General features: G+C 71.8%; 52 protein-coding genes and 4 pseudogenes (1 of these 56 running past the window's edge). 29 read left to right on the top strand and 27 right to left on the bottom strand.

The window, feature by feature from the left end; genetic code table 11:
- The 10 genes from JL475_RS21805 to JL475_RS21760 form a co-directional block, all read left to right on the top strand.
- A protein-coding gene (locus JL475_RS21805) for a nitrite/sulfite reductase (RefSeq protein ID WP_202279499.1) crosses the window boundary here: on the top strand, positions 1–1,157 show its 3' portion. 541 nt of this gene lie to the left of the window's left edge; only the last 1,157 of its 1,698 coding nucleotides appear in the window; the start codon falls outside the window, past its left edge; its stop codon occupies positions 1,155–1,157.
- Positions 1,154–1,333, top strand: a complete 180-nt coding sequence (locus tag JL475_RS21800; RefSeq protein WP_202279498.1) for a hypothetical protein — start codon at positions 1,154–1,156, stop codon at positions 1,331–1,333. Before JL475_RS21805 ends, JL475_RS21800 begins: the two co-directional genes overlap by 4 nt.
- Positions 1,330–2,040 carry a phosphoadenylyl-sulfate reductase gene (locus tag JL475_RS21795; RefSeq protein WP_202279497.1) on the top strand — a complete coding sequence of 237 codons (711 nt, stop codon included), beginning with the start codon at positions 1,330–1,332 and terminating at the stop codon, positions 2,038–2,040. The genes JL475_RS21800 and JL475_RS21795 overlap by 4 nt, the downstream gene beginning before the upstream one ends.
- 62 nt (positions 2,041–2,102) lie before the next feature.
- A complete protein-coding gene (gene cysC, locus JL475_RS21790; protein ID WP_202279496.1) occupies positions 2,103–2,639 on the top strand; it encodes an adenylyl-sulfate kinase in 537 nt (178 codons plus the stop codon).
- Positions 2,636–3,589: a sulfate adenylyltransferase subunit CysD gene (gene cysD / locus JL475_RS21785; RefSeq protein ID WP_202279495.1), complete on the top strand. Its 954-nt coding sequence runs from the start codon at positions 2,636–2,638 to the stop codon at positions 3,587–3,589. Before cysC ends, cysD begins: the two co-directional genes overlap by 4 nt.
- 2 nt (positions 3,590–3,591) lie before the next feature.
- Positions 3,592–4,926, top strand: coding sequence for a sulfate adenylyltransferase subunit 1 (locus JL475_RS21780; protein ID WP_202279494.1), 1,335 nt, complete (start codon positions 3,592–3,594; stop codon positions 4,924–4,926).
- A gap of 184 nt (positions 4,927–5,110) precedes the next feature.
- Positions 5,111–6,214, top strand: a complete 1,104-nt coding sequence (locus tag JL475_RS21775; protein WP_202279493.1) for an aliphatic sulfonate ABC transporter substrate-binding protein — start codon at positions 5,111–5,113, stop codon at positions 6,212–6,214.
- 45 nt (positions 6,215–6,259) lie between these two features.
- The gene (locus JL475_RS21770; RefSeq protein ID WP_202279492.1) at positions 6,260–7,075 is read left to right on the top strand and encodes an ABC transporter ATP-binding protein; all 816 of its coding nucleotides are present in this window, start codon (positions 6,260–6,262) and stop codon (positions 7,073–7,075) included.
- Entirely contained in the window at positions 7,062–7,949 is an 888-nt protein-coding gene (locus tag JL475_RS21765; RefSeq protein WP_202279491.1) for an ABC transporter permease, read from the top strand. The genes JL475_RS21770 and JL475_RS21765 overlap by 14 nt, the downstream gene beginning before the upstream one ends.
- 7 nt (positions 7,950–7,956) lie before the next feature.
- Positions 7,957–8,706, top strand: a complete 750-nt coding sequence (locus JL475_RS21760) for a sirohydrochlorin chelatase (RefSeq protein WP_202279490.1) — start codon at positions 7,957–7,959, stop codon at positions 8,704–8,706.
- A 45-nt stretch (positions 8,707–8,751) separates the two neighbouring features.
- On the opposite strand, the gene JL475_RS21755 is transcribed toward JL475_RS21760, so the two are convergent.
- Together JL475_RS21755 and JL475_RS21750 are read right to left on the bottom strand one after the other, a co-directional pair.
- The gene (locus JL475_RS21755) at positions 8,752–9,126 is read right to left on the bottom strand and encodes a DUF4440 domain-containing protein (RefSeq protein ID WP_202279489.1); all 375 of its coding nucleotides are present in this window, start codon (positions 9,124–9,126) and stop codon (positions 8,752–8,754) included.
- Entirely contained in the window at positions 9,119–9,667 is a 549-nt protein-coding gene (locus JL475_RS21750; RefSeq protein ID WP_202279488.1) for a DUF1697 domain-containing protein, read from the bottom strand. Before JL475_RS21750 ends, JL475_RS21755 begins: the two co-directional genes overlap by 8 nt.
- An 87-nt stretch (positions 9,668–9,754) precedes the next feature.
- Between JL475_RS21750 and JL475_RS21745 the strand changes: the two are divergent.
- A pseudogene (locus JL475_RS21745) lies at positions 9,755–10,498 on the top strand (MMPL family transporter); the annotation flags it as partial.
- Positions 10,499–10,580: 82 nt separating this feature from the next.
- Here the strand turns inward: JL475_RS21745 and mgt are convergent.
- Entirely contained in the window at positions 10,581–11,780 is a 1,200-nt protein-coding gene (mgt, locus tag JL475_RS21740) for a macrolide-inactivating glycosyltransferase (protein WP_202279487.1), read from the bottom strand.
- Positions 11,781–11,998: 218 nt separating this feature from the next.
- Here mgt and JL475_RS21735 point away from each other — a divergent pair, with 218 nt between their 5' ends.
- Positions 11,999–12,865, top strand: coding sequence for an aminoglycoside phosphotransferase family protein (locus JL475_RS21735; protein WP_202279486.1), 867 nt, complete (start codon positions 11,999–12,001; stop codon positions 12,863–12,865).
- Between the two features lie 52 nt (positions 12,866–12,917).
- Here JL475_RS21735 and JL475_RS21730 read toward each other — a convergent pair.
- Positions 12,918–13,106 (bottom strand): annotated as a pseudogene (locus JL475_RS21730) (3'-5' exonuclease); the annotation flags it as partial.
- Between the two features lie 619 nt (positions 13,107–13,725).
- On the opposite strand from JL475_RS21730, the gene JL475_RS21725 reads away from it, so the two are divergent.
- Together JL475_RS21725 and JL475_RS21720 are read left to right on the top strand one after the other, a co-directional pair.
- Positions 13,726–15,162 (top strand): NAD(P)/FAD-dependent oxidoreductase, encoded by a 1,437-nt coding sequence (locus tag JL475_RS21725; RefSeq protein ID WP_307825126.1) that lies wholly within the window; start codon positions 13,726–13,728, stop codon positions 15,160–15,162.
- A gap of 276 nt (positions 15,163–15,438) precedes the next feature.
- Positions 15,439–15,696 (top strand): S1 RNA-binding domain-containing protein, encoded by a 258-nt coding sequence (locus tag JL475_RS21720; RefSeq protein WP_202279484.1) that lies wholly within the window; start codon positions 15,439–15,441, stop codon positions 15,694–15,696.
- Between the two features lie 13 nt (positions 15,697–15,709).
- Here JL475_RS21720 and JL475_RS21715 read toward each other — a convergent pair whose 3' ends face one another.
- The 4 genes and pseudogenes from JL475_RS21715 to treZ form a co-directional block, all read right to left on the bottom strand.
- A complete protein-coding gene (locus tag JL475_RS21715; protein WP_202279483.1) occupies positions 15,710–16,420 on the bottom strand; it encodes a 3'-5' exonuclease in 711 nt (236 codons plus the stop codon).
- An 86-nt stretch (positions 16,421–16,506) separates the two neighbouring features.
- A pseudogene (locus JL475_RS21710) lies at positions 16,507–16,812 on the bottom strand (exonuclease domain-containing protein); the annotation flags it as partial.
- Positions 16,813–16,942: 130 nt separating this feature from the next.
- A complete protein-coding gene (locus JL475_RS21705) occupies positions 16,943–18,181 on the bottom strand; it encodes an SAV2148 family HEPN domain-containing protein (RefSeq protein ID WP_202279482.1) in 1,239 nt (412 codons plus the stop codon).
- A gap of 444 nt (positions 18,182–18,625) precedes the next feature.
- A complete protein-coding gene (treZ, locus tag JL475_RS21700; RefSeq protein ID WP_202279481.1) occupies positions 18,626–20,371 on the bottom strand; it encodes a malto-oligosyltrehalose trehalohydrolase in 1,746 nt (581 codons plus the stop codon).
- Between the two features lie 191 nt (positions 20,372–20,562).
- Between treZ and JL475_RS21695 the strand changes: the two genes are divergently transcribed.
- Both JL475_RS21695 and JL475_RS21690 read left to right on the top strand, forming a co-directional pair.
- Positions 20,563–21,114 (top strand): DUF1707 and FHA domain-containing protein, encoded by a 552-nt coding sequence (locus JL475_RS21695; protein WP_202279480.1) that lies wholly within the window; start codon positions 20,563–20,565, stop codon positions 21,112–21,114.
- A gap of 100 nt (positions 21,115–21,214) precedes the next feature.
- Positions 21,215–21,658, top strand: a complete 444-nt coding sequence (locus JL475_RS21690; protein ID WP_202279479.1) for an SSI family serine proteinase inhibitor — start codon at positions 21,215–21,217, stop codon at positions 21,656–21,658.
- A gap of 90 nt (positions 21,659–21,748) precedes the next feature.
- Here the strand turns inward: JL475_RS21690 and JL475_RS21685 are convergent, their stop codons facing one another.
- The 7 genes from JL475_RS21685 to JL475_RS21655 form a co-directional block, all read right to left on the bottom strand.
- The gene (locus JL475_RS21685) at positions 21,749–23,002 is read right to left on the bottom strand and encodes a M14 family zinc carboxypeptidase (RefSeq protein WP_202279478.1); all 1,254 of its coding nucleotides are present in this window, start codon (positions 23,000–23,002) and stop codon (positions 21,749–21,751) included.
- 86 nt (positions 23,003–23,088) lie between these two features.
- The gene (treY, locus tag JL475_RS21680) at positions 23,089–25,485 is read right to left on the bottom strand and encodes a malto-oligosyltrehalose synthase (RefSeq protein WP_202279477.1); all 2,397 of its coding nucleotides are present in this window, start codon (positions 25,483–25,485) and stop codon (positions 23,089–23,091) included.
- Positions 25,486–25,577: 92 nt separating this feature from the next.
- Positions 25,578–27,704 carry a glycogen debranching protein GlgX gene (gene glgX, locus JL475_RS21675; protein WP_202279476.1) on the bottom strand — a complete coding sequence of 709 codons (2,127 nt, stop codon included), beginning with the start codon at positions 27,702–27,704 and terminating at the stop codon, positions 25,578–25,580.
- A gap of 159 nt (positions 27,705–27,863) precedes the next feature.
- Positions 27,864–28,820, bottom strand: coding sequence for an aminoglycoside phosphotransferase family protein (locus JL475_RS21670; protein ID WP_202279475.1), 957 nt, complete (start codon positions 28,818–28,820; stop codon positions 27,864–27,866).
- A 431-nt stretch (positions 28,821–29,251) separates the two neighbouring features.
- The gene (gene cyc2 / locus JL475_RS21665) at positions 29,252–31,480 is read right to left on the bottom strand and encodes a germacradienol/geosmin synthase Cyc2 (protein ID WP_202279474.1); all 2,229 of its coding nucleotides are present in this window, start codon (positions 31,478–31,480) and stop codon (positions 29,252–29,254) included.
- A 103-nt stretch (positions 31,481–31,583) separates the two neighbouring features.
- Positions 31,584–32,771: a damage-control phosphatase ARMT1 family protein gene (locus JL475_RS21660; RefSeq protein ID WP_202279473.1), complete on the bottom strand. Its 1,188-nt coding sequence runs from the start codon at positions 32,769–32,771 to the stop codon at positions 31,584–31,586.
- Positions 32,772–32,838: 67 nt separating this feature from the next.
- Positions 32,839–33,486, bottom strand: coding sequence for a ScbR family autoregulator-binding transcription factor (locus JL475_RS21655; protein WP_202279472.1), 648 nt, complete (start codon positions 33,484–33,486; stop codon positions 32,839–32,841).
- Positions 33,487–34,050: 564 nt separating this feature from the next.
- Here JL475_RS21655 and JL475_RS21650 point away from each other — a divergent pair.
- The 5 genes from JL475_RS21650 (at position 34,051) to JL475_RS21630 (ending at position 39,168) form a co-directional block, all read left to right on the top strand.
- Positions 34,051–35,064, top strand: coding sequence for a substrate-binding domain-containing protein (locus JL475_RS21650; RefSeq protein WP_202279471.1), 1,014 nt, complete (start codon positions 34,051–34,053; stop codon positions 35,062–35,064).
- A gap of 186 nt (positions 35,065–35,250) precedes the next feature.
- Positions 35,251–37,770, top strand: coding sequence for a nitrate- and nitrite sensing domain-containing protein (locus tag JL475_RS21645; RefSeq protein WP_202279470.1), 2,520 nt, complete (start codon positions 35,251–35,253; stop codon positions 37,768–37,770).
- Positions 37,771–37,792: 22 nt separating this feature from the next.
- The gene (locus JL475_RS21640) at positions 37,793–38,224 is read left to right on the top strand and encodes a roadblock/LC7 domain-containing protein (RefSeq protein WP_202279469.1); all 432 of its coding nucleotides are present in this window, start codon (positions 37,793–37,795) and stop codon (positions 38,222–38,224) included.
- 1 nt (position 38,225) lies between these two features.
- Positions 38,226–38,585, top strand: coding sequence for a DUF742 domain-containing protein (locus JL475_RS21635; protein WP_202279468.1), 360 nt, complete (start codon positions 38,226–38,228; stop codon positions 38,583–38,585).
- Positions 38,572–39,168, top strand: coding sequence for an ATP/GTP-binding protein (locus JL475_RS21630; RefSeq protein ID WP_202279467.1), 597 nt, complete (start codon positions 38,572–38,574; stop codon positions 39,166–39,168). The genes JL475_RS21635 and JL475_RS21630 overlap by 14 nt, the downstream gene beginning before the upstream one ends.
- 43 nt (positions 39,169–39,211) lie before the next feature.
- Here the strand turns inward: JL475_RS21630 and JL475_RS21625 are convergent, their stop codons facing one another.
- The 8 genes from JL475_RS21625 to JL475_RS21590 all read right to left on the bottom strand — a co-directional run bounded on the left by JL475_RS21625 (position 39,212) and on the right by JL475_RS21590 (position 46,456).
- Positions 39,212–40,168 carry an ABC transporter substrate-binding protein gene (locus tag JL475_RS21625; protein WP_202279466.1) on the bottom strand — a complete coding sequence of 319 codons (957 nt, stop codon included), beginning with the start codon at positions 40,166–40,168 and terminating at the stop codon, positions 39,212–39,214.
- An 86-nt stretch (positions 40,169–40,254) separates the two neighbouring features.
- Positions 40,255–40,920, bottom strand: coding sequence for an ABC transporter permease (locus JL475_RS21620; RefSeq protein WP_202279465.1), 666 nt, complete (start codon positions 40,918–40,920; stop codon positions 40,255–40,257).
- Positions 40,917–41,615 (bottom strand): ABC transporter permease, encoded by a 699-nt coding sequence (locus JL475_RS21615; protein WP_202279464.1) that lies wholly within the window; start codon positions 41,613–41,615, stop codon positions 40,917–40,919. The genes JL475_RS21620 and JL475_RS21615 overlap by 4 nt, the downstream gene beginning before the upstream one ends.
- Positions 41,612–42,736, bottom strand: a complete 1,125-nt coding sequence (locus JL475_RS21610; RefSeq protein ID WP_202279463.1) for an ABC transporter ATP-binding protein — start codon at positions 42,734–42,736, stop codon at positions 41,612–41,614. The genes JL475_RS21615 and JL475_RS21610 overlap by 4 nt, the downstream gene beginning before the upstream one ends.
- 238 nt (positions 42,737–42,974) lie before the next feature.
- Complete coding sequence (gene msrB / locus JL475_RS21605; protein ID WP_202279462.1) at positions 42,975–43,382, bottom strand: peptide-methionine (R)-S-oxide reductase MsrB; 408 nt, start codon at positions 43,380–43,382, stop codon at positions 42,975–42,977.
- A gap of 47 nt (positions 43,383–43,429) precedes the next feature.
- On the bottom strand, positions 43,430–44,854 hold the full coding sequence (gene murC, locus JL475_RS21600; RefSeq protein ID WP_202279461.1) for a UDP-N-acetylmuramate--L-alanine ligase: 1,425 nt from the start codon (positions 44,852–44,854) through the stop codon (positions 43,430–43,432).
- Between the two features lie 63 nt (positions 44,855–44,917).
- Entirely contained in the window at positions 44,918–45,391 is a 474-nt protein-coding gene (locus tag JL475_RS21595) for an indole-3-glycerol phosphate synthase (protein ID WP_202279460.1), read from the bottom strand.
- 240 nt (positions 45,392–45,631) lie between these two features.
- Positions 45,632–46,456 (bottom strand): pyrimidine reductase family protein, encoded by an 825-nt coding sequence (locus JL475_RS21590; RefSeq protein WP_202279459.1) that lies wholly within the window; start codon positions 46,454–46,456, stop codon positions 45,632–45,634.
- A gap of 37 nt (positions 46,457–46,493) precedes the next feature.
- On the opposite strand from JL475_RS21590, the gene zapE reads away from it, so the two are divergent.
- From zapE to JL475_RS21575, 3 genes are all read left to right on the top strand, one after another.
- Positions 46,494–47,597, top strand: coding sequence for a cell division protein ZapE (gene zapE, locus JL475_RS21585; protein ID WP_202279458.1), 1,104 nt, complete (start codon positions 46,494–46,496; stop codon positions 47,595–47,597).
- A gap of 120 nt (positions 47,598–47,717) precedes the next feature.
- Positions 47,718–48,587, top strand: a complete 870-nt coding sequence (locus JL475_RS21580) for a slipin family protein (RefSeq protein ID WP_202279457.1) — start codon at positions 47,718–47,720, stop codon at positions 48,585–48,587.
- Between the two features lie 92 nt (positions 48,588–48,679).
- Positions 48,680–50,116 (top strand): PhoX family protein, encoded by a 1,437-nt coding sequence (locus JL475_RS21575; RefSeq protein ID WP_237407870.1) that lies wholly within the window; start codon positions 48,680–48,682, stop codon positions 50,114–50,116.
- 98 nt (positions 50,117–50,214) lie between these two features.
- Here JL475_RS21575 and JL475_RS21570 read toward each other — a convergent pair whose 3' ends face one another.
- Positions 50,215–50,700, bottom strand: coding sequence for an SRPBCC domain-containing protein (locus JL475_RS21570; RefSeq protein WP_202279456.1), 486 nt, complete (start codon positions 50,698–50,700; stop codon positions 50,215–50,217).
- Positions 50,697–51,068 carry a metalloregulator ArsR/SmtB family transcription factor gene (locus JL475_RS21565; RefSeq protein ID WP_202279455.1) on the bottom strand — a complete coding sequence of 124 codons (372 nt, stop codon included), beginning with the start codon at positions 51,066–51,068 and terminating at the stop codon, positions 50,697–50,699. Before JL475_RS21565 ends, JL475_RS21570 begins: the two co-directional genes overlap by 4 nt.
- Before the next feature lie 144 nt (positions 51,069–51,212).
- Between JL475_RS21565 and JL475_RS21560 the strand changes: the two genes are divergently transcribed.
- From JL475_RS21560 to JL475_RS21550, 3 genes and pseudogenes are all read left to right on the top strand, one after another.
- A complete protein-coding gene (locus JL475_RS21560; RefSeq protein ID WP_202279454.1) occupies positions 51,213–52,088 on the top strand; it encodes a polysaccharide deacetylase family protein in 876 nt (291 codons plus the stop codon).
- Positions 52,089–52,097: 9 nt separating this feature from the next.
- Positions 52,098–52,314: pseudogene (locus JL475_RS40170) on the top strand (hypothetical protein).
- Positions 52,315–52,351: 37 nt separating this feature from the next.
- Entirely contained in the window at positions 52,352–53,068 is a 717-nt protein-coding gene (locus tag JL475_RS21550; RefSeq protein ID WP_202279453.1) for an aminoacyl-tRNA hydrolase, read from the top strand.
- A 14-nt stretch (positions 53,069–53,082) separates the two neighbouring features.
- On the opposite strand, the gene JL475_RS21545 is transcribed toward JL475_RS21550, so the two are convergent.
- Together JL475_RS21545 and JL475_RS21540 are read right to left on the bottom strand one after the other, a co-directional pair.
- Positions 53,083–53,466: a GntR family transcriptional regulator gene (locus JL475_RS21545; protein WP_202279452.1), complete on the bottom strand. Its 384-nt coding sequence runs from the start codon at positions 53,464–53,466 to the stop codon at positions 53,083–53,085.
- Complete coding sequence (locus tag JL475_RS21540) at positions 53,463–54,167, bottom strand: hypothetical protein (protein ID WP_202279451.1); 705 nt, start codon at positions 54,165–54,167, stop codon at positions 53,463–53,465. The genes JL475_RS21545 and JL475_RS21540 overlap by 4 nt, the downstream gene beginning before the upstream one ends.
- 300 nt (positions 54,168–54,467) lie before the next feature.
- Between JL475_RS21540 and JL475_RS21535 the strand changes: the two genes are divergently transcribed.
- Together JL475_RS21535 and JL475_RS21530 are read left to right on the top strand one after the other, a co-directional pair.
- On the top strand, positions 54,468–55,790 hold the full coding sequence (locus JL475_RS21535) for a DUF692 domain-containing protein (protein WP_202279450.1): 1,323 nt from the start codon (positions 54,468–54,470) through the stop codon (positions 55,788–55,790).
- 131 nt (positions 55,791–55,921) lie between these two features.
- A complete protein-coding gene (locus tag JL475_RS21530; RefSeq protein ID WP_202279449.1) occupies positions 55,922–56,743 on the top strand; it encodes a TIGR04222 domain-containing membrane protein in 822 nt (273 codons plus the stop codon).
- Positions 56,744–56,978 lie beyond the last annotated feature (235 nt).

Below are 56,978 nucleotides of genomic sequence, written 5' to 3'. Positions count from 1 at the left end.
GCTCCCCCGTCGCCGGGGTCGCCGAGGACGAGATCATCGACGGCTCGGCGGCGCTGGACGAGATCGCCCGCCGCTACCTCGGCGACCCGCGCTTCTCCAACCTGCCGCGCAAGTTCAAGACGGCCGTCTCCGGCTCCCCTCTGCTGGACGTCGCCCACGAGATCAACGACGTGTCCTTCGTCGGCGTGGTCCACCCCGAGCACGGTCCCGGCTTCGACCTGTGGGTCGGCGGCGGCCTGTCGACCAACCCCAAGTTCGGGGTGCGGCTGGGGGCCTGGGTGCCCGAGGCGGACGTGCCCGACGTGTGGGAGGGCGTCATCTCCATCTTCCGCGACCACGGCTACCGGCGGCTGCGCAACCGGGCGCGGCTGAAGTTCCTGGTCGCCGACTGGGGGCCGGAGAAGTTCCGCCAGGTCCTGGAGGACGACTACCTGGGCCGCAGGCTGACCGACGGTCCGGCGCCCGAGATGCCCGCGCAGCAGTGGCGCGACCACATCGGGGTGCACCGCCAGAAGGACGGCCGGTTCTACGTCGGCTTCGCGCCGCGGGTGGGCCGGATGGACGGCTCGCTGCTCACCAAGGTCGCCGCGCTGGCCGAGGAGCACGGCTCGGGGCGGGTCTCCACCACGGCCGAGCAGAAGATGATCGTCCTGGACGTGCCGCAGGACCGGGTGGACTCCCTCGTCGACGCCCTGGAGGCGCTGGACCTGCGGGTCGAGCCGTCCCCCTTCCGGCGCGGCACGATGGCCTGCACCGGCATCGAGTTCTGCAAGCTCGCCATCGTGGAGACCAAGGAACGCGGCAGCGAGCTCATCGACGAACTGGAGCGCCGGCTGCCCGACTTCGGCGAGCCGCTCACCATCAACATCAACGGCTGCCCGAACGCCTGCGCCCGTATCCAGACCGCGGACATCGGTCTCAAGGGGCAGCTGGTCACCGATGCCGAGGGCCGGCAGGTCAGCGGCTACCAGGTGCACCTGGGCGGCGCGCTCGGCCTGGAGCCGGCCTTCGGCCGCAAGGTACGCGGTCTGAAGGTCACCTCGGACGAGCTGCCGGACTACATCGAGCGGGTGCTGAAGCGCTTCCAGGCGGAGCGCGAGGAAGGCGAGCGGTTCGCCACCTGGGCCGCGCGTGCCGATGCGGAGGCCCTGTCGTGAGTGAGCGGGCCGCGCCCTTCTACTGCCCCTACTGCGGTGACGAGGACCTGCGCCCCGGCGAGGAGGGACCGGGGGCCTGGGAGTGCGGGGCGTGCAATCGGGGCTTCCGGCTGAAGTTCCTCGGGCTGCTCGCCCGCGGAATCGAGCGACCCGACACGGGAGGGGACCGGATATGACGGCGGTTCAGGAAGAGCGCTCCACCGACGACTTGAGGGCGCTGGCCGAGCAGGCGGGCCGCGACCTGGAGGACGCCTCCGCACTGGAGATCCTGACGTGGGCCGCCGAGACCTTCGGCCCGCGGTTCTGTGTGACCTCCTCGATGGAGGACGCGGTGGTCGCCCATCTCGCCTCCCGCGCCCTGCCCGGCGTCGACGTGGTGTTCCTCGACACCGGCTACCACTTCGAGGAGACCATCGGCACCCGGGACGCGGTGGAGGCCGTGATGGACGTCAACGTCATCACGCTCACCCCGCGGCAGACGGTCGCGGAGCAGGACGCCGAGTACGGGCCGAAGCTGCACGACCGCGACCCCGACCTGTGCTGCGCGCTGCGCAAGGTGCGGCCGCTGGAGGAGGGCCTGCGGGACTACCTGTCCTGGGCGACCGGGCTGCGCCGCGACGAGTCCCCGTCCCGGGCGGACACCCCGGTCGTCGGCTGGGACGAGAAGCGGCAGAAGGTCAAGATCTCCCCCATCGCCCGCTGGACCCAGGACGACGTGGACGCCTACGTCGCCGAGCACGGCGTGCTCACCAACCCGCTGCTGACGGACGGTTACGCCTCGGTGGGCTGCGCCCCCTGCACCCGCCGCGTGCTGGAGGGCGAGGACGCCCGCGCCGGACGCTGGGCGGGCCGCGCCAAGACCGAGTGCGGACTGCACGGCTGACCATGACAGCGCCCTCGGCACCCGCAGCACTCTCAGCTTCCCCCACGAACCAGGAGACCGACGTGACGACCGGAGCCACCGTCTGGCTCACTGGTCTGCCGAGCGCAGGCAAGACCACCATCGCCCACGAACTGGCCGGCCGGCTGCGCGCGGAGGGCCGACGTGTCGAACTGCTCGACGGCGACGAGATCCGCGAGTTCCTCTCCGCGGGCCTCGGCTTCAGCCGTGAGGACCGGCACACCAACGTGCAGCGCATCGGCTTCGTCGCCGAACTGCTCGCCCGCAACGGCGTCACCGCGCTGGTCCCGGTGATCGCGCCGTACGCCGACAGCCGGGACGCGGTCCGGGGGCGGCACGAGACGAACGGCACGTCGTACCTCGAGGTGCATGTGGCGACTCCGCTCGAGGTGTGCTCCGCACGCGACGTGAAGGGTCTGTACGCCCAGCAGGCCGCGGGCGAACTCACCGGCCTGACCGGGGTGGACGACCCGTACGAGGCTCCCGTCTCACCCGATCTGCGCATCGAGTCGCAGCACCAGACCGTCCAGGAATCCGCCGCGGCGGTGCACGCCCTGCTGAGCGAAAGGGGACTGGCATGACAACCGTGGCCACGGTCGAGACGGGCGGCGAGGGCACCGGCGGTGCGGCCGAGCCGTACACCCTCTCCCACCTCGACGCCCTCGAGTCGGAGGCGGTGCACATCTTCCGCGAGGTCGCGGGCGAGTTCGAGAACCCGGTGATCCTCTTCTCCGGCGGCAAGGACTCCATCCTGATGCTGCACCTGGCGCTGAAGGCCTTCGCTCCGGCGCCCGTCCCCTTCTCGCTGCTGCACGTCGACACCGGGCACAACTTCCCCGAGGTCCTCGACTACCGCGACCGCACGGTCGCGCGGCACGGGCTGCGGCTGCACGTCGCCTCCGTGCAGGACTACATCGACCGCGGAGTGCTGCGCGAACGCCCCGACGGCACCCGCAACCCGCTCCAGACGCTGCCGCTCACCGAGAAGATCGCCGCCGAGAGGTTCGACGCCGTGTTCGGCGGTGGCCGCCGCGACGAGGAGAAGGCCCGTGCCAAGGAACGGGTGTTCTCCCTGCGCGACGAGTTCTCCCAGTGGGATCCCCGCCGCCAGCGGCCCGAACTGTGGAACCTCTACAACGGCCGGCACGCCCCCGGGGAGCACGTCCGGGTGTTCCCGCTGTCCAACTGGACCGAGCTGGACGTGTGGCAGTACATCGCCCGCGAGGGCATCGAACTCCCGCAGATCTACTACGCCCACCGGCGCGAGGTGTTCCGGCGGGGCGGCATGTGGCTGACCGCCGGCGACTGGGGCGGCCCGAAGGACGGCGAGCGCGTCGAGAAGCGGCTCGTCCGCTACCGGACGGTGGGCGACATGTCCTGCACCGGCGCGGTCGACTCCGGGGCCGACTCCATCGAGAAGGTGATCACCGAGATCGCCGCCTCCCGGCTGACCGAGCGCGGGGCCACCCGCGCCGACGACAAGCTCTCCGAGGCAGCGATGGAAGACCGCAAGCGCGAGGGGTACTTCTAGACATGAGCACGATCACGAGCGAGGCGCTCGCGGAGACGACCCTGCTGCGGTTCGCCACCGCCGGTTCCGTCGACGACGGCAAGTCCACCCTGGTGGGCCGGCTGCTGCACGACTCCAAGTCGGTCCTCACCGACCAGCTCGAGGCCGTGGAGCGGGCGTCGGTGAGCCGCGGCCAGGAGGCCCCCGACCTCGCCCTGCTCACCGACGGGCTGCGGGCCGAGCGGGAACAGGGCATCACCATCGACGTGGCGTACCGTTACTTCGCCACGCCGCGGCGCCGGTTCATCCTCGCCGACACCCCGGGCCATGTGCAGTACACCCGCAACATGGTCACCGGTGCCTCCACCGCGGAGCTGACCGTCATCCTGGTCGACGCCCGCAACGGCGTCGTCGAGCAGACCCGGCGGCACGCCGCCATCGCCGCCCTGCTGCGCGTGCCCCATGTCGTCCTCGCCGTCAACAAGATGGACCTGACCGGCTACGAGGAGGCGGTGTTCGCGCGGATCGCCGAGGAGTTCACGGCGTACGCGACCGAGCTGGGCGTGCCGGAGGTCACCGCGATCCCGATCTCGGCGCTCGTCGGCGACAACGTCGTGGAGCCGTCGGCGCACATGGACTGGTACGGCGGCCCGACGGTGCTGGAGCACCTGGAGACGGTGCCGGTCAGCCACGACCTGGCGCACTGCCACGCCCGGCTGCCCGTGCAGTACGTGATCCGGCCGCAGAGCGCCGCGCACCCGGACTACCGGGGGTACGCCGGTCAGATCGCCGCGGGGACGTTCCGCACCGGCGACGAGGTGACCGTGCTGCCGTCCGGCCGGACGACGACGATCACCGGGATCGACCTGCTGGGCAAGCCCGTCGAGGCGGCCTGGACACCGCAGTCGGTGACGCTGCTGCTGGCGGACGACATCGACATCTCCCGCGGTGACCTGCTGGTCCCGAGCAAGGACGCGCCGGCCACCACGCAGGACGTCGAGGCCACCGTGTGCCATGTCGCCGACCAGCCGCTGACCGTCGGCCACCGGGTGCTGCTCAAGCACGGGACCCGCACGGTCAAGGCGATCGTGAAGGACATCCCGGCCCGGCTGACGCTGGACGACCTGTCCCTGCACCCGCACCCCGGGCAGCTCGTCGCCAACGACATCGGCCGGGTGAAGATCCGTACCGCCGAGCCGCTGCCGGCCGACTCGTACGCGAACTCTCGGCGCACCGGTTCGTTCATCCTCATCGATCCGAACGACGGCACCACGCTCACCGCGGGCATGGCCGGCGAGTCCTTCGCCGCCCCCGAGCCCGTCAAGGGCGCGGACGAGGACGACGGATGGGACTTCTGACGATGCACGGCTCCCTGCGGACGGAGTGCGGCGGAGGGCGGGGCGGGGTGGCCCGATGTGCGCGATGACGTGCGCGCACCGCCCCCGCGCCCTCAGCACCCGTCGCCGTAGGCGAAAACCCGCTGACCGCCCGGCCGCGACCTGAGGGTCCGTGACCGCCGGGCCTCCGAGAGGAACACCTCCCGTGCCTGCCACCTCCGCCCCGCGCCGCGCGTTCGCCGTGACGGCCACGCTGGTACTGCTCGCCCTCGCCGGGTGCGGCTACGGCTCCCAGGCCAAGGACGAGGGCGCGGCCGACATCGCCGCCGGGGCGCGGAAGACCGACGGCCTCGACTCGGTCCGGATCGGCTACTTCGGCAACCTCACCCACGGGACCGCGCTGGTGGGCAACCGGAAGGGCTTCTTCCAGAAGGAGCTCGGTGCCACCGAGGCGCGGTACGCGGTCTTCAACGCGGGGCCGTCCGAGATCGAGGCGCTCAACTCCGGTTCGATCGACATCGGCTGGATCGGCCCCTCCCCGGCGATCAACGGCTACGTCAAGTCGCGCGGCAAGAACCTGCGGATCATCGGCGGTTCGGCGTCCGGCGGGGTGAAGCTGGTGGTGAACCCGGACCGGGTGAAGTCGCTCGAGGACGTCGAGGGCAAGCGGATCGCGACACCGCAGCTCGGCAACACACAGGACGTGGCGTTCCTCAACTGGGCTTCCGAACAGGGCTGGACGGTCGATCCGCAGAGCGGCAAAGGCGATGTGACGGTCGTCCGCAGCGACAACAAGGTGACCCCGGACGCCTTCGCGGCCGGGTCGGTCGACGGGGCGTGGGTGCCGGAGCCCACCGCGTCGAGACTGGTCGCCGAGGGCGGGAAGGTGCTGCTGGACGAGGCCTCGCTGTGGCCCGACGAGGAGTTCGTCATCACGAGCATCGTCGTGCGCCAGGAGTTCCTGGAGAAGCACCCGAAGGCCGTCGAGGCGGTGCTCAGGGCGTCGGTCAGGACCAACCGGTGGATCAACGCCCACCCGGACGAGGCCAGGGCCGCCGCCAACGAGCAGCTGGCGGCCGACTCCGGCAAGGCCCTGCCCGCCGACGTGCTGGACCCGGCGTGGAAGTCGATCCGGTTCACCGACGACCCGCTGGCCGCCACCCTCGAGGCCCAGGCGGAACACGCCGTCGCGGCGGGCCTGTTGGAGAAGCCCGACCTGAACGGCGTCTACGACCTCACGCTCCTCGACAAGGTCCTCGCGGCCGAGGGCGCACCCGCCTTCGACGACGCCGGTCTCGGCGCCGGCTGACCCCTGACCCCTGACCCCGAAGAAACGTCCCAGGAGGTGACGACCATGGCCACGACCCTCGCCAAGGCCGCCGACGGCGCCGAGACGACAGCCACCCACGCCGCCCGGATCGAGCACGTCTCGAAGTCGTATCCGGGCCCGGCCGGGCAGCAGCTCGTCCTGGACGACATCAGCCTCGATGTCGCACCGGGCGAGTTCGTCACCCTGCTGGGCGCCTCGGGCTGCGGCAAGTCCACGCTGCTCAACCTGGTCGCGGGCCTCGACCGGCCCACCGCCGGCACGATCAGCACGGACGGCCGCCCGGCGCTGATGTTCCAGGAGCACGCGCTGTTCCCCTGGCTGACCGCGGGCAAGAACATCGAACTCGCCCTGAGGCTGAGGGGCGTGCCGAAGTCCGAGCGCCGCGGCCGGGCCGAGGAGCTGCTGGAACTGGTCCGGCTGAAGGGCGCCCACGGCAAGCGGGTGCACGAGCTGTCCGGCGGTATGCGCCAGCGGGTGGCGCTGGCGCGGGCGCTCGCCCAGGAGAGCAGGCTGCTGCTGATGGACGAGCCGTTCGCGGCGCTGGACGCCATCACGCGGGACGTGCTGCACGACGAGCTGACCCGGGTGTGGCACACCGCGAACACCAGCGGCTCCGCCGCGGGCCGGCTGTCCGTCCTGTTCGTCACGCACAACGTGCGCGAGGCCGTCCGGCTCGCCGGGCGGGTGGTGCTGCTGTCGTCCCGGCCGGGCCGGATCGCCCGCCAGTGGACGGTGGACATCGAGCACCCGCGCCGTATCGAGGACACCGCGGTGGCGGAACTGTCCGTCGAGATCACCGAAGAACTCCGTGGGGAGATCCGCCGTCATGGCAAGCACTGAGACGACCGCCAAGGACGGCGACCTCGCCGGTCTGGAGGCGGGGCTCGACGCACTGGAGACGGTGCAGCGGGGCCGCAAGCCGTGGCGTCGGACGTTCGTCGAGAAGATCCTGCCGCCGCTCCTCGCCGTCGCCCTGGTGCTGGCGGTGTGGCAGGCGCTGGTCTCGTTCAGGATCGTCGACGATCCCACCAAGCTGCCCTCGCCGGGCGCCGTGTGGGACGTCCTGCGGCAGGCGTGGCTGGAGGGCGAACTGCTCGGCTACATCTGGACCAGCGTCTCGCGCGGACTGCTCGGCTTCTTCTTCGCGCTGCTGATCGGCACCCCGCTGGGTCTGCTGGTGGCGCGGGTGAGGTTCGTGCGCGCGGCGCTCGGCCCGATCCTGTCCGGGCTGCAGTCCCTGCCGTCGGTGGCGTGGGTGCCGCCGGCCGTGATCTGGCTGGGCCTGAACAACCAGATGATGTACGCGGTGATCCTGCTCGGCGCGGTCCCCTCCATCGCCAACGGCCTGGTCTCCGGCGTCGACCAGGTGTCCCCGCTGTTCGTGCGGGCCGGCCGCACGCTCGGCGCGACGGGGCTGAAGGGCACCTGGCACATCGTGCTGCCGGCCGCGCTGCCCGGCTATGTGGCGGGCCTGAAGCAGGGCTGGGCGTTCTCCTGGCGCTCGCTGATGGCCGCGGAGATCATCGCGTCGTTCCCGGACCTCGGCATCGGCCTCGGGCAGCTGCTGGAGAACGGCCGCAACGCCAGCGACATGGCCATGGTGTTCGAGGCGATCCTGCTGATCCTGACCGTGGGTGTCGCCATCGACCTGCTGATCTTCAGCCCGTTGGAGCGGTGGGTCCTGCGCAGCCGCGGCCTGCTGGCGAAGGACTGAGCCGACCGTGCGCCGACCGGTACTTCTCGTCATCGCCCACGGCAGCCGCGATCCGCGGCACGCCGCGACCGTGCACGCCCTGGTACGGCGGGTGCGGTCGCTGCGGCCGGGACTGCGGGTGGAGACCGGCTTCCTCGACTTCAACCTCCCCTCCGTGCCGGGGGTGCTGGAGTCCCTCGCGGCGGAGGGGGTGCGCGACGTGGTGGCCCTCCCGCTGCTGCTGACCCGCGCCTTCCACGCCAAGACGGACATCCCGGCGGTCCTCGCGGAGGCGCCCGCCCGGCTGCGCGTCCGTCAGGCGGACGTCCTGGGCCCGTCCCCCCTGCTCCTCGCCGCGCTGGAACGCCGGCTGTACGAGGCGGGTCTCACCCCCGCCGACAAGTCCTCGACCGGGGTCGTCCTGGCCTCGGCGGGGTCCACCGACCCGGAGGCGATCGCAGTGATCGCAGCAATCGCGCGGGAGTGGCGGCACACCGGTTGGTGCGCCGTGCGGCCTGCGTTCGCCTCCGCCGGTTCTCCCGCGGGCTTCCCCCGCACCGAGGACGCGGTGCGGGAGCTGCACGCCCTCGGCTGCGAGCGCGTCGCCGTCGCCCCTTACGTGCTCGCCCCCGGCTTCCTCCCGGACCGCATCGCGCGGGGCGCGGCGGCGGCGGACGTACGGGCGGACGTGCTGGGCCCGGCCCCCGAGGTGGCGCGGGTCCTGCTGGAGCGGTACGACGCGGCACGGACGCCGGCGCTGGCGGCGCTGGGAGCCTGACGGCGCGGACTCAAGGGTGTGCGGCCCCGGGTGCGCACCGGCCGGTCACTCCTCGTCCGGGTCGAACAGCGTCCCCTGGTGGAAGTAGAGGAGCCAGTCCTGGCCGGTGCGACGCCACAGCGAACTGCGGCGCGCGCGGCGGCCGTTGTGGTCCGTTTCGAAGGTGAGATGGACGACGTCGGGGGCGAGCCGCGTGGCCTTGATGTCGGAGACGGTGCCGGCCAGGTCCCCCGACACGTGTTCGTCGGCGAGCAGGGCGATGATCGAGTCACGGTCCCAGACCCGTCCGGAGGCACCGAACTCGACGAACTCCGGATGCAGCAGCGCCCCGACCCGCTCGGGCGAGCGGCGCACCTCGGGGTCCAGGAGTTTCAGTTCGCCCTCGATGGCGGCGTCCACGGCCTTGTTCTCCTCATGCACGGGTGAGCTCCACGAGCTTGACGACGGTGTTCCAGTTGCGGGTGGTGGCGATGACGCCCCTGGTGATCCGGGGCCTGGCCAGTTGCTCGGCGAGTCCGGAGCGGCCGAGGCCGTCCGGTGCGTACAGGTAGAGGGCGCGGTCGCCGAGGCGGAACTCCTCGGGCAGGTGGGCCGCCCCGTCGATCTGCGCGAAGCGGTCGGCGTCCACGGCGGCGGAGAAGTAGGTGACGTGGAGTTGCCTGGGGGCCAGTTCGGCGGCCGGGAACGGGCAGGCGTCGGCGACGCCCCGTAAATAGGCGTGGTCGCGCACGATCACGTCGACGGCGAAGCCGAAGTGCCGCTCGATCGCCTCCGCGAGTCCGGCGGCCAGCGACTCCTCGTCGCCGTGCGGGGAGGTGAACACGGCCTGGCCGCTCTGGAGGTGGGTGCGCACCGCTTCGTGGCCGAGGCCCTCCATCAGGGTGCGCAGTTCGGCCATCGGGACTCTTCTGCCGCCGCCCACGTTGATCCCGCGCAGCAGCGCCGCGTATGTCGTCGCCATGCCCACACGATAGGGCGGCCGTCGTGCCCCGTGGGGCCGGGCACGACGGCCGTGTCCACGCGGGACGGAGCGAGGGGGCGGTGCGGACTGCGCGACGAGGTACGGCCCGCCACGCTGGGCTCGGTGGACGGCGTCGAGGCGCCGGTCACCGGGCAGGTCGCCGGGTCCGAGGACTTCAACGACCAACTGGTCGGATCGGTCGTCCCGGTCTTCGTCTTCGTGGTGGTCTTCGCCTTCCTGCTGATGCTGCTGTCGTTCCGCTCGCTGACGATCGCGATCACCTCGATCGTGCTGAACCTGCTGTCGGTGGCCGCCGCGTACGGCATCCTCGTGGCCGTGTTCCAGCACGGCTGGGGCGCTTCCCTGGTGGGCGCGGAGGGTGTCGGCGCGATCATCACCTGGCTGCCGCTGTTCCTCTTCGTGATCCTGTTCGGCCTGTCGATGGACTACCACGTGTTCGTGGTCTCCCGGATCCGCGAGGCCCGGCTGCGGGGCCGTACGACGCGGGATGCGATCCAGCACGGTGTGGTCACCACGGCGGGTGTCATCACCAGCGCCGCGGTCATCATGGTCGCCGTGTTCGCGATCTTCGGGACGCTGTCCATGCAGTCCATGAAGCAGATGGGCGTGGGGCTGGCGGCGGCGGTGCTCATCGACGCGACGATCATCCGGGGCGTGCTGCTCCCGGCGGTGATGGCGCTGCTCGGCGAACGCAACTGGTACCTGCCGAAGTGGCTGCACCGGATGCCCGACCTGACCCACGACGAGTCGCCGGAGCCGGTGGCCCCGGCGGCGGCGAAGGAGGACGAGGGCGAGCGGGTGGGGGTCTGACCCCGGCATTCCGGCATCTCGGCATTCCGCGGGAGCGAGGAGCGGGGGCCCGGCACAGTCGCCGGGCCCCCGCTCCTCGCGGCTACCTCCGTTCGGGCAGCTCCGCCTCGATGAGGTCGGCCGCCCTGTGGGTGCCGCCTTCCTGGGCCATCTCCGCCTGGATCTGCTTCAGTCGGCGGGCGACCTCCGGGTCGCCGACGAGGTCGCGGGCCGCCGCGCGCAGAGCCTCCGCGGTCGCCTCCCCGGCCGGAACGTGCCGGGCGACGCCGAGTGCCTGGAGCATGTCCGCGTTGCCGAACTGGTCCACGGCCTGGGGTACGGCGATCATCGGTGTGGCCGTGGCCAGTCCTTCCTGGCTGCCGCCGGCACCCGCGTGGGTGATGAACAGGTCGGCCTGTCTCAGGACCGCGAGCTGCGGCACCCAGGACCGCACCTCGACGTCGGCCGGCACGTCGCCCAGTTCGGCGGGGTCGACGTGCTTGCCGATCTGGAGCACCAGATGCCGGCCGGGCAGGTCGCCGAAGGCCTTGAGGCACTCCCGGTAGAAGTCCGGCTGCTTGGTGAACGAGGATCCGAGCGACACCAGGACGACCTGCTCCGCGCCGGAGGGCCGCTGCCACCGCCCCTCGGCGCTCCGGTCGCCCTGGCAGGCGCCGACGAAGGTGTGCACGCTCTCGTCGACCCGGTCGGCGTTGGGCTGCAGCGCCTTCGGGATCAGGACGAGGGAGCGGGCTGGGCGGCCCACGAACGGGTCGGGGTGCTCGGTGATCCCGTTCTCCTCCAGCCAGGCGCGGAAGCGGGCGTAGTAGGCCTGGCCGCGCTCGGTCCTCAGCGGCCCCTCCCACATCGGCTCGCCGACCTCCTTCTCGTATCCCTCCCAGGCGACGAGGTTCGGTGAGAGGGAGACCACGGGCACGCCCCAGCGGTGGCCGAGCACGCGCGCCGGGTAGGAGGTGATGTCGTGCAGCACCAGGTCGGGGGTGTCCCCCTCGTAGGCCTCGATCAGCTGCGGAAGTGCCTGGATCGCGTCGTCGAGGAACGGCTCCACGTTGTCCAGCAGGGTGCTCCCCCATGCCTCCGGGTCGTCGTCGGGCGAGGGCAGCGTGGAGTTCCAGAGCTTCACCTCGGCTCCGGTCTCGGCGACCTTGTCCGCGAAGACCGGCGGGATCGCGTACGTCACCCGGTGGCCACGCGCCACGAGTTCGCGGACCACTTCGAGGCTCGGGTTCACGTGGCCGTGGGCGGCGATGGAGAACATGGCGATGTGAGCGGGACTGGTCATGCCCCGACCCTAGGCGAGACGATACGTCTCGTGCAACCACATTGAGAGTGCCGACGCCGTACCTGCGGGAGCCGTCGCCTTCCCCCTGGCCGGCCTGCCGCGCCGGGTACCGGGACACGCCGCACTCGGCCGACCTGTGCGAATGCGAGACTTACCGACGGTGCGGACACGGTCGGACGACCGGATGCGGGCACGGAGACAGGCACGGAGGCGGACGGATGGACGAGGCACGGGCGCGGGACGTCCTGGCGGCGGGCGTACTGCCGGGGCGCGCGGCCGCCCGGGACGCGCGGCTGCTCGCCCTGGGCGAGAACGCGGTGTTCGCCGCCGGTGACCTGGTCGTCAAGGTCGGCCGTGACGGCGGCCTGCTGGAGCGGGCCCGCCGGGAGCTGGCCGTCGCTCTGTGGCTCGCCGAGGCCGGCGTACCCGCGGTGCGGGCGGCGGAGCCCCGGGCGCTGCTGGCCGAGGGGTACCCGGTGACGGTGTGGCACCGGCTGCCCGCGCCGGTACGGCCCGCCGAGCCCCGGGACCTGGCCGCACTGCTGCGGGTGGTGCACGCCCTGCCCACTCCCTCCTTCGGGCTGCCGCCCCGCGAGCTGCTGGGCGGTGTGGAACGCTGGCTGCGGCTCGCGGGCGAGGCGATCGACCCCGAGGACGCCGCATATCTGCGCGAGCGGCGCGACGGTTTCGCGGCGGCCGCCGCGGCACTGACGCCCCATCTGCCGCCGGGACCCGTCCACGGGGACGCGCTGCCCCGGAACGTGCACGTCGGGCCGGACGGGCCGGTCCTGGTCGACCTGGAGACCTTCTCGGCCGATCTGCGCGAGCACGATCTGGTGGTCATGGCCCTGTCCCACGACCGCTACGGGCTGTCGGACGAGGCGTACGCGTCCTTCACCGAGACGTACGGCTGGGACGTGCGTGCCTGGGAGGGCTGCGCGGTGCTGCGCGGCGCACGGGAGACGGCCAGTTGCGCCTGGGTCTCCCAGCACGCGCCGAGCAACCCGAAGGCCCTGGCCGAGTTCGAGCGCCGCGTGGCGTCCCTCCGGAACGGCGACCCGACCGTCCGCTGGTACCCGTTCTGACCCCGAACGCCCCGACCACGCACGCCCCGCCGAGGCTTCCCGTGGTACCGGGTCAGACCCGCTCGCCGGCCGGCTCGCACAGCGGCCAGGTCCCCTCGACGGTCGCGGTGGCGTCGCCCTTGCGGCGCAGGAAGCTCTGGAAGTCCGCCGCCCCTTCGGCGTGCCACTCGATCCGGCGGAGGTGCAGCTCCACCGGGCCGAGGGCCGCGACCTTCGGGTGACGGCCGGCTATCGCGCCGGCTCCACTCCGCCCCGCCGCGGCCGAGACTCCACGACCACTTCGCCGTCGTGCACCGCCGCCACACCACCCTCAGCCGGGCCACCCGCACCCTCATCGACCTCGCACCGCCCGCCTCCGGCAGGCGACGGCCCGAGGCAGGCAGGCCGAGCCCCGAGGCACCCCTGCCACACCTTCACTCGGACAAGACGGAGAACCAGATTACGGATCCGCTTCCTTCCGCATCTCGGAGGAATGAGATTGCGCAGACCGGGAAGGCGCTACGGTCGGGCACATTTCCGCCAGGTCGCCATCCACCCTTTCCGCCGCGTTGCCGATGTGAAGTTCAAAGGGTGAAGACATGCAGGGCGACGACCTTCGCGGCCAGCCCGGCAGATGACCCCCGTCGCACCCGACGAGGTGGCAAAGCTGCAGTTCGTCCACCAAGAGCGGGGCTTGATGTCGACCTGTAGCCGCACGGCCGGACCGACTGTCGCGGCCCGCACCTCCGACGGGTTGACATCGTTGATTGCGACAGCAAATTAGCGCAATTGAGCCAATCCTGCTACGGTCGAAAGAAAGCTGCCTCTCTGGACCGGTCGATACGTGCGGATTTTGGCGACCGGATGGCTCCCTCCTGCCCGTGAGGGTGGGCGCAGGGCCGCACGGCGAAAATAAAAGGACATACGTGACGAACAGAAAAAGAGTAGCGATTATCGGTGCCGGCCCCTCGGGCATGGCTCAGCTGCGGGCCTTTGAGACCGCAGCGCGCGCGGGGGCGGACATCCCCGAGATTGTCTGTTTTGAGAAACAGGCTGACTGGGGTGGCCAGTGGAACTTCACCTGGCGCACCGGACTCGACGAGTACGGCGAGCCCGTGCACTCGAGCATGTACCGCAATCTGTGGTCGAATGCGCCGAAGGAAGCGCTGGAGTTCGCTGATTACACCTTCGACGAGCACTTCGGTCGCGCCGTCTCCTCATACCCGCCGCGCCCGGTTCTGTGGGACTACATCGCCGCCCGGCTGAAGAAGACGAACGTGCGCGATTTCATCCGTTTCCAGACCGTCGTGCGCTGGACGGAATACGACGCCGAGCGTGAGGTCTTCACGCTCACGGTCGAGAATCTCACCACCGGAGAAACGACGACCGAGGAGTTCGACCATGTGGTCGTCGCCAGCGGCCACTTCGCTTTCCCCAACGTGCCGCACTTCCCTGGCATCGAGACCTTCCCCGGGTACATCGCCCACGCGCACGACTTCCGCGGCGCGGAAGCCTTCAAGGGGCAGGACGTCCTCGTCGTCGGCTCCAGCTACTCGGCCGAGGACATCGGCAGCCAGGCGTTCAAGATGGGCGCACGCTCGGTGACGGCGAGCTATCGTTCCGCGCCGATGGGCTACGACTGGCCCGAGGGCTTCGAGGAACGCCCCGTCATCAAGCGCATCGAGGGCAACACGGTCCACTTCACCGACGACACCTCGAAGCACATCGACGCCGTCATCCTGTGCACCGGCTACCTGCACAAGTACCCGTTCCTGCCCGACGAGCTCGCGCTGATCTCCCCGAACAACGTGTACCCGGACGGCCTTTACCGCGGTGTCGTGTGGCAGGACAACCCGCGTCTGGCCTACCTCGGCGCGCAGGACCAGTGGTTCACCTTCAACATGTTCGACGCGCAGGCCTGGTACGTACGCGACCTCATCCTGGGCCGCGCCGAGCTGCCGTCGGAGACCGAACGCTCCGCCTCCATCGCCGAGTGGCGGGAACGTTTCGAGAAGCTTTCCTCGGACGCCGAAGAGGTCCGCTTCCAGGCCGACTACGTGCGTGATCTGCTGCGGCAGACGGACTACCCCGAGTTCGACCTCGACCGGGTCGTCGAGATCTTCCTCGCGTGGAAGCGCGACAAGAAGGCCGACATCATGGGCTACCGCGACCGTGCCTACCGCTCGGTCATGACGGGAACCCTGGCCGCCGAGCACCACACACCGTGGCTCGAAGAACTCGACGACTCGATCGAGCGCTACCTCGCCGAAGACACCGCCAAGACCCCGCAGAACGCTGAGCGCAGCCTGGCGGCGTGACTCCCCGAGGTCGGGGGCGGACCCCACTACGGGTCAGGGGCCCAGCAGCTCTCGCTGCGGGCCCCTGACCCGTATCCATGGGGTGGGCACAACTGGGGGATGTCGGTTGCCGGTTGCCGGGGCCAGGGGGAGTGCGCCGTGGACCATGGGAGCGTGCCGTGGGCCGTGCCGGATGGCTTGTGTGTAGCGTCTCTCCGAGGCAGCCGACCAAAGAGATCGCGTCACACGCATCGTTCGCCGCTGATCCGTTGAGCCCGACGCGGCACGGAATCCCGCTTGCAGAAGGTCGGCCAAGTCGTGGCCGGTGTCGTGACCAAGCTTGTGCCGTTCGGCGCCTTCGTCCGCGTAGAGGACCGAGAGGACGGCCTCGAAGGACTCGTCCACAACACCGACCTGTCCGAGAAGCCCATCACCGGGCCCGAGGACGTCACTCGGGTCGGCGCCCCTCTCATCGTGAAGATTCTCGACGTCGACCCCACCCGGCGGCGCATCACTCTCTCCCCTCTGCAGGCTCTCGCACACGGAGAGGCTTGACCCACCCGGGTCATCAGCTGCGCGGGATGACCGGCCAAGCAGACTCGACGACTGCCCTCGGGTTCGTGGTCCGCCTCAGGTACGCCTGCAAGGAGGCCGACTGCTCAGCCGCTGCTCGCACCTGAAGGTTGTGCAGGTCAGCCGAGGACGTCATCCCGATGGAATGGTGCTTCTTCCCCATACGTCGCACCACACGGGCCGCAGCCACCGCGTCCGCCCTCGCGTCATGCGCGGCGTCGAGCGACACGCCGTAGTGCGCGCACAACGCGTGGAGGGCACGCTTGCCCTTCCGGTACTTGTCGATGTGCTTGTCGATCACCAGGGGATCGACAACTGGCGAGGGAACGGCGCCCAGCCGCTCGCTGAGCGACTCCAGCCCGTACCGCCGGCACTCACGGTCCAGCAGTGACAGGTCGTAGCGCGCGTTCATCACGACCAGAGGTGTCCCCGCGTGCAGGACCTCGGCGACAGCCTGTGTGATTTCCTCAATGGCGCGCGGGGCCGGAACCCCCTGCTCGCGGGCGTGCTCCGTCGAAATGCCGTGGATCGCCGCAGCCTCTTCGGGTATCACCACCCCGGGATCGAGCAGCCAGGTCCGTTCCGTCGAGATGGTCCCGTCCGGCTCCAGGCGTACGACCGCCGCGGTGACGATGCGGTCGGTCTCGATGTCCGTGCCCGTGGTCTCCAGGTCGAAGGCCGCCAAAGGCCCAGTGATCCAAGTCATCACGCGGCCCCCACTCCGGCGCAGACCGGAACCTGGCACGCTGCTGCCGGATGAGACGACTGAGACGCGACTGAGGTGCGTGGATAAAACGCGGCATTGCAGGCGACGACCGGGACGCCCGCGTCCCGGTGGGCGGTGAGGACGTCGGCGATCGCGTCGGCCACCTGGCCGGCGGGGCTTCCCTCGGCCGCCGCCCGCTCCCCGCTGATGCCGTGCACGGCCACCGCCTCCGCCGGAATGGGCACCCCGGGGTCGGCCGGCCACTCCCGGCACCCCAGCGGCTCTCCGTCCCTGACCTCGGTCACGGCCCCCGTGACGATCCGCGCCTCGCGCGGGTCGGTGCCGGTCGTCTCCAGGTCGAAGCCGATCAGCAGCTCTCGGTGCCAGCCCATGGGCCGTCCCCCTTCTGTGTGGTGCGTTCCCCCAGTGGTTCCCACCTTCGCACGCACCACTGACAACCCGAAGGTTGCCTTCCGTTCACCGATCGGGAGGGTTCATGACAGGCGACCGCAAGGCAGGCATTCACGACACCGGGCGTGAATCCGTCCACATCTGCTCGAACTCCTCGCGGTACGTGGGGAACAGCCCGCCCTCCTCGGCCTCACCCGGTTTGACCACCTTGCTGCCGTTGCGCAGCACCAGCACCGGTGCCTCCATCCCCCGGGCCCGGCGCAGATGGTTCTGCACCACGCCGACGCCGTCGGCGCCGTCCCCGTCCACGAGGTAGGCCGTGCAGCGGGGCGTCTCGTCGTAGACCTGGATCTCGAAGGCTCCCGGGTCGCGCAGCCGGGACCGCACCCGGCGCATGTGGAGGATGTTCATCTCGACCGCGCGGCCGAGTTCCCCCCGTTTGAGGCCGAGTTCGCGCTCGCGGCGCTTGACCGCGCTGGAGGCGGGGTTGAGGAACAGCAGCCGCACCCGGCAGCCGGATTCGGCGAGCCGCACCAGACGGCGCCCGGAGAAGTTCTGCACCAGCAGGTTGAGGCCTATGCCGATGGCGTCCAGGCGGCGGGCGCCGCCGAAGATGTCCTCGGCCGGGAACTGGCGGAGCAGCCGCACCCGGTCGGGGTGGACGGCGACCACGTCCGCGTACCGGTCGCCGACCAGGTCCTCCACCGCGTCGACGGGCAGCCGGCGCGCGGACGGCACGTCGCCGTCGGCGCCGAGCATCTCCAGCAGCCGTGCCGAGGCCCGCTCGGCCTGGTTCAGCACCGCCTCGGACAGCGCCCGGTTGCGGGAGACGACGTTACGGGTGACCTCCAGCTCGTCCAGGGCCAGTTCGACGTCGCGTCGGTCGTCGAAGTACGGCTCGAAGCACGGCCAGTGCTGGACCATCAGCTCCCGCAGCTGAGGGAGCGTGAGGAAGGACAGCACGTTGTCGTCGGCCGGGTCGAGCAGATAGCCCTTGCGGCGGCTGACCTCGCGCACCGCGACCGCGCGCTGCACCCACTCCTGTCCGGCGGGTCCGGCGGCGGCGACCACCCAGTCGTCGCCGTGCATCGGCTCGTAGATCGGACGCAGCACGGCGGCGACGACCGAACGCAGCCGCTGTTCGACGAGGTTCAGCCAGATGTAGGCGCGGCCGGCCCGCTGGGCACGGGTCCGCACCTCACGCCAGTCGTCGGCGCCCCAGTCCAGGTCCGGTCCGATCGAGCCCGCGTCCATCGGCCGCGCCAACGACACCGCACCGGGCGGGACGTCCGTGGAGTTTCCCTCGTGACCCTCGCCACCAGGGGGCAGCTCCAGCCCTCCCGAACCCACCCGCGCACCGCCTTCCGCTCCCCCGAGCACTCCCAGCCCCAACGATCAAGGAGAGTACTCCGCATGCGGTGCGCGGTGCAGCCCGATGGCAGGGTCGTTTCTCAACTTCCGCCTTCCACACGACTGTTCTGCCATGACCGCTCCCCGAGAGTGGTCGGATTCACCTGTTCCCTGCGAGGAGGCCCCGGCGTTCACGCCGAGGAAGGAAGCCCATCCGGGTGTCGCGGCGCGGAGCGTCGCCGCATCCGGTCCGGGGCGCGGCGCCCCCGTACCGCTGTCGCCGGGGCCGTGCGAACGCGTGTGCCCGTGGCCGCTGGCGGGGGTGGCGGCTGTGGGATCGAGGCGTGTTCGTGCGGCTGTCGTACGTACGGTCCCTCGAAGGGTTCGGGGGGACGGAGTGTCCCGGGCGAGGCCGTGAGGGGGCGAGATGGCGCGGGGGAGGATTCAATCCTGCAGCAGCACCACCACGGACTCGCCGGGCAGGTGCAGCACCCCGTCGGCGCCCGGCACGTCGACCGGCTCCCAGGCGGCGAGCACGCGCGCGTGCGGGACGCCCAGCGCGATCGGGACCGGTTCGCCGCCCAGGTTCACGGCCACCAGCACGTCCCCGCGCCGGAAGGCCAGCCAGCGCCGCTCCTCGTCGTGCACCACCCTGGTGTCGGCGAGGTCGGGGTCGGTGAGGTCCGGCTGGGCGTGCCGCAGGGCGACGAGCTGCCGGTACCAGGCCAGCACGCGTGCGTGGGGCTCGCGCTCCGGCTCCGACCAGTCGAGGCAGGAGCGGTCGCGGGTGGCGGGATCCTGCGGGTCGGGCACGTCCTCCTCGGCCCAGCCGTGCGCCGCGAACTCCCGGCGTCTGCCGTCGCGCACCGCCTCGGCGAGCTCGGCGTCGGTGTGGTCGGTGAAGAACTGCCAGGGTGTGCCGGCCGCCCACTCCTCGCCCATGAACAGCATCGGTGTGAACGGGGCCGTCAGGGTGAGGGCCGCCGCGCAGGCCAGCAGGCCCGGGGAGACCAGCGCGGCCAGCCGGTCCCCCCGGGCCCGGTTGCCGACCTGGTCGTGGGTCTGGCTGTAGCCGAGGAGCCGGTGCCCGGCGACCCGCGTCCGGTCCAGGGGCCGGCCGTGACGCCGGCCGCGGAACGTGGAGTACGTGCCGTCGTGGAAGAAACCGCCGCGGAGCGTCTTGGCGAGAGCCGCGAACGGGGCGCGCGCGAAGTCGGCGTAGTAGCCCTGCGACTCACCGGTCAGCGCGGTGTGCAGGGCGTGGTGGAAGTCGTCGTTCCACTGCGCGTGCAGCCCGTGGCCGCCCGCCGCGCGGGGGGTGATGTCCCGGGGGTCGTTCCGGTCCGACTCGGCGATCAGGAACAGCGGCCGGCCGGTGTCGGCGGCCAGCGCGTCCACGGCCGCCGACAGTTCCTCGAGGAAGTGGTAAGCGCGCGTGTCGGCCAGCGCGTGCACGGCGTCCAGGCGCAGCCCGTCGATCCGGTAGTCGCGCAGCCACGCCAGCGCGCTCTCCACGAGATACGCCCGCACCTCGTCGGAGCCGGGTGCGTCCAGGTTGACGGCGGCGCCCCACGGGGTGTGGTGGGTGTCGGTGAAGTACGGGCCGAACCGCGGGAGGTGATTCCCCGACGGCCCCAGGTGGTTGTGCACCACGTCGAGGACGACGCCCAGTCCCAGGCCGTGCGCGCGGTCGACGAACCGTTTCAGTGCCTCGGGTCCGCCGTACGGCTCGTGCACCGCCCACAGCGAGACCCCCTCGTACCCCCAGCCGTGGCGGCCCGGGAAGGGGCACACCGGCATCAGCTGCACATGGGTGACGCCCAGTCCGGCGAGGTGCTCCAGCCGCTCGGCGGCGGCGTCGAAGGTGCCCTCGCGCGTGTACGTGCCCACATGCAGCTCGTACAGGACGGCGCCGGGCAGCGGGCGCCCGTCCCACGCGGCGCGCCAGGCGTACGCCTCGTGGTCGACGACCGCGCTCGGGCCGTCGGGCCCCTCCGGCTGCCGTCGCGAGCGCGGATCGGGCAGCACGGGCCCGTCGTCCAGGGAGAAGCCGTACCGGGAGCCGTCGCGCGCGTCGGCCTCCCCGCGCCACCACCCTTCCCGTTCCGGATCGCGCGCCAACGCGCGCGTGACGCCGTCGCACTGGAGCGTCACTCTGCCGGCCTGCGGTGCCCACACCTCGAACTGCACGGACGGTTCCCCTTCGTCTGCTCACCGTGATGTAGCCCGTCCATCGTGCTGCATGGAAGACCGATCCGCCGGAGAATGATCCTTTTGCGGCGGGTGTCGCCGCCGGAGGTGCGGGAACCGTGGGGACGGCCGGGACGGCGCTTCTCCGGTCTCCTGGACAGTCCGCCCCGCGCTGGCCGACAATCAGCAGCGTGACGTCGTCCTTCGAGTTCAACACGTACCCCGCGCGGATCTCCGACGTGGAACGGGACAAGGCGCTGAAGGTGCTGCGGGACGGTGCCGCCGTGGGACGGCTGTCCCACGACACGTTCATCCGGCGCATGGAACTCGCCCTGGCCGCCCGGTCTCCCGAGGAACTCGCCCCGCTCACCGCCGACCTGCCCACCGAGGGCCGCTTCTCACGCGTGCTGTTCTCCTCCGTGGAGGCGGTCTCCGGGTTCACGGTGCGGCTGCGCGGAGCGTGGCGGGCCGAGCGGCTGCCGAAGCTGCTGCTGCCCCATCCGGCGACCGGCCACCCGCTGCGCATAGGACGCGATCCCGCCAACGGGCTGCGGCTCAACCACGAGACGGTCTCCCGGGTGCACGCGGAGCTCCACCGGCAGGGCGGCCTGTGGGTGCTGCGGGACCTCGGATCGACCAACGGCACGACGGTGAACGGGCGTCGGGTCGTCGGCGCGGCCGTCGTCCGCGAGGGCGACCAGGTCGGCTTCGGGCGGATGACGTACCGGCTCGCGGCGAACTGAGCGCGGCGCGGCGCGGCGCGACGTGGCGGTCTCCGGTCGCACGTTCCCGTTCGGGTGAGCCGGGCTGGGGTTCCGGCACCGCCGTGCCGATGCATCTGGAATGACGTACACCATGTACACCACGTGCACCTCAGTGAAAGCGGTACGGGGCGCGCTGCTCGCGGTGATCGCCCTCCTCGTCTGCACCGCGCCCGCGCCCGCGCAGGCGGGCCCCCGGGGCGCGGCCGCCCCCGACACCTGGTTGGCCGTCGGCGTCGACCGGGGCGAGACCCGGACCGGCACGAAGTCCGGCGCCGTGCTCAGCTGCGACCCGCCCCAGGGGCATCCGCGCGCCGCCGACGCCTGCGCGGAACTCGCCGCGGCGAACGGGCGGATCTCCGACATCCCGGCACGGGACACCATCTGCACGATGGTCCACGCCCCGGTGACCGCCCACGCGCGCGGGCAGTGGCGGGGGCAGCCGGTCGAGTACACGGAGACCTTCCCGAACGCGTGCGTGATGAGGGCCCGGACCGGCTCCGTGTTCGCCCTGAACGAGGCGTAGGCAAGTAGGCAAGCAGGTAAGTGGGCGGGGAGAGGGGAGCCGGGGCGGTCCGCTCCGGCTCCCCTCTCCTCGCCGGTGCGCGCCGCCCGGTCACGCGCGGGCGTGCAGTGCCGCCGCCACGACCGTGCGGGCCTGGTGCTCCACCTGGTGCTCCACGGGCACCCAGCGGGCCCGGAAGTGCACGGCGAAGGCGTCGCTCCACAACGCGACCAGCCGGTCGAGACGCGCCGCCGCGTGCGCGTCGGTCTCCCGCAGCTCCCGCAGCAGCATCGCCGCCGCCCGCAGCGGCACCCGGCGCGTGAACGCGTCCACGCTGCTCACGTACGCCCTCGTGCCGTCCGCGGGCGGGGTGTGGATCAGGTCGCCGGCCAGTCCCGGTACCAGCTCCAGCCCCCACGTGGCCGCCCGCAGCAGCGGACCGCCGGCGGCCCCGGCGCCCGTCATGGCCCCGGGCCGCGCCTCCTCGAGCACCTGCCGCACCTTCCACGCGTCCCGCTGCAGCCGGTCCGCGAGACGCCGCAGCTCCGCCGCCGGTGCCGGATGCGGGCCCGGATCGTCCACCAGGGCCGCGGCCCACATCGGCACCTCGACGACCGCTGTCAGACCGCCGTACCGGTGAGCGCGGTACCAGGTGCTGTGCCGTGCGTCGTCCGGCAGGCTCGGGTACGCCGGCCCGGCCCCCGGGGCGGGCATCACCCGCACCCCGGGGCCGGACACCGGCCAGCCGGCCGCGTCCGAGGCGCCGGTCTCCACCGGAATGTGCAGCTCCGCGGCCGACTTGGCGAACGGCTCGGCGAGCCCCGGCACGTCCCTCGTCAACTGGACCCAGCTGCCGCCCAGATCGGTCCCGTGCAGCGACACCTGGAGGTAGGGCCGCAGCTCGTCGATGACCCCGGTCAGGGCCCGGGTCTCGGGCGGCAGCCGGCCGGGCGGCAGCACCGACGGCGCCCACTCCGGCTGTTCCGATCCCTGGGGACGGAAGAAACCCAGGTGGTAGTCGTACAGGCTGTGCGACGGCGACGTCCTGTGGAGGCTCGCCCCGTCGGGGTCCGCACACAGCAGGAAGTGCCAGGACGTGCCGTTGCGCAGCTCGCTCTCCACCAGGACCCGCCGGGCCAGCGCGAGCAGGGTGCCCCCGCCGGCCGGTTCGTTGGCATGGGCGCCGGCGACCACCAGCACGGCACGCCGGGCGTGGCCCACGGACAGCAGGTGCAGCGGCCGCCCCGCGCGGGAGGCCCCCACCTGCCGCAGGACGCTCAGACCGGGACGTTGGACCGTCAGCGCACGTGCGGAGGCCAGCAGTTCGGCCACCGTCGGATAGCGCAGCTCCGGCAGGAGACCCACCCCCCGTCGTCCCCAGTCGTCCCCAGTCGTCCCCAGTCATCGACCAAGCGTCGCACTGCGCAGTACCCCACGGCCGCGGAACGGTGTCAAGGGTTCGACGGGGAAGGCCCCGGGGGACGTGCGACGTGCTCCAGCAGCGCCACCGGCGACCGCTCGAACAGCTCCGCCGCGCGCGCGTGCCCCGTGAACTCCCGGCCGGGCTCCAGTACGTCGGCCCACCGGCCGGGGGGCAGCGCCAGCCGGGTCTCCCGCCAGCCGCCCGCCTCCACCAGCCGCAGCGACAGCCGGGTCACGGCGGTCAGCACCGCACCGGAGCGCACGAACGCCACACAGTGCGCGGCTCCGGGCCCCTCGGCGGCCAGCGGCTCGTACGACGCCGTGTCGCCGAACGCCTCGGGCCGCCGCGCCCGCAGCCGCAGCGCGGCCCGCGTCACCGCGTCCTTGCCGACGCCCGTGTCCGGGTCGGACGGCTCGCCGTCCGGGAAGCTCACCGCGCGCCGGTTGTCGGGATCCACCAGGGCCCGGTACTCGAACTCGGTGCCCTGGTAGACGTCGGGTACGCCCGGCATCGTCAGATGGACCAGGGCGGTGCCCAGCACGTTCGCGTGGATGTGCGGCTCGAGCGAGGCCCGCAGCGCCGTCACCCGTTCCCCCGGCGCCCCGCACGGCCCCGCCGTCACGAACCGGGCCACCGCCTCCTCGTACGGCGGCTCCTGCTCCGTCCAGCTCGTGTGGAGCCCCGCTTCGCGCACATGCTTGAGCAGCGCCCCCGCCACCCGCTCCGGGTCCGCCGGGCCCAGCCCGAACACCGTCTGCCAGGCCGCCCAGGCCAGCTGCGCGTCCGGCACGCCCCCGCCGGTGCGGGTCACCTCCGTCAGGACGTCCGCCCAGCGCCGCGGGCACTCGGTGAGCACCTGGAGCGCGGCCCGCACGTCGGCGCTGCGCTTGGTGTCGTGCGTCGAGACCACCGTCCCCGTCGCCGGCCAGTCGCGCTGTACGCGCGCGCAGTACGCGTGGAACCGCTCCGGGGACACCGCCGGGGCGCCGGGGTCCTGGCCCACCTCCGTCGCCGACAGCAGCGGCACATAGCGGTAGAACGCCGTGTCCTCCACCGACTTGGCCCGCAGCGCCGACGCCGTCTGCGCGAACCGCGTACGGAACTCCGTCTGCTCCGGCCCGTCGCCGTACCGCCCGAGCACCAGGTCCCGTACGACGTCCACCGCCCCGGCCTCCTCGGGCACGGCGAACGCGAGCCGTGCCGCGGCCGCCGCCTCCTCGGTGACCACGCCGGCCGGGTCCACGGAGGTGTAGGTCCGGTACACCTCGAGCCGGACCAGCAGCTCCTGGAGCGCGGTGCGCAGCGCCCAGGGCGCGCGGTCGCGCAGCGCGGGCGCGGGCGAGCCGGCGCACAGGCGGTGCGTCACCCGGGTCAGCCGGTCCACCTCGGCGGCCAGCTCGTGCGTGAGCACCTTGTACGCGGCCCGCCGTACCGTCGCCGCCCACTCGCCGCCCCGGTCCGTCTGCGGCGCCGCGAACCGCCGGTACTGGCCGAGCAGCTCCCCGAACCCCGCCGGGTCGGTGAACAGGCCGTCCACGTGCCGCAGGGCGTCGTAGCCGGTGGTGCCGGCGACCGGCCAGGAGGCGGGCAGCGGCTCACCGTCGGACAGGATCTTCTCCACCACCGTCCAGCGGCCCTCGGTCGCCGCGTGCAGCCGCCGCAGATACCCGTCCGGGTCGGCGAGCCCGTCCGGGTGGTCGACGCGCAGCCCGTCGACCACGCCCTCGCGCAGCAACCGGAGGATCTCGGCATGGGTGGCCTCGAACACCTCCGGGTCCTCGACCCGTACCCCGATCAGCTCGGAGATGCTGAAGAACCGCCGGTAGTTGAGTTCCGTACGGGCCAGACGCCACCACACCGGGCGGTACCACTGGGCGTCCAGCAGCTGCGGCAGCGGCAGGTGGGCGGTGCCCTCGCGCAGCGGGAACGCGTGGTCGTGGTAGCGCAGCACGTCGCCGTCGACCTTCAGCCGGTCGGCCTCCGCGCCGAGCGGCCCGCCCAGCACCGGCAGCAGCACCTGGCCGCCCTGGGCCTCCCAGTCGATGTCGAACCACCGCGCGTGGCGCGACGCGGGCCCTTCGCGCAGCACCTCCCACAGGGCGCGGTTGTGGCGCGGGGACATCGCCATGTGGTTCGGGACGATGTCCACGACCAGGCCGAGCCCGTGCTCCCGCGCGGTGCGCGACAGGGATCGCAGCGCCTGTTCGCCGCCCAGCTCCGCACGCACGCGCGCGTGGTCCACCACGTCGTAGCCGTGCGGTGAGCCCGGCACCGCCTCCAGGACGGGGGACAGGTGCAGATGCGACACCCCGAGCGAGGCCAGGTACGGCACCGCGGCCGCCGCGGCCGCGAACGGGAAGTCGGGCCGCAGCTGCAGCCGATAGGTGGCGGTGGGGACCGCGGGGTCGGGTCGCTCAGGGGTCATGCAGACGTACGTACCCGCCCTGCCGCCCTTCCTGTCATCAGTGACCCGGCTGCCGCCGGACCGGCCTGAGCGGGCCGGCCCGGCGGGCCGGCCTAGGCGGGCCGCTGAAGCACCGTCAGGCTGCGGTCGGTCAGCGGCAGCCGGGCGCCGGCCCGCACCTTCGGGCCGGTGCCCGGCGGCACGCAGTCCTCGCGGGCGGTGTCGACCACGACCTGCCACTGCCGGCCGTGGTCGACCGGTACCACGAACTCCAGCGGACAGGGGGAGGCGTTGAACATCAGCAGGAACGAGTCGTCCGTGATGCGTTCGCCGCGCCGGCCGGGTTCCGAGATCGCGTTGCCGTTGAGGAACACCGTCAGCGCCGAGGCCCGCGCCGAGTCCCAGTCCCGCTGGGTCATCTCCGCCCCCTCCGGAGTGAACCAGGCGATGTCGGACAGGTCGTCGTGGGTGCCCTCCACCGGCCGTCCGTGGAAGAAGCGGCGCCTGCGGAAGACCGGATGGTTCTTGCGCAGCCACACCATCGCACGGGTGAAGGCCAGCAACTGGTCCTGCTGATCCCGCTGGTCCGGCTCCGCGGGCCAGTCGATCCAGGCCAGCTCGTTGTCCTGGCAGTAGGCGTTGTTGTTGCCGTGCTGGGTGCGGGCGACCTCGTCGCCGTGACTGATCATCGGCACGCCCTGGGAGAGCATCAGCGTCGCGATGAAGTTCCGCATCTGCCGGGCCCGCAGCCGCAGCACCTCCGGGTCGTCGGTCCCGCCCTCGGCGCCGCAGTTCCAGGACCGGTTGTGGCTCTCGCCGTCCCGGTTGTCCTCGCCGTTGGCCGCGTTGTGCTTGTCGTCGTACGAGACGAGGTCGTGCAGGGTGAAGCCGTCGTGGCAGGTCACGAAGTTGATCGAGGCCAGCGGGCGCCGCCCGTCGTCCTGGTACAGGTCGGAGGAGCCGGTCAGCCGGGAGGCGAACTCCGCGAGCGTGCGCGGCTCGCCACGCCACAGGTCCCGCACGGTGTCCCGGTACTTGCCGTTCCACTCGGTCCACAGCGGCGGGAAGTTGCCCACCTGGTAGCCGCCCTCGCCCACGTCCCACGGCTCGGCGATCAGCTTCACCTGGGAGACCACCGGGTCCTGCTGCACCAGGTCGAAGAACGACGAGAGCCGGTCCACCTCGTGGAACTGCCGCGCCAGGGTCGCCGCGAGGTCGAAGCGGAACCCGTCGACGTGCATCTCGGTGACCCAGTACCGCAGCGAGTCCATGATCATCTGCAGTACGTGCGGGGACCGCATGAGCAGGGAGTTCCCCGTCCCCGTCGTGTCGGTGTAGTGACGCCTGTCGTGTCCCAGCCGGTAGTAGCTCGGATTGTCGATGCCCTTGAAGGACAGCGTCGGGCCCAGGTGGTTGCCCTCGGCGGTGTGGTTGTAGACGACGTCGAGGATGACCTCGATACCGGCCTCGTGCAGCGCCTTCACCGCCGACTTGAACTCCAGCACCTGCTGACCGCGGTCGCCCCAGGACGCGTAGGCGTTGTGCGGGGCGAAGAAACCGATGGTGTTGTAGCCCCAGTAGTTGTTCAGGCCCATGTCCACCAGCCGGTGGTCGTTCACGAACTGGTGAACCGGCATCAGTTCCAGTGCCGTCACACCGAGTTCGGTCAGGTGCTCGATCAGCGCCGGGTGCGCGAGGCCCGCGTAGGTGCCGCGCAGCTCCTCCGGCAGCCCCGGATGGCGCATGGTGAGACCTTTCACGTGCGCCTCGTAGATCACCGTGTGGTGGTACTCCGTCCGGGGCAGCCGGTCGTCGCCCCAGTCGAAGTACGGGTTGACCACGACCGACGTCATCGTGTGCGGCGCCGAGTCCAGGTCGTTGCGCCGTTCGGGCGCGTCGAAGTGGTAGCCGTACACCTCCTCGCCCCAGCGGACCGCCCCGCTGATCGCACGCGCGTACGGATCGAGCAGCAGCTTCGCCGAGTTGCAGCGCAGCCCCCGTTCGGGGGCGTACGGCCCGTGCACACGGAAGCCGTAGCGCTGTCCGGGCATGACGCCGGGCAGGTACGCGTGCCGCACGAACGCGTCGCTCTCGCGCAGTTCGACCGCCGTCTCGGAGCCGTCGTCGTGCAGCAGACACAGCTCTACTCGGTCCGCGGCCTCCGTGAAGACCGCGAAATTCGTTCCGGCGCCGTCGTACGTGGCACCGAGGGGATACGCCTCGCCAGGCCAGACCTGCATGGACACGACTCTTTCAGGTGGACGGCCCCGGTGGGGGCGCCTTGCCCCGAGTGTTTGCCGTGTCGTCCCACTCGGTACCGGTTCCCCGAGCCGGGCCTTCCTATCGGTGAGCGCCGGGGCGTCGGGCCCCGGCGGCCGGGCGTGCCCCCGGGCATGTCTTCAGGGCATGTCGTCGGTGCCGCGGAGGTCCGTCACCCGCTCCAGGAGGATCGCCTCCCAGGCCCGGCGCAGCCGGACCCGCAGCAGCGGCAGCGGGTCGGTGCCCCTGCCGCCGAGCGTCTCGGCGAGGCGCAGGACGCTGTCGCAACGGGCCAGCCAGAGCCCGCGCAGACAGGGGCGGGCGCCGTAGCCGGCGAGGGTGGCGGCGCGTACGGCGGCCGGGGAGCCCACGGCGCACGCCAGACCGGCGATGTCCTCGGCGGGGTCGCCGATCACCGCTTCCGCCCAGCCGAGGACACCGCGTACCCGGCCTTCGGCACTGACCACGAGATGCGCGCCGGTGAGGGCGTGGTGGACGAGGACCGCCGAGGCGGGCTGGGCGACGAGCTGGACGGCGGCGGACGGGGTGAGCTGCCGCAGCCGACCGGAGGCGAACTCGTCGGCCTCGGCGAGCCGTTCGGCGGCCTGTCCGGCGGCCCGGCGCAGGGACTCCAGGGAGCGAGGGGGGACCCGCGGCACGCCCAGCGTCTCCGCCTGCCGCACCGGCACCTCGCGCAGCCCGGTGAGCAGCGCGGCCAGGTCGGCCTCGCCCCCGGCGGACACCCGGTGCTCCTCCGCCGACCCGCCGGGCAGCCTGGTGTCCAGGGTGCAGACCAGGCCGGGCGCCCACTCGCCGTGCGCCGCGCTCGACGGCACCGCGACCGGGACGTGCGGCCGGACGAGTTCGCGCAGCCGCAGCTCGCGGCGCCTGCGTGCGCTCGCCGCCCGGTCGGGGGCCAGCCGCAGCACATGGCGGGTGCCGACCCACCAGGTGGCGGGTTCGGCGCCCTCGCCGACGGGCCGCACGTCCACTCCGTCCGGTCCGGCGGCGGGGTCCGCGCCTCCCCCCTCGTGCTCCAGGAGGGTACGGACCAGTCGGCGGACGGTGTCCGGGGTGGGTGTCGGTGCCTGGGTCATGGTCGCGCCTGGTGTCGTTCGATGGACGTTGCGGGACGTCTGGGGCCACTCAGTCCACTATGACCGCTTTCCGTACGCCCTCCATACGGGCGACGGAGCCCTCGGCGGTGAAGGGGGCGAGCGTACCGGCGGTCATCCGGGCCTCCCGGGACACATCTGCGGGATACGTACGGTTACGTTCCGCTACGTGTGGACATGGGCAGCATCCTGCCCGGCGGAAGAGGGCCGCGCGAGCCGGTCCGCCGCGTTCAGCCGGGCGTGTCGCCTTCTCTCCCCCGGACCGGGCCCGCCGAGTACGCCGAACCCGGCGACGACGGGCGCGGACGGCGCGGACGGCGCGGACGGCGCAGAAGAGGTCGAGGGGTCGAGGGGGTGAGGGGTGGAGAGGGCGGGGAATCCCGCCCGGCGTTGCGGCTTGGGACCGGCTTCCCTCAGAGGAGGGAAAGCACGGGCAGCGGGGGTGTGCGGTCCGGCAGGAAGCCGTGGACCCGGCCCGAGAGCCACTCGTCCTTGTAGCGGTCCACGCTCCGGTGCCAGTTCAGGATGCCCGCCAGCCAGTTCCGCAGGTCCAGCACATAGTCCCGCATGATCGCCCGGGCCTCCGCAGGGAGTTCGAAGTCCTCGTACAGCACGGGCAGTTCGTGCTCCACGACATGCTCGAACTGGTCCAGGCGACGGCTCATCAGATCGTGGACGATGCCGAGGGCCCTTGGGTAGTCGCAGCCGAAGAAGGTCTGCACGACGAGAATCGCGTTGTGGATCTCGCCCTCGTACTCGATCTCCTTCTGGTACGAGAAGACGTCGTTCAGCAGGCAGGCGTAGTCGATGGCCGCGTTCTCCAGGGAGCGGACCGGGCCGCTGCGGTAGACCTCGGGCGGGACGGCGGGACCGTGGCCCATCCGGCACAGACCGAGCGTGAGGTCGGAACCGAAGGTCTGCCGGCGCATCTCCAGGTAGTCGACCGGGTCGGGCACGCGGTGCAGCATCTGGTTGGCCAGTTCCCACAACCAGCTCTCGGTCATGTCGTTCACGGCCTTCTTCAGGACGGCCCGCTCCTCGGGCGTCATGGCCGCCGTGGTGCGTGCCCACAGGTCGGTCAGGGCCCGCTCCATGGCGTTGGCCGCCGGGGGCACCGGCTCGCCGTCGACGGGCATGCAGTCCGACAGGCGTGCCGTGGTCAGCCGCGCGGTGGCCAGGTCGCGGCGGTGTCCGTAGACCAGCGGGTAGTAGTCGTCGCCGTACGTGCCCCAGGCGAGCCACTGGGCGCTGAGGTCGAGCGCCTCGGGAGTGGCGTCCGGGTCGAGTCCGGCCGAGCACAGCGCGAGGTCGTAGGCGGCGAGCTTGTCCTCGTCCCACACGCCTTCGGCGAGGATGCCCGTCCGCCGGCACCAGTCGGCGAGGGTGCTCCGGGAGGTGTTGAGGTGCGGGCTGAGCTCCAGCGGGAACGGCATCCGGATGTCGGGGATCAGGGACGGGCCCACCTTCTGGTACGGCACATGGGTGTGGGCCCGCAGCCTCCCCCACTGCCCGGACGGCGTGGGAGGTGCTCCCACCGCACCCGCGGCGAGCAGCCCCCGCACGTCGGCGGCCGAGGTACCGGGCCCGGTCGGGCCCGCCCACGGGCCGGTCCGCCGCGCGCCCTCGTTCATGTACCGGCTGGAGCGCAGGTGCCATTCGTGACCGCCGGACTGCCAGTCCTGCAGCCCCTTCGCGTACGCCGCCACGGCCGCGACCTCGTGCGGGGCGAGGCCCTGCTCCAGGGCGACCGCGGGCACTTCGGTGAACGCGGTGTGCTCGAACTGGTGCAGCCGCGAGGTGAGGATGTCGTTGACGGTGTCGGCGGCCTCCTGCGTGGTGCAGCCGAAGAAGGTCTCCAGGACGAGCACGCCGTTGCTGTTCTCGCCCTCGTCCTCGACCTCGCGCTGGTAGGAGAACAGGTCGTTGCGCAGGTGCACGGCGTCGGAGAACGTCTCCATCAGCACCCGCAGCGGCCTGGACCCGGCGACGGCGGCGGGCACTTCGGCCGTCGCGTACTCGACGAGCCCCGCCGACCAGGGGGCGCCGCCCACCTTGCGGCGCATCTCGATGTACTCGACGGGGTTGGCGATCCGCCCCTCGTTGATGTTGGACAGCTCCCACAGCGACTCGTTGAGGAGGTGCTCCGTGGCGAGGGCGAACCGGGCGCGCCAGTCCTGGGACATCGCGGGTACCGTGCGCGCCCACAGGTCGGCGAGGCCCGCCTCGACCGGGTTCCGCGGCTCGGGGACCGGGGTCGCGGGGTCCAGCGGCATGAACAGCGGCAGCCGGTCCAGGTGGGCCTTGCCGCCCTCACGGTCCTGGCTGCGTTTGAACAGTTCCAGGAAGTGGTCGTCGAAGAAGAAGACCCACACGTACCAGTCGGTGATGAGGGAGAGGGCGGGCCCGTCGCAGTCGGGATGGGTGTAGGCGCAGAGCAGGCCGTAGTCGTGCGCGTCGAGGTCGGCCTGGTTCCATACTCCGGAGCCCTCCAGCATGCCCATCTCGCGTGCCCACACCGACGAGTGGGCGCGGGCCTGATCGAGATGCGGGTTCAGCCGCGCGGGGTGCGGCAGGTAGAAGTGCGGAAGTTCGAACGGCTGACTCGCCGAGGACGCTGAGGACGCCGAGGACACTGAAGACATGGCCGGGCACTACCCGTGGGCCCGTGGCGGCATCCACCGGCCCGTCCATGATCACACCATCGCGTGAAACCCCGCCTGTGCGCCGAAAACGGGGCGGGGCGTGCTATGGCCGCACCTGGATCAGCGCGTGGGTGCCGCTGGTGCGCCAGCGTTGCTCCTCGGCCGCGACCAGCGCCTCCTCCGTACCGGGGGCCAGGCCGGTGACGACGTCGGACTTCAGGGTGCGCAGGGCGGCGACCGGCCCCGGGAGGTACCCGGTGACCTCCGCGAACGGCGTGGTCGGCGGCCACTGCCGGTCGCCCACCAGACGACGGTAGTTGAGGTCTCCCTTGACGATGGTGACGGCGGCCCGGGCGAAGTCGGCGCGGAGGTCGTCCGGCATCTCCTCGTAGGGCAGCGGGGAGCAGGAGAAGGGGTGCGCGCGCAGGGCGAGCCGTCCGTCGGCGAGGGCGTCCCGGAGCCGGCGCCCGTGACCGGCCGCTGCCGCCCCGGCGTCGGTCAGCCGACGCAGCGCGTCGACGACGTCGGCGGTGGTGGCGTCGGAGACGTAGTACGGGTACGGCTTGACGTGCAGCACCACCCGGCCGATGTGCCCGTGGGCCAGCAGGTGGTCGATGAGCAGCAGATCGGGGACGAGTTCGCGGCCGGCGTTGTCGGCGACCAGCACCAGGGTGCTCGTCGGGCCCGCGTGGGAGGGGTCCAGCAGCGACCACAGGCGCTCGCTGTCGTCGGCCACCAGCGCGGGAACGGCCGCCGCGAGGTCGGTTCCCTCGGCGGACAGCCGGAAGCCGAGGTCGGCGCGGTTTCCCCAGAGGGAGCCGTGCAGCAGGGCCCGGCCCCGTTCGTCCACGGGCCGCCCGGCGAGGTCGTCGAGCGCGGCGAGTTCCTCATCTGTCTCGGACGAGTCGAGTTCGGCGAGCTTGGAGGGGCGGAAGGGGTCGATGCCCTGCCAGGGGCCGGGGCCGAAGTAACCGACGGCTTCCAGCAGTTGACGATAGAACCAGCTCTCGGACCACAGCCAGGGCACGTCGTACCAGGACTGTCCGGTGTACGTGTCCATCCCCCAGGCCCTCCAGCGGTCCCGGTCGTGGGCGTCGGCGGGGAGCGCCTCGATCGCGCCTTCGGTGCAGTTGGCCAGCAGCGCGTCGAGCGCGTGCCGCTGCGCGGGCTCGTAGGGGAAGGCGTCGCGCACCTGCCGGATGATCGCGGGGTGCCGCTCGGCGAGCACGCCGTGCGGGAACGAGCCGGGCCGGTTGCCGAGAAGCACGGGAGCGGTGGGGGTGTCGGGCATGCGGCTCACCGTAACGCGCGGCGCCGGCCGGTGTGACCGGCCGCACCGGCGGGGACGGCCGGGCGGGTCACACCGGGGCGATCTCCCGCTCCAGCCGTGCGGCCAGGCTGAGATAGCGCGCCCTGCGGGTCACCGGCACCAGGCCCCTGATGAGGATCTGCCACATCTCCGCGGTGCGGCGGGGCTGCCGGGCGACGGGTTCCCGGGACCGGCCCACGACCCGGGTGCCGATGAAGAAGCAGACGAGGGAGTGGGCCACGACCTCGATGTCGACCTCCGGGTTGACGTCGGCCTCCTTGACCGCGCCGAGGAGCCGGGCGGTGACGATGTCCGTCCACTCGGCGAAGGGGTGACTGAGCGGAGGGCGCGGCCGGGTGCCCCCCGTGGCGAGCCGGAGCCCCGCCCGCAGCACGGGGTCCTCGGCCGACAGGCGGGCTATGCAGAAGGTGAGGCGCATCAGCGCCTCCAGGGAGGTGTGGCCGCGGGTCTCGGTGTCCCTGGCCAGTCGTCGGCAGGTGGCGGACTGGAGCTCCAGGATCGCGTGGGCCAGGTCCTCCTTCGCGGCGAAGTGGAAGTACAGGGCTCCCTTGGTGACACGGGCGTGCTCGACGATGTCGCTGAGACTCGTCGATTCGTACCCCTGCCGGTCGAACAGATCGGCGGCGGCCGTGATGATCGTCGCGCGGGTCTGCTCGGCGCGTACCTGCCTCGCCATCGACTGAACTCCTGAGCCGGAAAGGAACGGGTCATGCCGTTTGTTTCTACCTCTCGCACACGATAACTCACCCTGTGGCGGCGTTCGTTCCAGCGGTTCGTCCCGTGATGTGGTACACATCCGGCAATTCAAGTTCGGACGCGGAAAGAAAACAGCACGTCCGGTATCCGAGTGTGGCAGCTGCCTCGGCAGAAGAGAACGGCGGGCGGTTCCGGGCGGAAATCGTCGCGATGTGTCACCGTGTCCCGCCAACAACCCAGAAATCTTTCGGGGTTGATCCGGAGCACGTCCGTCCGCGCCTGTCGGGCGGGCCCGTCCGGGTTCCGTACCGGCCGCGCGGTTGGCGGGGAGAAGGGGGCGGTCACCCCTGTCACCTCGGAACTCACCGTTCATCACAATGCGGCAGCGGCGTCTCACTTCACGTGGTCCCTCACTTGACTACCAGTGGTGCGACGCGATTGGCTCCGGCCAGCGAGAGTCACCCGGTCGGCGTAACACCCCCGCGACTCCGCCCCTGCTTCCGTCTCCTCACTTGCTCGGCCGTACAGCGAGGTCCGCTCCCTCATGAACACTCGTCCCCCGTCCCACGGTTCCCCGAGACGGCCCGTCCGCCCGGCCGTGCTCGCGGCAGCCGTCGGCCTGCTGGTGACCGGCTGCTCCGTCTTCGACGTGGCCGGCGACTCCTCGGACTCCGGGAGCGCGGGCGCGGCCGGTGACGGGATGAGGGTCGTGCTGGTGACGCACGGCAGTGAGGGGGACGCCTTCTGGGACAGGGTGCGCAAGGGCGCCGAGGCCGCCGCGGCGAAGGACGGCATCGACCTCACCTATGTGAGCGACGCGGACCCGGGCGGCCAGGCCGAGCTGGTGCGCGACGCGGTCCGCGACAAGGTGGACGGCATCGCCCTCACGCTGGCCAAACCGCAGGCGATGAAGGGCGCGGTGAAGGAGGCACGCGAGGCGGGCATCCCCGTGGTCGGACTCAACTCCGGTATCGGCGCCTGGAAGTCGACGGGGCTGCTGGGGTACTTCGGTCAGGACGACGGCGTCGCGGGCCAGGCCGTCGGCAACAAGCTGAACGAGCTGAAGGCCGAGCACGCCCTCTGCGTCATCCACGAGCGGGGCAACGTCGGGCTGGAGGCGCGCTGCGCCGGCATGCGGAAGACGTTCGACGGAGAGATCGAGAACCTCTACGTGGACGGTACCGACGAACGCGCCGTCTCCGGCATCGTCACCGCCCGGCTGCGCCAGGACCCGACCATCGACGAGGTGGTCGCCAACGGCGCGCAGGAGGCCCTCATCGTGGCCGACGCCGCCAAGAAGGCGGACACCGGGGCGCGCGTGGCCACCTTCGATCTCAACAAGGACCTGGTGGACGCCGTCCGCCGGGGTGACATCCAGTTCGCCGTCGACCAGCAGCCCTACCTCCAGGGCTATCTCGCCGTGGACGCGCTGTGGTTGTACCGGACCAACGGCAACATCAGCGGCGGCGGGGTGTCTCCCGTGCTCACCGGGCCGGCGTTCGTCACGAAGACCAACGCCGCCTCGGTCGCAGGGTTCGCCGCCAACGGAACCCGGTGACGGTCGCATCCGGTGAGAACGTACCCAAGGACTCGGTTACGCACGGGCTGTACGGTCACGTGTGCGGACGACCTCCCGCGCATCACCCGGGAGTGACCGGACGTGCGTCCGGCCCACCCGTCCGCAGCCTGTTCCCGACTGCTCCGCACCCGCAATCCCCGCTGATCCGACCGCTCTAGGACGACGATGTCTCCACGGACAGGCGCCCGGCGCCGTCTCGGCTCCATACGTCTCTCACTGGTCCTCCTGGCTCTGGTGCCCAGCGTCACCCTCGCCGCCATGTGGGGTGTGACGACGATCCAGATGTTCTCGGAGGGGCTTCAGCTCCGTGCGCAGACGGAGTTGAGCCGGTCGACCGGTGCGATGGGCACCGAGGCGACCCTCGCGTTGCAGCGGGAGCGGAGTCTGTCCGCCGCCTGGCTGGCCACGCCGGGGACCTCCCGGACCTCCCGTACCGCCCTCGAGGTGCAGCGCAGGATGACCGACGCGGCGGTGGCGAAGGTGGTCGGGCAGGCCGACGCGATCGCCGAGGCACCGGCGCGTGTGTCGGACCAGCTGTACTCGGTGCTCGGTTCGGTGGGCAGCCTGGAGTACTACCGGGACCAGATGGACAACCCCACGGAGATCACCGCCGAGCAGGCACTCGACCAGTACACCTGGATCATCGACGACCAGATCCACGCCTTCCAGGAACTCTCGCAGGTCGACGACGGCGACCTGACCTCGCAGGCCGGGCCGCTGGTCGCGCTGGAACACGCGGCGGAACTGGTCTCCCAGGCGGACACACGGCTCACCCTGGCCTGGCCGTCCGGGCAGATCGACGAGGAGGCGTGGTTCGACTTCGCGGAGCTGGTCCACACCCGCCGCTGGCTGATCAAGGACCAGATCCTGCCCTCCCTGCGCGGCAGCACCAAGGCGCAGGCTGAGCGGATCCAGCGGAGCGCCGAATGGCGCACCCTGGAGGAGATCGAGGACCAGGTCCTCGCGACCCACCCCACCGGCGAAAACGGCAGGATCGACCTGCCGGACGCGCAGCAGCGGTGGAACGTCGCCATGGACAAAATCGCCGCGGAGTACTCCGCCATGGTCCGGGAGCAGACCGACGCGCTGCTCACCCGCACCTCCGACGAGGCCCGCAGCCTGCTGCTGACCGCCGCCTCGCTGAGCGTCGGCGGACTGCTGGCGCTGCTGGTGTGTGTCGGCGTGTCGTGGCGGATCACCCGCTCGCTGTCCCGCCGGCTGCACGGCCTGCGGATGGCCACCCTCAGCCTCGCCGAGGAACGGCTGCCCGACGTGGTGGCCCGGCTGGAGCGGGGCGAGAAGGTCGACGCCGAGTCGGCGACCACTCCCCTGGACTACGGCCACGACGAACTCGGCCAGGTCGCCCAGGCGTTCAACACCGCGCAGCGCACCGCGGTGCACACGGCGGTCGAACTCGCCGACACCAGACGCGGGTTCCAGAAGATCATCCTGGGCATCGCACGGCAGAGCCAGAACCTCGTCAACCTCCAGCTCAGCAAGCTCGACGCGCTGGAACGCCGGCACACCGACCCCGAGGTCCTCAAGGGACTGTACGAACTGGACTCCACGGCAAGCCAGTTGCGCCGCTACGAGGAGAACCTGGTCATCGTCAGCGGTGAGCGGCCCGGCCGTTCGTGGAGCGAACCGGTCGCACTGATCGACATCCTGCGCAGCGCCGTCGGTGAAGTCGCCGAGTACCAGCGGGTGGAGGTGCACACCGACGAGGAGGTGGCGCTGGCTCCGCCCGCGGTGGCCGACGTGATCCACCTGCTGGCCGAGCTGATCGACAACGCGACGGTGTACTCGCCCGCCCCGAGCCCCGTCGGGGTGCGTGCCGCGATGGTGGCCAAGGGCCTCGCCGTCGAGGTCGAGGACCGGGGACTCGGCATGTCCGAGGACGACTACGCCTCGATGAACGCCCAGTTGGCCAAGCCACCGCAGTTCGACGTGGTGGCCCTCGCCGACGACCTGCGGCTCGGCATGTTCGTGATCTCCCAGCTGGCCCACCGGCACGGCATCGCCGTCACCCTGCGCCCGTCGCCGTACGGCGGGACGACGGCGATCGTGCTGCTCCCGCACACGATCGTGGTGTGCGACGCGCCGCACGGGGCCGAGGCCGCCCCCACCGTCGGGGTGAACGGACACCGCACGGCGGCCGGCCCGGACCGGGCGGCCACCACCGGCACCACGGACACGGCGGACGCCGAGGACACCAAGGACACCAAGGACGCCGAGGACGCCGCGGAACCCGAGAACGCTGCGGGTGCCCGGCCCCCCGCGACCGATGCGGCCGATGCGACCGGCACGACCGACGCGGCCGCGGGTACGGCGCCGTCCCGGCCCGGTGCCGCCGTACGGACCGCTCCCCGCCCGGCCACGACCGCGCCCGGGCACAGCGGGCTCACCCCGCTCCCCCGCCGGGTGCCGCAGACCAGCCTGGCCGCCGAACTGCGGGAGGAGGTGGCGGCGTCCGTCACCGAGCACGACTCCGGGGACTTCACGGCGGAAGACGCGGCGTCCTCCCTGGGCGGCTTCCAGCGCGGCACGTCCCGGGCACGTGCGGACAGCGACGACGCCCGTGCCGACGACGATGCCGCACCACCGTCCGCCACCACCGGCACGACGGCCTCCTCCGGGGCCCCCGCCGGCCCCCGAGAGCTCCCGAATCCGCCCTCCGACCGCTGAACGCCGACGAAGGAACACAGAAATGACACGCCCCGTACCCGCCACTCACACCCAGCTCGATCAGCTGCTCACCGGACTCGTGGAGCGGGTCGCCGAGGTGAACCAGGCCGTGGTGCTGTCCGAGGACGGTCTGGTGGTCAGCAAGTCCACCGGGTTCCTGCGTGACGACGCGGAGCGTCTGGCGGCCACCGCGTCCGGGCTGATGAGCCTCAGCAAGGGCGTCAGCATGGACTTCCGCGGCGGCCCGGTACGCCAGGCGCTCATCGAGATGGCCAACAGCTATCTGATCCTCACCTCGGCCGGTCCGGGCGCCCATCTCGTGGTGCTGACCGGACCGGACGCGGACGTCGGCGTGGTCGCCTACCAGATGAACATGCTGGTGAAGAAGATCGGCGAACACCTCAGCGCGGCGCCCCGGGACACGGCAGGCTCCGCCGTCGACTCCGGCGCGTGAGGTGGGCGGAGGCGATGTCGCGGGCCGGCTCGTCCGACCGTTCACCCTGACCGGTGGCCGGACGCGGCCCAGCCGCGCCGACTTCACACTCATCACCACGGTGACGGCGGTCGATCCGCAGCCCGAGGCGGCCGCCCGGCCGCAGCCCGAGCACCTCCGCATCCTGCGGCTGTGCTCGGAACCCGTCGCGGTGGCGGAGATCGCCGCCCGCCTCGACCTCCCGATGAGCGTGGTCGTCATCATGCTCTGCGACCTGCTGGAGGCGAGCCGGATCACGGTCCGCCCGCCGCACCACGTCACCCGCAGCACCCCGGACCTGGCTCTGCTGCAGAAAGTGAGGGACGGACTTGGCCGGCTCTGACACCACCGCTCAGGCACCCACCGGGCGTTCGGCACCCGACACGGTCAAGATCCTGATCGCCGGGGGCTTCGGCGTGGGCAAGACCACCCTGGTCGGCTCGGTCAGCGAGATCGCCCCGCTGCGCACCGAGGAGCCGCTGACCATGGCGGGCCTGGGCATCGACGACCTCGAGGGCATCGAGGAAAAACGTGACACCACGGTGGCGATGGACTTCGGCCGGATCACCGTCTCCGACGACCTGGTGCTGTACCTCTTCGGTACGCCGGGCCAGCAGCGGTTCTGGTTCATGTGGAACGACCTGGCCCTCGGCGCACTCGGCGCGGTGGTCCTGATCGATGTGCGCAGACCCGAGTCCAGTTTCGCCGCGATCGACTTCTTCGAGCGCCGGGGCATCCCGTTCGTCGTCGCCGCGAACGGCTTCCACGGGAAGCACCCCTACCCGGTCGAGGACATCCGGGAGTCACTGACCCTGCCGGAGGGCGTGCCGGTGCTGCTCTGCGACGCGCGGGAGCGCGAGTCGTCCAGGGACGTACTGATCGCCCTGCTCGACCGGCTGATCTCGCAGGCGGCCCCAGAACGGTGAACGGCGCAGGGGGTGCGGCCCGTTCACCGCACCCCGCGCGGGGTCAGTCCAGTCCGGCCGACTTCAGCCAGGCCTTCGCCACGTCCAGGGGGTCCTTCTTCTCCAACTGGACCTGGGCGTCGAGGTCGAGCAGGGTCTCGGTGTCCAGCGCGGCGGAGACCGCGTTGAGCGCGTCGACGCCCTCCTGGGGGAGGGCGTCCTGGTGGACCAGCGGGGTCACGTTGGCGAAACCGAAGAGGTTCTCCGGGTCCTTCAGGACGACGAACTTCTCCTTGACGATGGTCGGGTCCGTGGTGAAGACGTCCGCGGCCTGGACCTCGTTCCCGGTGAGCGCCGCCTGGGTGAGCGGACCACCCGCGTCGAGCGCCTTGAAGGACTTGAACTTCAGGCCGTAGACGGACTCCAGGCCCTTCAGGCCCTGTTGCCGGGTCTGGAACTCGGGCGAGCCGCCGATCACCATCTCCGGTGCGACGTCCTTGAGGTCGGCGAGGGTGGACGACGCCGTGAGACCGTACTTCTTCGCCGTCCGGGCGTTGACGCTGACCGAGTCCTTGTTCTCGGCCGGCGACGGGTCCAGCAGCGTCAGCTTCTTGTCGAGCTCGGCCTTGACGGCGTCGTTGACGGCGTCGGCGGACTCCTGTTCGGCCTCGGGGTCGAGGTAGGCCAGCAGGGAGCCGTTGTACTCGGGCAGGACGGTGACGGAACCGTTCTTCATCAGGCCGTAGGTCGTCTCCCGGCTGCCGATGTTGTGCTTGTAGGTGACCTTGAGGCCCTTGGCCCTCAGCGCCTCGCCGTAGATGTCGGCGAGCAGGGTGCTCTCGGCGAAGTTGTTGGAGCCGACCACCACGGTGCCGGCCTCCGCCTTCTCCTCCTCGAGGGGGTTGTCGGAGGTGTCGCCGGACGAACAGCCCGCGAGGAGCGCCGTCGCGGCGCTGAACGCGACGAGCGCCGCGCCGGTGTGCCTCGTCCTGGACCTGCTGCTCTTCACGGTAGAAGTCATCCACCGATCCAATCCAGCCGGTTGACGGCCGTCAAGCGCGGCCGGATCACGGTTGTCACTCGGCCGCCCGTGCGTGCGGAGCCGGTTCAGCGCCGTCGTACACCCGGTGACACCACCAGTCGTCCCGCCGCCCAGAACAGCGCGAGCGTGACGAGGGCCAGGACCGCCACCAGGGTGGCCCCGCCGACCACCTTCTCGTAGTCGCGCTGGTAGAGCCCGTCGATGATGTACCGGCCGAGGCCGCCCAGGCTGACGTACGCGGCGATGGTGGCCGTCGACACGATCTGGATGGCCGCCGAGCGCAGCCCGCTGAGGATCAGCGGCAGGGCCACCGGCACCTCGACCCGGAACAGGATGTGCGACTCGCGCATGCCCATGCCGCGGGCGGCGTCCACCGGGGAGGGGTCCACCGTGCGGACGGCCTCGTAGGTGGTCACCAGGATCGGCGGAACGGCCAGCACGACCAGCGGGATCATGACGGGCAGCAGGCCGAAGCCGATCAGCAGCACCACCAGCACCAGCAGGCCGAAACTGGGCAGGGCGCGGGCGGCGTTGGCGATGAAGGCGAGTGCGTTCCCGCCGCGGCCGGTGTGCCCGGTCAGCAGGCCGACGGGCAGGCCGATCGCGGCGGCGATCGCGAGGGCCAGCAGCGAGTACCGGACGTGTTCGAGGAAGCGCTGTGGGATGCCGTCGTAGCCGTGCCAGTGGGCACTGTCGCTGAAGAAGGCGTTCATGAAGTCGAGGATGTTCACCGGGCCGCGCCCCCGGCTTCGTACGGCTCGGGGCGTGCGGCGGGTCTCGGCCGTGTGCCGCGCGGCATCCACGGCGTGAGCAGGACCCGGAGCAGGACCAGCAGCGCGTCGCACGCGATCGCCAGTACGGCCATCGTGACCACGGAGTTCACCGCGAGTTCGGGCCGGTCGTACTTCTGCGCGGCCGCGAGCAGGTTGCCGAGGGCGCCCTGATTGCCGATCAGGGCGCCGACGCTGACCAGGGAGATGCTGGACGCGGTGGCCACCCGCAGGCCGGCGATGATGGCGGGGGCGGCGATCGGCAACTGCACCTGGGTGTAACGGCGCAGGGGACCGAAGCCCATGGCGGTGGCCGCGGCCAGCGTCTCCGGTGGCACCGCGCGCACCCCGTCGACGATCGCCGGGATCAGCACCACCAGGCTGTACAGGGCCAGCGGGATCATCACGGTGAGTTCGGTCTGGCCGGTGTAGTCGATGAGGACGACGAAAAACGCCAGCGACGGGACGGCGTACAGCACGGTCGTCATGCCCAGGACCGGCGGGTACAGCCAGCGGAAGCGTCCGCACAGCTGGGCGACGGGCAGTGCGAGCAGCAGCCCGGCCGCGACCGGGATCAGCGCCTCCCTCAGGTGCAGTCCGATCAGGCCCGCCCAGCTGTGCTGGAGGTCGCTGGGGATGTCGAAGAAGCCGCTCATCCGGCGACCTTCTCGTCGCCGGTGCGGCCGTTTTGGTGGGCGGTGCGGATGGCGTCGCCGATGGTCTGCTGGGAGACGACGCCCCGCACCCGGCCGGTGTCGTCCACGGCGACGGCCCAGCCGGTGGGGGAGAGCACCGCACAGTCGAGCGCGACCCGCAGCGAGTCCACGCCGGGCACGAACGGCCGCCCGTACGGCAGCAGTCGGTCCGGTCGGATGTCCCCGGCGGTCAGCCGCCGGGGCTCGGACCAGCCGAGCGGGCGCCCCTCGGCGTCGGTCACCAGGAGGTGGGGGGCGTTCGACGCGCCGATCCGCTCGGCGGTGGCGTCCGGCGGGATCACCGGGTCGGTGGCCAGTTCCAGCGCGGCGGTGGTGAGGAAGGAGAGCCGCCGGATGCCCCGGTCGGCGCCGAGGAAGTCCTCGACGAACGCGTCCGCGGGGTCGGAGAGCAGCTCGGCGGGCGGCGCGTACTGGGCGAGCCTGCCGCCTTCGCGCAGTACGGCGACCATGGTGCCGAGTTTGACCGCCTCGTCGATGTCGTGCGTGACGAAAACGATGGTCTTGCCCAACTCTTCCTGGATCCGGAGGAGTTCGTCCTGCAGGCCTTTGCGGACCACCGGGTCGACGGCCGAGAACGGCTCGTCCATCAGCAGCACCGGCGGGTCCGCGGCGAGCGCGCGTGCCACTCCGACGCGCTGCTGCTGGCCGCCGGAGAGCTGGTACGGGTACCGCTTGGCCAGGGCGGTGTCCAGGCCCACCCGTTCCATCAGCTCCGCCGCCCGCTCCCGGGCCCGCTGCCTGCCCCAGCCGAGCATGCGCGGCACGGTGGCGATGTTGTCGACGATCGTGCGGTGCTGGAAGAGTCCGGCGTTCTGGATGACGTACCCCATGGACCGGCGCAGAGTGGTGACCGGTCGGCTCTGGATGTCCTCGCCGTCGAGCAGGATCGTTCCCTCGGTGGGTTCGACCATGCGGTTGATCATGCGCAGGGTGGTCGTCTTGCCGCAGCCCGACGGTCCGACCAGAACGGTGATCGAGTGGTCGGGGATCTCCAGGGAGAGCCGGTCGACCGCCACCGTGCCGTCCGGGTAGCGCTTCGTCACTGAGTCGATCCGTATCAAGACGCCGAACACCCTTCGGGGGCTGGAAGTTTCCGGCCGGGCCGGCCGCACGCTCTGCCGCCGGTCGAGTGTAGACGGCACCTCCGACAGCGCCCGGGGAACACGCCCCCGCGCTACGCGGCCACCTGCCCCGCCCCGACCTCGGGAAACCACCCGAGAGCCCCCCGAGAGGGGGAGGGCCGCCGGGAATCCCGGCGGCCCTCCCCCGTCACCACGGCTCGACGCGCGTCCGTGCGGATCAGCCCTCGGTGGGCTGCAGCTTCAGCGAGATGCTGTTGATGCAGTACCGCTGGTCCGTGGGCGTCGGGTACCCCTCGCCCTCGAAGACGTGCCCGAGGTGCGAGCCGCAGCGGGAGCAGCGCACCTCGGTGCGCACCATGCCGTGCGACCGGTCCTCGACCAGCTCGACCGCCGCGGAGTCCCGCGGGTCGTAGAAGGAGGGCCAGCCGCAGTGCGACTCGAACTTGGTCTTCGAGGTGAACAGTTCGGCGCCGCAGGCACGGCACGAGTAGACGCCCTCGGTCTTCGTGTCGGTGTACTCACCGGTGAAAGCCGGCTCCGTGCCCGCCTGGCGCAGCACGGCGTACTCGGACGGCGTCAGCTCCGCGCGCCACTGCTCGTCCGGCTTCTCCACGTCGTACGACATGAGCCTTCAGCCCCTTTGCTTCTGCTGCTGCCTGCTTCTTGCGCGTCTCACTGCGAGAGACGCTCGAGGATCAGCGGGCCGAGGTCGGTGACGTCGCCCGCTCCCATGGTGAGAACCAGATCGCCGGGCTTCGCCATTCCCGCGACCGCGTCCGGGATCTCCGCCTTGTCGTGCACCGGCGTCACGTCCGCGCCGGCCGCCCGCGCCGCCTCGATGATCAGCTCGCTGGTGACGCCCGGGATCGGGTCCTCGCGGGCCGGGTAGATGTCCAGCACGACCGAGGAGTCGGCCAGGGCCAGGGCCTGGCCCATCTCCTTGCCCAGCTCCCGGGTGCGGGAGAACAGGTGCGGCTGGAAGACGACCAGAATGCGGGCGTCGCCCGCGGCGGCGCGCATCGCCTCCAGGTCGGCGGTCATCTCGGTCGGGTGGTGCGCGTAGGAGTCGATGACCTGGACGCCCGCCGCCTCGCCCTTGAGCTGCAGGCGCCGCTTCACCCCGGTGTACGCGGCCAGCGCCGGAGCCAGTTCGGTGGCCGGGATGCCGAGCGCGACGCCGGCGGCGAGCGCGGCCACCGCGTTGTGCGCGTAGTGGCGGCCCGGGACGGACACCGTGAAGGTGAGCGGGGCGCCCTCGAACTCGACGGTCACCTCGCTCTTCAGCCCCTGCGGGACGACCGAGGTCACCCGTACGTCGGCGTCGGGCGCCTCCCCGTACGTCACCGTCCGGACGGAGCCGGCCGAACCTTCGGGACCTTCCGTACCTGCCGAGGTGCGCAGGCGCCGGGTCAGTTCCCGCGCGCCCTCGTGGTCCGACGAGATCACCAGCGTGCCGCCGGGCACGATGCGGCCGACGAACGTCTCGAAGGACTCGTGGATCTCCTCCATGGACGCGTAGTTGGCGTGGTGGTCCAGTTCCACGTTGAGGATGATCGCGACCTCGGGGGCGTACTTGTGGAAGCTGCGGTCCGATTCGTCCGCCTCGGCGACGAAGATCTCGCCCTCGCCGTGCAGCGCGTTGGAGCCGGGCACGTCCAGGTCGCCGCCGATCGCGTACGACGGGCGGCGGCCCAGCTCGGTCAGGGAGACGGCCAGCATCGAGGTGGTCGTGGTCTTGCCGTGGGTGCCGGCCACCGCGATCGGGCGCAGGCCGTCCATGAGAGCGGCCAGCGCGTCGGAACGGTGGACCACGGGAACGCCCAGTTCGGCCGCGCGGACGAGTTCCGGGTTGTCCTCACGGATCGCCGACGACACGACCACGCAGCTCGCGTCGTCGGCCAGGTGCCCGGCGGCGTGCCCGATGTGGACCGTGGCGCCCAGCGCGCGCAGCGCCTCGGCGGTGGCCGACTCCTTGGCGTCGCTGCCGGCCACCTCGGCGCCGCGCTGCGCGAGGATCTTCGCGATGCCCGACATCCCGGCGCCGCCGATGCCGATGAAGTGCGGTCGGTCCATGGCGGTAGGAAGGCCGGGTGCCATGCGTGTTTCTCCCCAGTGGTGACGAGTGCTCCCGCGCCCTCGTGCGAAGGGCGCCGCCCCAGCCTATGCCTTGCTGTGCGAGAACAGTTTCAGCACCGGCACCCCCACCTTGTGCCGGGCCCGGGAGGCCCAGTCCCGGTGGAAGAACTCCTCCACGTAGTGCGGGTCGGTGAGCACGATCACCTCGTCCGCACCGGCCTCCTGGACCATCGTTCTCAGCGCGTCCAGGGGGTGGTTCTCGATCAGCCGGCCGTCGGCCTCGTGGCCGGCGGCGCGCAGGGCCTGCAGGGACACCTCGAGCGCCCGCTCCCCCATCGTCCTGGCATCCTCGCCCTCGGGCGTCCCCGCCTCCCGGACGGCGTCGTCGAGCTCGCCGAGGGCCACGTCGTCGATGGCCCTCAGCAGCCGGTCCGCCTGTTCGCCGCGCGGCTGGAGCAGCACCTGGAAGGCGACCTCCTCGTCGCCGTGCAAGGTGGTGACGAACTCCACGTCGGCGGACGTCAGGGCCTTCTCGATCATCAGTACGCTTGTGAACACCAGGCGCCCCTTCTCCTCGGAGGGCCGTGGGCCCTCTCTCCCCGTGGGCCGAGCCAGGCCCTGCGGAATCCGTCCTGCCCGTGCCCGCACGGGCACCACCGGGTTCAGTGTGCCCGTCACGCCATCAAGCGGAACGGAACATTCCGCCGATTACCGGACCAGCGGTAACCATTGAACGCGCATCCGGGTGCTCCTGGACACTCCCGGACACCGCCGGAGGGTTCGGGTCCGCCCGTCCGGTCAGGACCGCGCGTACCGCGTGAAAAGAAAACCGTCCTCCTCCAACATCGATTTCAGCGTGAAACGACTCGGAAGTGTCACAGACGGTCCACCGGCGATGCGCTGAGCGTCACCCGCGACGAGCATCGGGGCGACGGTCAGACAGAGCTCGTCCAGCACTCCGGCCGCCACCAGCTGCCCCAGCAGCCGCGGCCCGCCCTCGGTCAGCAGCCGGGTGTGGCCCAGTTCCGCGAGGGCCCGCACCGCGCGGGCCGGATCCACTCCGGTGCCGTCCCCCGCGATCACCACACGGGTCCCGGCGGCCGCCTCGGCGGCGGCGATCCGGTCGGGGGACGCGGCGGCACCGGTCAGGATCAGGGTGTCCACCAGCGGGGTGGTGAACAGCGGCAGGGAGAAGTCCAGGTCCAGACCGGCGGAGACCACGGCGATCGCCGGCGCGGGGCCCTGCCCGGCCGCCTCGCGCGCCGCCGCGAACTCCGCACGGGCGCGGGCCGGACGGTAGCCCTCCAGCCGAACCGTTTCCGCGCCGACGAGCACGACGTCCGCGAGGGCCCGCAGCGTGCCGAAGACGCGCATGTCGGCCGGGCAGGAGATGGGCTGCGAGCGGCCCTCGTGCTGGGCGGCTCCGTCGAGCGTGGACACCATGTTGGCCCTCAGCCACGGCTGCCGGTCCCCACCGGGCCCCGGCCCCGGGTAGGCGTACGCGGCGGCCAGTTCGGCCAGGCTCCACTCCCGGCCCTCCGTGCCCTCTCCCGCGAGGGAGGTACCGGTCGTCCCCCCGGCGGGAGCTGCTGTTTCGTCGATCACAGGGAAGAGGCGTCGCATGCCGTGCAGTGTTCCACGCCCCGTAGTATCGGTGAGCGTGTCGTCCTCCTCCCCCGCCTCCCGGCTCGCTCCCTCGGCCGATGCGGCCCCGCTGTCCCTGTGCGCCCGTGAGCCGCACGTCCCCGCGGACCGGCTCGTCGCCGAGATGGTGCCCCCACCCCGGTTCGACGCGGTCCGTTTCGACACCTACATACCCGACCCGAACCAGCCCAGCCAGACCGAGGCCGTGCGCGTCCTCGAAGGCTTCGCGGCGGGTCTCGGCGGAGCACCGGCCGGCGATTCCGGCAGGCGCCGGCTGTTCGGCTTCGGGAAGCCTGCGAAACCCGCCCCGACCGGCCCGCGCGGTGTCTACCTCGACGGCGGCTACGGCGTCGGCAAGACCCACCTGCTGGCCTCCCTGTGGCACGCCACCCCGGCCGAGCCCGCGCTCAAGGCGTTCGGCACCTTCGTGGAGCTGACCAACCTGGTCGGCGCCCTCGGCTTCCAGCAGACGGTACGGACGCTCTCCGGGCACCGGCTGCTGTGCATCGACGAGTTCGAACTGGACGACCCCGGCGACACCGTGCTCGTCTCCACCCTGCTCGGCAAGCTGGTCGAGGCGGGGGTCGCGCTCGCCGCCACCTCCAACACGCTGCCCGGCAAGCTCGGCGAGGGCCGGTTCGCCGCGGCCGACTTCCTGCGCGAGATCCAGGGCCTGTCGGCCCACTTCCGCGCCCTGCGCATCGACGGCGAGGACTACCGCCACCGCGGCCTGCCCCAGGCACCGCCGCCGTACACCGACGAACTGGTGACCAAGACGGCGTACACCACCGAGGGCGCCTCGCTGGACGACTTCACGGATCTGCTGGAGCACCTCGCGAAGGTGCACCCCAGCCGCTACGGCGCCCTCACCGACGGGATCACCGCCGTGTGCCTCACCGGTGTGCGGCCGGTACCGGACCAGTCGACGGCCCTGCGGCTGGTCGTCCTCGCCGACCGGCTCTACGACCGCGAGGTGCCCGTACTCGCCTCGGGACTGCCCTTCGACCAGTTGTTCAGCGAGGAGATGCTGAAGGGCGGCTACCGCAAGAAGTACTTCCGGGCGATCTCCCGGCTCACCGCGCTGGCCCGGGACGCCGGCCGGCTCACCGGGACCCCGTAGCCCCGGGTCCCGGCGCCCCGAGCCCTCGACCTCGGGCCGTGGCCGCGGACCGGATGCCGGGCATATCGTGGCATAAGCGGATGCAAGCGCAGGGAGCAGGCCTCTGAACGGGAGGTCGTCATGGTCGAGGAGCTGATCACCGCGATCGTCGCCACCGGCGCCGCGGGCGTCGTCTATCTCACCGCGGCGGCGCGGGTCGTCAAGCAGTACGAGCGCGGGGTGGTCTTCCGGCTCGGACGGCTGTACAGCAGGGAGCGCCAGCCCGGGTTCACGATGATCGTCCCCGGGGTGGACCGGCTGCACAAGGTCAATCTGCAGATCGTCACGATGCCGATCCCCGCACAGGAGGGCATCACCCGGGACAACGTCACCGTGCGGGTGGACGCGGTCGTCTACTTCAGGGTCGTCAACGCCTCCGCCGCGCTCATCAACGTCGAGGACTACCGGTTCGCGGTCTCCCAGATGGCCCAGACCTCACTGCGCTCGATCATCGGCAAGAGCGACCTCGACGACCTGCTGTCCAACCGGGAGAAGCTCAACGAGGGCCTGGAACTGATGATCGACAGCCCGGCGGTCGGCTGGGGCGTGCAGATCGACCGGGTCGAGATCAAGGACGTCTCGCTGCCCGAGACGATGAAGCGGTCCATGGCCCGGCAGGCGGAGGCCGACCGCGAGCGGCGGGCCCGGGTCATCAACGCCGACGCCGAACTCCAGGCGTCGAAGAAACTGGCCGAGGCCGCCCAGCAGATGGCCGACACCCCGTCCGCGCTGCAGCTGCGGCTGCTGCAGACGATCGTGGCGGTGTCCGCCGAGAAGAACTCCACCCTGGTGCTGCCCTTCCCGGTGGAGCTGCTGCGCTTCCTGGAACGATCCGCCCAGCAGCCGGCGCCGACGGAGCGCGCCCTCGAGGAACCGGGGCCGCCACCCGACGCACCGGAGCCACCACCCGACGAACCGGGGCCGCCGCCCGACCGGTCCCCGGGCCCGTGACACGTGCTCCACGCGTGGTTCCCGTGACTCACGGCAGGTGATAGACACGGCGGGTCACAGTTCCTGTCCGCCAGCAGGAAGGTTCCCCCACCATGACCTCATCAGGGACCACCGGGACCCCCGGAACCACGGAGTCCACCGGATCCGCCACCGGCTCCTCCCCCACGACACGACGTCAGCTGCTCGCCCGTTCCGGCGCCCTGGGAATCGGCATCGCGTTCTCCGGCTCCCTCTCCGAGCTGTTCACCCCCACTGCCGCCGCCGCGCAGAACCTCGGCCACCACGGCTACGGCCCCCTCGTCCCCGACCCCGACGGGCTGCTCGACCTGCCGAAGGGTTTCCACTACCGGGTGCTCTCCCGCGAGGGCGACGCACTGCGCTCCGGTGAGGGCCCCGTCCCCTCCAACCCGGACGGCATGGCCGCCTTCACGGGCCGGCACGGCCGCGTCCATCTCGTCCGCAACCACGAGAACCGCGCCAACGGCAGGGCCCCGGTCCCGATGATCGACGGGCTCACGTACGACCCTCAGGGCAAGGGCGGCTGTACGTCGCTGACCCTGGACTCCCGCGACCGGGTGCTCTCGGAGCAGGTCGCGATCGCCGGTACCGCCGTCAACTGCGCGGGCGGGCCGACACCTTGGGGCACCTGGCTGACCTGCGAGGAGACCGAGGACAAGGCGGGCACCAGCGGCTACACCAAGGATCACGGCTTCGTCTTCGAGGTCGACGGGGCCGACCCGCGCCGCACGGGTGCCGTGCCGCTCACCGCGATGGGCCGCTTCCAGCACGAGGCGGTCGCGGTCGACCCGAAGCGGGGCGTCGTCTACGAGACGGAGGACGCGTTCGAACGGCCCTTCGGGCTCTTCTACCGCTTCCTGCCGGACAAGCCGCTCGGCGGCACCGGTTCGCTGCGCGCGGGCGGCCGGCTCCAGGCGATGCGGGTGCCCGGAGTGCCCGACCTGTCCTCGGTCCAGGAGACGGGCGCGCGCTTCGACCGCATCGAGTGGGTGGACGTGCCGGACCCGCAGGCCGCCGAAACCCCCATCCGCTTCCAGGACTTCGGCGCCGGCGGCATCACGCACGCGCAGAAGCTGGAGGGCTGCTACTGGGGCGGCCGGTCGGTGTACTTCGTGTCGTCCTTCGCCCGCAGCGCCGAGGGTTCGGCCGGTGAGCACCACGGGCAGATCTGGCGCTACGACCCGGACCGGCGGCGGCTGACGCTGGTGATCGTCTTCGGGCCGGACACCGACGTACAACTGCCCGGCGAGTCGCCGGACAACATCTGCCTCGCCCCCAGCGGCGGCCTGATGGTCTGCGAGGACGGCGGCGGCGCGCAGCACGTCTACGGCGTCACCCGGCACGGCGAGGTGTACGCGATGGCGCGCAACCGCCAGAACGTGGGAACTCCCGAGAAACCGGAGTGGGGCGAGTTCACCGGGGTCACCTTCTCCCCCGACGGCCGGACGATGTACGTCAACTGCTACTCCCCCGGCACGACGTTCGCGGTCACCGGCCCCTGGCGGCGGTGACACCCGCGGGGGCGGCCGGGGCTCTCCCCGGCCGCCCCCGCGGGCCGTACGGATCCATACGCGGTCCGTACGGGGTCCGTACGGGGTCCGTACGGGGGTCAGGCCGCCAGCAGGTCGTCCATCTGGCCGATCGACTGCTTCAGCCCCTCGACCATGCCCATCTCCGCGAGCTGATCCATCTGCTCCCGGCTGTCGAAGACCGAGCGCAGTTCCATCCGGGTACCGCCCTCGCGCTCGCCGAGCGTCATCCGTACCGTCGTGGTCGGCATCTCGGGGTTCGGCTTGCCGTCCTGGTCGGAGAAGCCGTCGGTGAACTCCAGGGCGGTGGGCGGGGTGACGGAGGTGATCCGCCACCAGCCGCCGAACTTCTCGCCCTCCGGGCTGGTCATGAAGTACCTGACCTCCCCGCCGAGGCTCAGGTCGTGCTCCTCCACGGTCGCCGGGTAGGTGGGCGGCCCCCACCAGCGTTCCAGCTGCCGCGGGTCCGCCCACAGCTGCCACACCTTCTCGACCGGTGCGGTGAAGTCCGCGATCACGGTGAGGGTCAGGTTGTCGAGATCCTTGTCCACGCTCGTGACGGTCATGTGCCCTGTCCTTTCGTCGAGTCCTCGTCGGGCCCGGCGTCGTCCGCCAGCAGACCGGACATCCGGTCCACCCGCGCCCGCCAGGCCGTCTCCAGTTCGTCGAGGGCCTGCCGCGCCCGGCCCACCGCGTCGGGATCGGTACGCACGAGTTGCTCCCGTCCGCGCCGCTGCTTGGTGACCAGCCCGGCGCGCTCCAGCACCGTGACGTGTTTCTGCACCGCGGCGAAGCTCATCGGGTACGCCTCGGCCAGCCGTGACACGGACAGCTCACCCCGCACACAACGGCGGAGTATGTCGCGACGCGTCGCGTCGGCCAGGGCCTGGAACAGCCGGTCCACGGCCTCGTCGGCCCATCCATCTACAACCATTTGGTTGTACGTTACCTCCGCGCCCATCGCCTCGCAACCGGAAGCCGCGTACGGACCGAGCCGGGAACCGCCACCCGGGTGACACCGCACCACATCGGCCCGCAAACCATCGGAAAGCTCGCATGCCGCTCATACATTCATAAGATGATCACACTTGTATGCCAAGCGCGCCGAGCCGGCCGGGCGGCAGCCGTATGCGTCGTCCTGGGCGCCGCCCTCACCGCCTGCGGCACCTCCCGACCCTCAGGGCTGCCGCGCCCCGCGCCCTCCGCCACGCCCGCGGCACCGTCCTCGCGGCCGCCCACCCTGGCTCCGGGGCCGGCGGGTCTGACCCCGGTCTTCGAGAACGGCCCGCGCACCGGGGAGAAGACCGTCGCCCTCACCTTCGACGCCGACATGACCGCCGACCAGGGCCCGCGGGCGGCGGCGGGCGAGCACTTCGACCACCCGCAGCTGATCACCACGCTGCGCGCGTTGCAGGTGCCGGCCACCGTGTTCATGACGGGGCGCTGGGCCGAGGAGTACCCGGACCAGGCCCGCTCCATCGGCCGGGACCCGCTCTTCGAGGTCGCCAACCACTCCTACAGCCACTACGCGTTCACGGACGACTGCTACGACCTGCCGACCGTCTCCGCGGACCGGATGCGCGCGGACGTGGAGCGGGCGTACGCGGCCTTCCGCGAGGTGGGGGTGCCGGACCCGATGCCGTACTTCCGCTTCCCCGGCGGGTGCTACGACCGCGCGGCGCTCAAGGCACTCGCCCCGGCCGGTGTCACCGCCGTGCAGTGGGACGTGGTCGGCGGCGACGCCTTCGCCACGGACGCCGACGCGGTGGCCCGGCAGGTACTGGACGGGGTGCGCCCGGGTTCCGTCGTCGTCCTGCACTGCACCCGCAGCGCGGCCCCGACGACCGAGCGGGCCCTGAAGACGATCGTCCCGGAGCTGCGCGAGCAGGGCTACCACTTCGTGAAGGTCTCCGACCTGATCGCGACGGCGAACGGACGAAACCGGCCGTCCTAGGGTGGAGGCATGGCTGACAACGACTACTGCCTGATCGAAGCGTCCAGGCCGCCCGAGGCCGACGGGCCCCCGTACGCGGAGTGCGTGCTGTGCCGGGAGCCGACGGAGTACCCGGATTCGTACAAGGGCGTGACCCTGTGCCCGCTCTGAATGGGGGTCCCCTGTTCGAGCGAAGTCGAGAACTTGGGGGAGGCGGGAGGCCGAGCGCACGTCCTGCTCGGGGTGACGGTCGCCGGCGCCCGGCGGCTTGGCAGACTGGACCGGTGAACAACGACCGGGCGTCCGTCGCCGACAGCCCCTTCCGTCATGAGTCCAGTGCCCGCGACGCGGCACCCCAGTTCGTGCTGCCCCTGGTGGCACGCATCGAGCGGGCCGCGCCCCCGGCCCGTACGGACGCGCTGGAGACGGCGGCCCGCGCGGTGCTGACGATGCTGGCCGACGAGCGGTCGACGGGCGAGGGCGAGTGGGCGCAGGCGATGCGCGACTGGCAGGACGCCCGCATCCGCAAGGTGGTGCGCCGGGCCCGTGGTGCGGAGTGGCGCCGCGCGGAGGCGCTCGACGGCATCACGGTCACCGGCACGTCCGCGGAGGTCCGCGTCTTCCCGCCGGTCCCGCTGGACGGCTGGCCCAAGGACCTGGCCCGCCTCCAGGTCTCCGGCACCGACCTGGACGACCAGGAGCCCGTGCCCCCGGCGGACCCCGCCGCCCCCGTCCTGTGGCTCAACCCCGACCTCGACATGTCGGCCGGCAAGGCCATGGCCCAGGCGGGCCACGCCGCCCAGCTGGCCTGGTGGGAGCTGACCGACAAGGACCGCGCCGCCTGGCACGACGCCGGCTTCCCCCTCTCCGTTCGCCCCGCCGCCCCCTCCCACTGGCCGGCCCTGATCACCAGCGGCCTCCCCCTGGTCCGCGACGCGGGCTTCACCGAGATCGCCCCCGGCTCCAGCACCGTGGTGGCGGACCACCCGTCCCTGCGCTGACCTCCTGCTCGATGTCAGTGGGCGTCGAGGCTCGCGAGAGCGTGACGGATCGCCGCCAGGGCCTCCTCGTTCGAGACACCGAGCCGGCCGGCGGCAGCCGCGTACGTGCGTGCGTGTTCCGCGAGCTTCGCCTTGCTGTCGATGGCGGCTGCCGGGGCGATGACCTGGGTGCCGGAACCCCTGCGGGTCCTGACCAGACCCGCACTCTCCAGTTCGCGGTAGGCCCGGACCACGGTGTTGTTGGCCAGCCCGAGGTCGGAGGCCAGCTGGCGCACGGACGGCAGTCTGTCTCCCTGACGCAGTCGGCCGACGGAGATCAGATCGGCCAGCTGCGCACGGACTTGCTCGTAGGGCGGGACCGGGGACGCGTGATTCACGCGGATGGACTGCGCCGTCACGGCCGGGCCTTGACGTAGGCCTGCGGCAGCAGGAGGACGCACAGGCAGTGACACGCCGTCAGGGCGGAAGCGAGGGCGGTGAGAGCCAGCCCCCACAGAGCCGCGTCCTTCATCCCGCCCGCGCAGGACAAGCTCAGCACCACGACCCCCATCGTCAAGGAGACGGCGAAAAGAGGAGCGCTCACCATCACCCCCCAGGCACCGATCGCCGCCCGGATTCCGGCGCGGCGCTGATCGTCACTCCGGGACTGCGCGGTGATACGGCGCAGGAGCACCGCGCAGACAACGGTACCGACGGTGAGGCCGCCGAGGATCGGCCAGGCGTAGTACGGGCCGGGCCAGGGCGAGAGCAGCTGTGCACCCGCCGGGCACGTGACCGTCAGCGCACGGCGTGAGCGGCCGTCGGCGTCCGCCGAGGCCGTCGCGGCCGCGACGATCAGGAGACCGGTCAGGACGACGGCCTGCCCGGTCAACGCGGTGGTCAGAGCACGGGGGACATGGTCCCGGATGCGGCGCGGTGTCACCTGAGCCACTCGTACCCAGCCCTGACCCGGCCGGGCCACCACATCGGACACGTACACGCCGAGCATGACGAACAGGCCGAAGACGGGAAACCCGTACAGCAGGTCCACATCGGGTTCAGGGCTGTAGGAGACCAGGGCGTTGACCGCCACACCGGTCGCCGCGCCGGCCCATCGCACGGGAGTCTCGAGCCCCTCCCTCCACGTGGCTCCCCTTCCTGCTGCAGCAGACATCCCAGCCCCTTCCCTCCCGCAAGGTGTATCAACTTCCTGACACAATCACGTGTGGAGTGAACTGTGTCAAGATGCTGACACAGTTGCCGGAGTGCCGGTCAGCCCGCACGGCGGCCCCGGGCGGACCGTGTGAAGCTCAAATGTTGCTCTGAAGGTGCCCCGGGCCGGGTTCGGAGGCGTCGTTCGGGGTCATACCCACGGCACGCCCGACAGGGCGGCCGACGGGGGCCGGGTGAAGGAGGGGGAATGACGGTGCGACTGGGGACGGGGATCGGGTGGCGGCCGGAGATGGCGGGCGCCGTGGAGGGGATGGCGGGGATCGACTGGGTCGAGGTGGTGGCCGAGAACGTGTGTCCCGGGCATCTCCCTGAGTCGCTGCTGCGGCTGCGCGAGCGCGGGGTGACCGTCGTGCCGCACGGGGTCGGGCTCGGGCTCGGCGGGGCGGAGCGGCCGGACGCGGGGCGGCTGGCGGCACTCGCCGAGCGGGCCACGGCACTGGGGGCGCCGCTGGTCACCGAGCACATCGCGTTCGTCCGGGCGGGTGGGCCGCTCAGCGCCTCCCCGCGGCTCGAGGCGGGGCACCTGCTTCCGGTGCCGCGGACCCGGGACGCGCTCGACGTGCTGTGCGAGAACGTCCGGATCGCCCAGGACGCGCTGCCCGTGCCGCTCGCCGTGGAGAACATCGCGGCGCTGTTCTCGTGGCCCGGCGAGGAGATGACCGAGGGCCAGTTCCTGTACGAGCTGGCCGACCGCACCGGCGTGCGGCTGCTCGTCGACGTGGCCAATCTGCACACCAACCACGTCAACCGCGGCGAGGACCCCGCGCGGGCGCTCGCCGAACTGCCCCTGGAGGCCGTCGCGTACGTCCATGTCGCGGGCGGCGTCGAACGGGACGGGGTCTGGCACGACAGCCACGCCCACCCCGTGCCCCGGCCGGTCCTCGACATCCTGACCGACCTCGCCTCCCGGGTCTCCCCGCCGGGAGTGCTGCTGGAGCGGGACGAGAACTTCCCGGAACCGGCCGAGTTGCGGGACGAGTTGGAAGCCATCCAGGCGGCAGTGGCGAAGGGCGCGGCGGAGGTGCGGGCGGCGGCTGTTCCCACCACCCGTGCCGCCCGTGCCGCCCGCACCGAGCCGGAGGAGGGATGCCTCGAACCCGCGCGGCAGCGCCTCGCGCTCGCGCAGACCGCGGTGCTGTCCGCGCTGGTCGCCGGGACGCCCGTGCCCGAGGGGTTCGACCGGGGACGGATGGCGGTGCAGGCACGGGCGCTGGCCGCGAAGCGGGCGGGCGTCGTCGCCAAGGTGGCGCCCGAGTTGCCGGTGCTGCTCGGCGAGGGGTACCGGTCCGCCTTCCTCGCGTATGCGCAGAACCGGCCGATGACCGAGGGGTACCGGCGGGACGCGCTGGACTTCGTGGAGCAACTGCTGCTCGCCGGGCGGCCGGAGGACGGGCGGATGCGGCGGGAGCTGCGGGAGTGGTGGCTGGAGCGGTCGGGGCCGAAGCCGCGGTCGCACCGGCCGGCGGTGCGGCTGGCCCGGGCCACGCGGCGGGTGCTGCTGCGGCGTTGAGCCGCCGTGGCCCCGAAATCTCCCCCGGAACCAGGCGGGAAGCCAAGCGGAACATCACATCACCGCAACACTCCGTCCGGATGATGGAAAAGGCATGGTGTTCCCGTGTCCGTGTCACTTACAAACAATCCATGTACTGGGTCCTCCTCCTGCTGTCGGCCTGGGGCGTCGCCGGTGTGGCGTGCGCCCGGCTGTGCCTGGCCGCCGTCCGCGCGGCGGCCGTCGGCACCACCGGTGCGGCCACCGCAGAAGGGCACGACCTGACGTTGTACGAGGCGGCGTTCCTGTGCGGCGGGCCCCGGCGGGTCGCCGATGTCACCCTGGTCTCCATGGCGCGCCGGCGCAGGCTGCTGCTGGCCCGCACCGGCTGGGCGACCGTGGTCGATCCACGGGGGCGGGACGAGATGGAGCGGTCGGTGATAGGGGCCATCGGCCCGGAGGGGCAGTCCCTCATCGCGCCCGTGCGGGCCGCGGCGGCGACCGCGGCCCCCGTGCGCGATATGGCCGACCGGCTGGTCCGTGCGGGTCTGGCCGTGCCCGAGGACGGCACCGGCACGACGATCGTCGACGGGGTGCGTCAGGTGCGGTTCGCCGCGCTGGCCGTGGTCGGGCTGGGGGCCGCCGCCCTGCTGCTGCCGGCCTCGTCGGAACTGCCGCGCCATGTGGTCGCCCTGTGGTTCGCGCTGCCGCTGATCCTGACCCTGAGCTGCCTGGTCATAGCGCGGATCGAGGTCCACCCGTACACGCGCCGGGCCTCTCCGGCCGGTCAACGGCTGCTGGGCACCCTGCCCCGCGGCACCCGCGGTGCCGGTGACGACCGTACGTATCTCACCTCCGTCGCCGTACGCGGCGTCCGCGCGGTCGGCGAACCGGACCTGCGTGCGGCCTTCGCACACCGCGAGCACCCGCACCCTCGGCGGGGCCAGGACCCCGGGGGCGCACGGGGGCATTGACGCCGACACCGGCGATCGGTGCTTGCCTTCCCCGACCACCGAACGAAACTTCCCTTTTGTCGCCGCCGTGCACCGAAGGGAACACGCGATGAGAACTGCCGTCGTCCACGCGGCCGCCGGGTCCCTGCTGCTCACCACCCTGGCCGTCGCGCCGACCGGCAGCGCCACCGCCGCCCCGGCCGCCGCCGCCCCGGACGCTCCCGGCGCGACCGAGCTGCGCGGCACCGCGGTGGCC

The sequence above is a fragment of the Streptomyces sp. M2CJ-2 genome, from assembly GCF_016757295.1.
Classification (GTDB): domain Bacteria; phylum Actinomycetota; class Actinomycetes; order Streptomycetales; family Streptomycetaceae; genus Streptomyces.
Note: the sequence above shows the minus strand (reverse complement) of the source record. Positions and strands in the feature narration are given on the sequence as shown.

Coding starts and splice junctions, on each gene's coding strand:
- JL475_RS21795 (WP_202279497.1), top strand. CDS start 1,330: ATGACGGCGGTTCAGGAAGAGCGCTCCACCGACGACTTGAGGGCGCTG.
- cysD (WP_202279495.1), top strand. CDS start 2,636: ATGACAACCGTGGCCACGGTCGAGACGGGCGGCGAGGGCACCGGCGGT.
- JL475_RS21780 (WP_202279494.1), top strand. CDS start 3,592: ATGAGCACGATCACGAGCGAGGCGCTCGCGGAGACGACCCTGCTGCGG.
- JL475_RS21770 (WP_202279492.1), top strand. CDS start 6,260: ATGGCCACGACCCTCGCCAAGGCCGCCGACGGCGCCGAGACGACAGCC.
- JL475_RS21765 (WP_202279491.1), top strand. CDS start 7,062: ATGGCAAGCACTGAGACGACCGCCAAGGACGGCGACCTCGCCGGTCTG.
- JL475_RS21750 (WP_202279488.1), bottom strand. CDS start 9,667: ATGGCGACGACATACGCGGCGCTGCTGCGCGGGATCAACGTGGGCGGC.
- mgt (WP_202279487.1), bottom strand. CDS start 11,780: ATGACCAGTCCCGCTCACATCGCCATGTTCTCCATCGCCGCCCACGGC.
- JL475_RS21735 (WP_202279486.1), top strand. CDS start 11,999: ATGGACGAGGCACGGGCGCGGGACGTCCTGGCGGCGGGCGTACTGCCG.
- JL475_RS21715 (WP_202279483.1), bottom strand. CDS start 16,420: ATGACTTGGATCACTGGGCCTTTGGCGGCCTTCGACCTGGAGACCACG.
- JL475_RS21690 (WP_202279479.1), top strand. CDS start 21,215: ATGACGTACACCATGTACACCACGTGCACCTCAGTGAAAGCGGTACGG.
- treY (WP_202279477.1), bottom strand. CDS start 25,485: ATGACCCCTGAGCGACCCGACCCCGCGGTCCCCACCGCCACCTATCGG.
- glgX (WP_202279476.1), bottom strand. CDS start 27,704: ATGCAGGTCTGGCCTGGCGAGGCGTATCCCCTCGGTGCCACGTACGAC.
- JL475_RS21670 (WP_202279475.1), bottom strand. CDS start 28,820: ATGACCCAGGCACCGACACCCACCCCGGACACCGTCCGCCGACTGGTC.
- cyc2 (WP_202279474.1), bottom strand. CDS start 31,480: ATGTCTTCAGTGTCCTCGGCGTCCTCAGCGTCCTCGGCGAGTCAGCCG.
- JL475_RS21660 (WP_202279473.1), bottom strand. CDS start 32,771: ATGCCCGACACCCCCACCGCTCCCGTGCTTCTCGGCAACCGGCCCGGC.
- JL475_RS21655 (WP_202279472.1), bottom strand. CDS start 33,486: ATGGCGAGGCAGGTACGCGCCGAGCAGACCCGCGCGACGATCATCACG.
- JL475_RS21650 (WP_202279471.1), top strand. CDS start 34,051: ATGAACACTCGTCCCCCGTCCCACGGTTCCCCGAGACGGCCCGTCCGC.
- JL475_RS21645 (WP_202279470.1), top strand. CDS start 35,251: ATGTCTCCACGGACAGGCGCCCGGCGCCGTCTCGGCTCCATACGTCTC.
- JL475_RS21640 (WP_202279469.1), top strand. CDS start 37,793: ATGACACGCCCCGTACCCGCCACTCACACCCAGCTCGATCAGCTGCTC.
- JL475_RS21625 (WP_202279466.1), bottom strand. CDS start 40,168: ATGACTTCTACCGTGAAGAGCAGCAGGTCCAGGACGAGGCACACCGGC.
- JL475_RS21615 (WP_202279464.1), bottom strand. CDS start 41,615: ATGAGCGGCTTCTTCGACATCCCCAGCGACCTCCAGCACAGCTGGGCG.
- msrB (WP_202279462.1), bottom strand. CDS start 43,382: ATGTCGTACGACGTGGAGAAGCCGGACGAGCAGTGGCGCGCGGAGCTG.
- murC (WP_202279461.1), bottom strand. CDS start 44,854: ATGGCACCCGGCCTTCCTACCGCCATGGACCGACCGCACTTCATCGGC.
- JL475_RS21590 (WP_202279459.1), bottom strand. CDS start 46,456: ATGCGACGCCTCTTCCCTGTGATCGACGAAACAGCAGCTCCCGCCGGG.
- JL475_RS21580 (WP_202279457.1), top strand. CDS start 47,718: ATGGTCGAGGAGCTGATCACCGCGATCGTCGCCACCGGCGCCGCGGGC.
- JL475_RS21575 (WP_237407870.1), top strand. CDS start 48,680: ATGACCTCATCAGGGACCACCGGGACCCCCGGAACCACGGAGTCCACC.
- JL475_RS21570 (WP_202279456.1), bottom strand. CDS start 50,700: ATGACCGTCACGAGCGTGGACAAGGATCTCGACAACCTGACCCTCACC.
- JL475_RS21565 (WP_202279455.1), bottom strand. CDS start 51,068: ATGGTTGTAGATGGATGGGCCGACGAGGCCGTGGACCGGCTGTTCCAG.
- JL475_RS21560 (WP_202279454.1), top strand. CDS start 51,213: ATGATCACACTTGTATGCCAAGCGCGCCGAGCCGGCCGGGCGGCAGCC.
- JL475_RS21535 (WP_202279450.1), top strand. CDS start 54,468: ATGACGGTGCGACTGGGGACGGGGATCGGGTGGCGGCCGGAGATGGCG.
- JL475_RS21530 (WP_202279449.1), top strand. CDS start 55,922: ATGTACTGGGTCCTCCTCCTGCTGTCGGCCTGGGGCGTCGCCGGTGTG.